Here is a 57,671-nt window from a genome sequence, read left to right on the forward strand (position 1 = left end):
TTAGCTAAATTTTTGTCCGTTATTTAGCCACATCTCATTCTTTTTTAAATAAAGCAAGTTGGATAGTTGCTTTATTTCACTTAGGTTTAAAACGTGATACTGATAGAGTTAACAGTGCTACCAGAAGCATCAATATTATAGGACCAACTAATTTTACTCGTTGATATTGAAGAGCCTGTTACTTTTGGCACTGAAACACTTACTGATGGCACTGTAGTAGCCGAAACAGTAGGTTGAGTTATAGGTTGAACATTACTAATAGATGGTTTGCAGATATTAAAAGTACCACCAGAAACTAACTTAACTTCTTTTAGTGTTAATACTTTCATAAAATCCTCTCATATTATTTGTAAAGTTAAAATGAAATATGAATCTTTAATACTTTAAAAACTCATTTTCTGCTTAGTTAAATTTTAATGCACAATTTAACCGCGTTAATAATTAAATAAGTGAATCATTGCTGGAATAAGAAAAATCTTAATAGGTATAAACACTTATTCTATCAATCGATTGTTTTTTATATATTTTTATTCATTAAATTTAGTATACATATGAAAGATATAATTATTTTTATAATAAATAATCTTTCGATATTTATTATATTACTCGAATTTTCATTTTCATATTAATGATTAAATAAATGATTGATTGTTTATATATAGTTATATTATATCAAAATCAGCATATAGCTAGAAAATAAACGGATACATTAAGTGAATAATTACGATATGTAATTTTTGATATTTCGGATGGGGTTATAGTTTACTGCGCTTCAAAAAACTGTCTTTCGTATAGGTGTGTATTATGGAAAGCTATTATTTTTCTTGATGTTATTATTCTATCAAGAAAGTAGGGGGGTAATGACTCGCGTTGTAAAAAAGAATATTACTTAATGTGTTGCCTTTTCTATAATTCAAATTTAAAAATGTCACTTTCAATATAAAAAATGTTTTTATATATTAAATTGGAATAAAACGGTAACAAAGGATAGGTTTGTACGACTAGTAATATTAAATAAAAAATGAAGCTACCCCTTGTTTCTTCGATTAGTTTTACAACTCGCTATTTTTAATACAGTGCTTGAAATTGCTTTTGTGATCATGCTGCCATTGCTCTAGTTCTTATGGTTCAGTTTATTTAGCGTGATTATCATGTGCTAAAGCGCTGTTGTTTCCGAGAAATAGAAAAGCCTCTGATGAGAGGCTTGTTTGCGCCTCAAAAATTAGAAACTCTCGAGTTTTCAAGTGAAAGGTATGGCATTCAAAATTAATGATATGCACTTAAAATTAAGCGGGCACTCGCAGTTAAAAATAGCTATTTCCCGCTTTTCTGTCAGAGCTGAGTCTATGACTTTTGGCTCTTTTAAGGCATCAAGGGTAAATTTTGCGTCAAAAAGCACTGAGATATAACTCTCTAATGTTCTATGATATTTAATCACATCCTCAACAAACCAAGAAGTGGCGCATAACAGACATACAGACAAATTCACTGTTTTCATTTTTCATAAATGATGAGGACTTTGCCGTACACATCGAGTATTCGACAGAAAAATAAAGATAGTTCTAATTCGAATATGTAAAGCGACATTGACAAAATTATTTTCTCTGGCGGTGCCAAGTATTCTTAACCATATAGTCAAAATAACGCTCTGATTTAACATGAATAAACTGTAGCGGTTTTTTCATATTACCAAATAAAGGTATTCCATCACCTAACAGAATTGGGACAATAGTGATTATCATTTCATCAATTAAATCTTCTGCCAAACACTGTTTCGCAACAGAACCTCCGTCAATATAAAGCGTTTTAAACCCAGCGCAGTGTATTGAGCTTATTACATCTTTAATCTCGCCACGCACTAAATGAACAGCTTTCCCTATGAGTTTTACTGGTATTTCTCTGATTGAGTTCGACAAGACAAACACTGGTTTATCATATGGCCACTCTCCATCAAAACCACATACAGTTTCAAAAGTCGTTCGACCCATAACAACAGCATCAATTCTTTGCATAAAATCCGAAAAGCCCATATCGTTTTGACCTGGGTTAGGGATAGAGAATAACCAATCTAATTGGTTATTTGCATCTGCTATATAACCATCTAGGCTCGTTGCAATATAAATGATGTTACGATGCATATAGTAGCTTCCTGAAAAATAAAATAGTTAAATCAGTGAAAGTTTTTCTATTTGTCAGTATCTCATTTTTTAGCATTACATCAATGCGAATGGATCCATAATGTCACAATAGAGCACTTAAAGAACCACATAGAAGATGTATTATTGAAATCTCAGGCTTGTTTAGTAGTATTATGACTAATGTCGCTTTTCTTATGTCAAGCCCACTCGTTAATAAAGCTAAAATGATAGTTATTTTTTATAAACAAACCATTCCGTTATCTCGATTGATTTCGCTTTACATTCATAACTATTTGTTTAAGCTGTGATATCTTATTAACTCACTATGGTCATATCAGCTATGCGTGTTCGGTGTTCATCCCGATTACTGATTATTAATTCGTCTAGACAAGTATTACTATTTCGCTTTGTTCATACGAACGATGCTTTAGCTGGCAGATCATACTGGGCAACGCCAGGTGGTGGTGTTGAGCATGGTGAATCTTTTGAACAAGCGGCTATCAGAGAGCTGAAAGAAGAAACCGGCATTATCAGGGATAATATTGGAAAATGTGTTGCACAAAGAACTTTTGAAATGACACTTCCCAGTGGCGAAACGGTGCTAGCAAAAGAGCGCTTTTTTATCGTCTTTTCCAATGAAGAAGAGATCCACACTAATGGATGGTCTAATAACGAAAAATCTGTTATTAGTCGCTACTATTGGTGGGAGTTAGATGAACTAACCCGGAGCAACGAAATAATATATCCTAATGATATTACAACGTTAATCTCTAATAATTTTGATAAATGATAGCCAATATTTAATTTGTTCGCCCCTGTATGGCTTTCAGCATACCATCACCATACAGTGGTAGATTAGAGAGCGTGAAAGCTGTCATCTGTAGATCAATGTAATTTATTCATCTTTATCATAACAAAAAAGTAAAGCTCTTCGCTTTGTAAACATTTAATTCTGCATTTCTTAACATGGTTAAACTACGAGATAATTAAAAAGGAAAATAAGGAGATAATGATGCAGAAGTTGATCATCCAAGTAGGGGTGTTAGTGTCGTTAGCCGTAATAAGTAATGGGTATGCCTCAAATCTTGAATTAAGCCCTGAATCAAAAAATTTCTATGAATCCTGCCTAAATATGAGTGAAGATTTGGTCTTTAACGGAAGTTATCAATATCTCTGCGAGTTTAAAGGCCAAAAAATTGCACAGATTTATACAACGTACAAAGCTAATCTATATCGTCAAGAGCGACTTAAAAACCAGTTACCTAAAAATAATGTTGAGTATCAGACTGAAAATGTCGAGGTAATTTACAAGTGGTTACCACCTAATAAACTCAGATTAACGATAACTTATGATAACGGTATTGAGCAGTACATATATTATTTTATCGAAAACAAAGACAGCACAATTGTTTTCCATGAAATAAATACCGGCTACTAGTACTAAAGTAGCCGCAAGTAAATCTTCAACAAGGCAGGTGGTGTCGAACTGCAGTCAAGCTAGTCTGGACATACAGACGAAGAACGTACACTTCACATGTAGACAAAATTTGGTCTAAAAAATCGATTAACAAACAGTGTGTGAATATTGTGTATATTTTTTGATTTAATTTCGTTACTTTTACCTCACATTTTTCTGCCCATAATAATTTGACTTATGAAGAAAAAGAGCTTAACTTGTGAACCCATTCCATTAAGCATCATCCCTTTTTTATTGCATCTAATTTAAGATAAATTGAACAACAAAGTCATAAGGATATCGGATAGGTCTTAGTATGCATATTATTATAGCAGCAATTTCAGCATTAGCTGCGCTTGTATGGGCGCTACATTCATTACAAAACTCAGGTGTAGACCTTAATTCCTTTAATCCATTTACTTGGGCCCGACGGAGAAAGTGGCAAAAACAATATGGGGTAAAACCAATCTATAATTTGACGACGGCAACGGAAGCCGCTGCGGTTATTATTGTTGGTGCATTGAAGCAGGAAGGTGAAATATCCCGTGAACAAAAACAAACGGTTATTAACCTGTTTATAGAGAATTTTAATCTAGAAACTCAAGATGCGGTGGATTTGTTTTCTTCATCATCACACCTTGTACATAATGAAATAAACTTTGATCAAAGTATCCCTCATATACTGAAATTAAGTATTACTCAGTTTACGCCCGCAATGGTTGAGACATTCCTATCATTATTGGAGAAGGTCATCATGTTAGAGGGTGAGCCGACAAAAGGGCAAATAAATATAATTGAAAATGTGCGGAACGAATTTAAAAGAATGAAGAAAAAGAGTTTAGGCTGGAAAAATTAGTTCTTTCATTTAAAGAAGGGCGCTGAGCATTGAGTAACATGAGAAGTTTATAGTTATGCTGAATGGCATTACACCCTGTCAGTAAACATGAAAGAACAAGTAAAATGCTACAGTGCCTTCCTACTTTGCATCCCCCCGATAATGCAGGAAAGAGTACCGATGAGAAGACCTTATCGGTATTCAGACAAATTTATTTTGTGACGAATAATAAATAATCAAAACATTAGGGAAAGCAAAACATGTATTCATGAGGCTATCTAAACGGTTTCATTTGTTGAAGGATAAATAAACAGAATTATTTACAAGCGCTTATTTTGTGATATTTATTGAAATAGGAATATTGACTGCAACTTCATACTCTAAGCGATTGACGGTAGTTGCTTTAAGTTGCAATAACTTAGAATGATATTTTCACAGGAGTAAAGTTACCATAAACCGTCCATAAAATTTTTGGGCTTCCCGTTTATACTCCCTTATCATGAAAAACCACACATTGAATACATAGCGAATTTTAGTTCCATTGAGCAATTAAACCTATATCGTTATGGAATGTTCATTATTAAATGGTTTAATTGGCTTTATTTCTTTCAAATTAAGATTGCTTTTAAAAAAGTAATCATCAATTAATAGCTAATATTAAACGAATAATTTTTTTTTGACCTTTTAATTTGTAAAATAAGAAAAATACACAATAATAATAAGTAACCACCAAAAATATTTTTATAGATAGTTTGATCACAAAGGTAGTTGATTCGCCTCGCTATGGCAGCTTAATACAAATATATTCAGCTCAATATTCTCCTATTTCAGACACACCACATTGCTTACAAATAAGTGGTTTTTACAACGATGCAAGTTGGGGAACTGATTGCGACCCAGAAAATAAAGCCACATTATTTAAACAGGATATGAAAGGTCATTTACAAGCAATGTACTACGTTGATAATCCGCTATCACCAAATCAACCAAATGAATATTTGTATTTATTTAACTACTCAATTTACTATGATTTGTTTTATGGGAAAATACGTACAACTCAACAATTAGATGAAAATAATTGGAACAAATGGCTAATCGAACTTGCACCAAGTAATAATTAATTTGTGCTTAAGCTGCTCTGGTAGTTACCGGTTATTTATACTGGTACCTGCCAGATTATTCTGTCGTGCGTCAGTGATTCAAAAGGCACTGTGGTAATCAGCGATTTGTCGCTAAACTGATACCCCGTATAAAGTCTATAAAACCTTGCCTATATAGATTAGATGCTCGTTTTTACACATTGAGGCACTTCAATCATTGGTTAATTATTTGATATAGAGATAGCATGGCAGCACCAAGCGAGGCACTCTCTGAACCTATTGATGAATGAACTACTTTAACCATAGGTCTTTCCGGATCAAGACGATACTGCAACCAATCCGTGATATCTTCTGCAAAGCGAGAAGTTATCTCTTTCGGCATTGCTCCGCCAATTATGATAAGTTGTGGGTCTAACCATTGAAGGCATCCTAAAACAGTGTCTTCAAGTTGTTTTAATGACCGTTGATACCAAGTCTCTATAACTATATCTTTTTTCTTTATAAGACCAAGCAATTCCTTTTCATCGTAACCCGCAGCACTGAGAGTGCCGAGCAAATCTTTATAAGATGGCCGATGAGTTCCAGTAGGAAAGGCCATACCAACTTCGCCAGCATTTCTAAAGCCGCCCGTCAGTAATTTATGATCTGCAATAATCCCTGCACCTATACCATATCCTAGTTCTAATACGGTTAAGTCTCGGTATTGATTCCACTGACCTGAGTACAATTCTCCAATAGCAGCAGCATTAGCGTTATTCTCAACCCAAGTCGGCCAAGGGAGGTTAGCCTGAAATTCAGCTTGCAGATCGGCATCGCGCCAGCTTTTTAGCCAAGTAACGCATTGTCTTTTTTTTCCATCTGATTTCACGAAGCCGGGTACAGCATATCCTACGCCAAGGATCCTGGCATGTTGAAGCTTCAATTTTTTTAGCGTGCTATTAACCATTTTCTTAATTTGGTCAAGAGTGGCTATGAGAGGTTGGTTTTCTAGATGTACTTCTGATGTGCTGAAAATTTTTTTTCCACAAAAATCAACAAGCGCAAGATCAATAAAACCAGAACTAAAGGAGACGCCAATTGAGCAAGCTCCTCCGGGATTTAGTTTTAGAGGAAGAGAAGGTTGGCCTCTTTGTCCAATATTCTTCTCACCTTCAACAATTAACCCAGAAAAAATGAGCTCACGGCATTGTTGTGTTATCGCGCCAGGTGTTAAGTTGGATAATTTAGCTAACTCGGCCCGGGAAATCGGTCCGTACCTGCGAATTAATTCCAGTAGTAACCGTTGAGTTGGCTTTAGGTCCAATACTTCTGGTTTATCTGTCATTGACAACTTCCGATACTATAAATTAATTCCATTGTAGCCCTGCATCCTCAATTAAAGATTGTAAATACGGAATATCATCATGACTGAGAATGTCAATAAGGCCTTCTTGAAGCCATTCAATGATTTCAGCACGACAGTCACAGCCAAATTTAAGTAGATATTGCTCTAAAGGGGAGATGCCGTTTTTATTTTCATGCAAGTACAGCCGTACACCCAACCCCGCCGCCTTATATGCTCTCAAATCGTCGATATGTGTATACTCATATTCCACACAAACACAACTTGCATTTGAGGCAGAAACGGCAGCTAATTGGTCATTGTATCGCTCAATAGTGACAACCTGCAATGCTAATTGCGGTATCTTTTCTTTTACTTTGTTGATTAATACGTGATTAAATCCAAGTAATTGAATGTGTGATATCGCATTCGGAACTGAACTTAAGACGTCGACTAGATGTTCAATAAATTCATCAACTCTACGCCGCTGCTTAACTTCAACAATCAATCCAACCTGATTGGCCACAGCCCATTTTATAACATCTTTCAGTAGCGGTATTTTTGTGCCTTCAAACTTATTATTAAATTTTACGCCGAAATCATACCGAGACAGTTGTGTGTACGTCATCTCCTCAACAAAACCCGTTCCTGTTGAGACTCTATCTATACGATGGTCATGAGTAACCACGATTTGATTATCTACGGTTAAGTGAATATCTATCTCAATGCAATGTGTACCAGCTTCCAATGCACCAATGAATGCAGGCATGGTGTTTTCAGGGTATTTGCTGGCATACCCTCGGTGACTGTTTGCTAAAACAACACCTTCTTTTGCTCTATGAAATTCAAAATCCATGATAAAACCCTCAATTTATTTTCGATTAAGTTTATCATTTAAATTTAATATGTAAAATAACATTTAAATTTTTAACTTTATGTGCGCCATGTATATAGTTGATTTAAATAGGATTAAAATTAAATTTCTACTTTTATTTTATTTTGATGAGCTAAATCACATTAATATAACATTTAATATGTAAATTTAATAAGAAATTATTTCGATTAAGGAAGGCCGATAATGTCTACCCTGATATTAAAAGGTGTTACAAAGCAATTTGGCGATTTTTATGCCGCCCGCGATATCAGTCTTACCGCTGAAGAGGGGGAATTTGTCACTTTGCTCGGGCCGAGTGGTTGTGGAAAAACCACTTTGTTAAAAATGATAAGTGGCTTTCACCAACCAGATAGTGGAGAGATCATTTTAAATGGCAAGCCTATAACAAACCTTCCACCAGAAAAAAGAAACACGGCCATGTGTTTTCAATCTTATGCTTTGTTTCCGCATCTCAACGTTTCACACAATATCTGTTTTGGCTTGAAGCAAAAAAAAGTCTCCATTAGCAACCAACAAGAAAGATTAGAAGAATCCCTAAAACAAGTCGGTTTAGTAGAGCAGCGTTTGAAGATGCCATCACAACTATCAGGAGGACAGCAACAGCGTGTAGCTTTGGCTAGAGCGATGATCACTAGGCCGGATTTGGTTTTGTTTGACGAACCACTATCTAACTTAGATGCGAAATTACGCGAAAGTGTGAGGTTTGAAATTAAAGAGCTACAACGCCTCTACCAACTAACTTCGATTTATGTCACGCACGATCAGGCTGAGGCCTTGTCTATATCAGATAAAATCGTTGTGCTAAATGGAGGGAGTATTGCGCAAGTGGGCTCGCCAGAGGACGTTTATTACCACCCAAACAGCCGCTTTGTTGCGGATTTTATTGGTGCAGCGAATATTGATGAGGCACATGTTGAACCCGCTGAGCAGCCAGAATACTACCGTATCGCCTGCAAGCTTGGTAACTTCTATGTTAAATCCGCAAATCCTCCCTCAGCAAAACATTGCTATATTTGTTGGCGTCCTGAGGATGCGAAATTTGTTCAAGCCCCATCTTCTATCCAAAATAGATTTTCTTTAGTCATAGAAAAAATGGCATTCATGGGCAATCTCACTGAAGCGTGGGGTTCCAACGATAATAAATCACTCTCAGTTCGTTTGCAGCTTGTGAAGAAACCGCCTATTGCCATCGGAGAGCGTGCCGAATTTTACTTGCCAGAGGATGCAATTCACTTTTTAGAGCCGGTTACGGAGGGGAAGAGATGAATTGGAAAAATGAGGTAAAGGCATGGCTATTAATGAGCACAGGGCTTGGAACGATCCTTCTTCTGTGGGATCAACTTTTTATGTCGTTATTACCCAAAGCTTCGGTTTATTTAACATGACGGGGGAAAGTGAATTTTCACTGGCGTTTTGGGCAAACATCATAGGTGACTCCGTCTTACTTAGTGCGTTGTATTACACCGTAAAAGTTTCGGTGCTTGGTGCGTTTGGTGCAGTTCTGCTTTCATATCCTATCGCACTCTGGCTAAGACAACCCATGTACGGAAAAGAGGTTGTGATCGGAGTGCTTCGAGCACCCATGTTCATTCCAGGTTTAGTGGCTGCATTTTTGTTTGTAAATATCATCGCCTATCATGGAGTGATAAACAGTTTACTGCAACTGTTGGGAATAACAGACTCCCCATTGCGTATGCAAAATGATGATTTTGGATGGGGGGTTATCATTCTTCAAATATGGAAAAACCTTCCTTTTGCATTGATTTTAGTTGGCGGTGCTGTCAATTCGATTAGAGATGAGATACTTGATGCGGCAAGTAATTTCGGTGCTAATAGATGGCGGAGATTCGTAGATGTCGTCTTCCCTCTAACACTCCCCGCGGTACAAGTTTCTCTAATACTTATCTTTATTGGTGCGGTAGGGGATTTTGCATTCTTCTCTGTGGCCGGTCCCCGTAACACTTACTCCCTTGCGCGCCTGATGCAAGCTACCGCAATGGAATACGGTGAATGGAATAACTCAGCCGTTATTGCCGTCATAATAATGTTAATTTCCGCGATTGGAACGCTGCTCATTGCGACTGTGTTAACCCCGTTGGCTACCAAGAAGGGGGAGGTTAAATGAACACCATAAAGACCAATAATGGACAGAAAGTTGTAAAAATTTCATTGATTTTTTTCATCTTCATTAATGTTGTTTGGTTAGGTTTGCCTTTTACTATGGCAATCTTGTGGTCCTTGGTTGACCCACAACACCCATGGAGTTATCCAGACCTTTTTCCTCAAAAATTATCTTTAGCGCGGTGGAAAATTGTTTGGGAACAAACATCGCTAGCAACCGCGCTTTTCAATAGTTATACCATCGCTCCTGCTGTTGCTATTTTGAGCTTATTGCTTGCGACACCTACAGCCTATGCTTTCGGAAGAATGACATTTAAAGGCAAAGCAGTTGCGGAAATGCTAACGCTCATTCCACTGGTTATGCCGGGCATGATTATCGGTATCTTCTTCAGTTCAATGTTAATAAGTTTAAATATCAGCAATACTTTTATGAGCATTGTAATTGGCCATACCGTTCTTACGCTCCCTTACTCAATTCGCATAATGTCAGCGGGGTTCAAGTCGATACCACAAGACATAATCGACGCGTCGCGTGACATGGGAGCTAGTTTTTGGGGGACGTTCTGCAATGCTTTTTTACCCATGCTAAAGCCAAGTTTACTGGCTTCATTAATATTTTGTCTGGTTCGAAGTTTAGAAGAGTTTAGTATTTCATTTGTACTGGGCTCGCCAGATTTTATCACTGTTCCCACGATACTGTATTCATTCTTAGGGTATTCCTTTGTACGTCCAGATGCCGCTGTTGTTTCAATGATCTTGGTGATACCCAACGTTATATTGATGATAATTATTGAGCGCCTGTTAAAAGGCAATTATTTGTCTCAATCCACAGGAAAAGCATAACATTCACTAGAGGTAGTCAAATTATGAAAAAAATATCATTGGCGCTCTTACTGGGAGTCGCAGTTATATCAACCTCTTACGCTCAAGATGTAGATAAAAATTCCTTTCCTAACTGGGATGAGGTGATAAAGCAAGCAAAACAAGAAGGAGAGGTTACATTTAACATTTGGTACTTGCAGCCGCAGTGGCGTAATTTTGTGAAGGGATTCGAAGATGAATATGGAATAAAAGTACAAATCTCAGAAGGAACCATTGATGGAAATATGAATAAACTTTTAGCCGAATCAAAAAAACAGAGTGGTAAAATTGATGTAATGGCCTTATCCATTGCTCAACTGCCTATTACTTTAAAAGCTAATGCAATCAGTAAAGTTGACTGGCTCCCAGGCTATAAGAATGGAGTTCATACAATACAAAACATCGATACACAGGGGTATGCCGTCGCTTTTTGGGGAAATCAAACTGGATTCGCCTATGATCCCAAACAATTTGGCGATCAAGCTCTTCCTCAAACGCTCAATGACCTTCAGGCGTTTATCGATGCAAATCCCAATCGTTTTGGATATAACGATCCCAATAACGGAGGCGCTGGTGAAGCCTTCATTCAGCGTATTGTCACACTCAAAAGCGGTGAGTTTGATAGCAGTGCAACGAAGATTGATCCAAAGGTGATTAAAGGTTGGTCTTCTGGCTGGGCGTGGTTTACTAAAAACAAATCTAGTATTACGCAAACCGCATCTGGCGCCGATAGTCTCACACGTTTAAATGATGGAGAGTTGATGTTGGTTCCAGCTTGGGAAGATCATATGCTAGGCTTGCAACACAATGGAGCAATAACTTCAAGATTAAAATTTTATGTCCCCAAATTTGGTATGCCAGGGGGAGGGAATGTTGTAACCATCGCTGCAAATAGTCAACACCCAAATGCCTCCGCTGTTTTTATTAACTGGTTGATTCAACCTAAAACTCAGCAAGCGCTGAAAGAGACCTTTGGCACTTCCCCCATGACTAAAATGGCTACTGCTAATCAGGTGTCAGACGTGAAATTCTATGGGAAAGACTATAGTATGCTCTTCCGCAAGGAGTTCGTGCGAAATGTGACAATGAAGTAAAATTTTTATTGTCGACCCGAAAAATGATACTTTCTTGAGGGGAGAGGTTAAAAAATCAAAATATTTTCTCCAATCCCCAAGTTCTTTATAAACCGCTCTCCAGAGGCAATCTATTTGCACGCAATATAATATTCTTTCAAAGGTCATTCGGTGTTCAAATGCCTCCATATTAGCATAAGTTGAAATGGTCTACGGCCCTGTTGCTCTGTTTACATGGTTTTAGGCATAGTCATTTTCTGTATTTTGAATTTTGGTGAAACCATTATAACAGCCTATTTACTGATTTTTATACCGGAAATATCAACACGCTCTAGTGAAATATATGATAGCTCGCTAAATAATTTTTATATAAAAAATATTTAAGTCATCATAAAAAATGTCTTTGACCTTAATATCCATTTTTATTATTGCCGCTGTGGTTTTCATAAAACTGACAATGCAAAAAAAAATTTAAAAATACAATCAAGCATGATATTTTTTACATACAGACACAGTTGGATATAGTTTTTTTTGTGTATATCACTGAGGTAATTTATTTATCGTTATGATAAATAAGAATATTGTGTTTTTTTAAAAATCATTATCAAATTATCTAATTTGGATATGCTATATATTTTATTTAAAAGTATTAAAATATTCTAATTTAAAAATTAATAACTTTTCTCTTAACCTGACATGTTCATTTTTGGTGTTATATTTCGTCGCTTAAAGATGATTCATAATAGACTGTTCCGTGAGATTGCCTGTTAATGCCATATTCAGGCCATTTGTAATTTTTTGTACACAAAAATTCGTTTACTCGTTGTAGTAAATTATTGGCTTTGTGTTTTTTAGAAATTTGATTTTGTAGGCAATCTCACGTAGGTTAGTAATAAGAAAACACAGAAAACGTGTATTTTTAAGTGATGCTGATGTAGGTTGGAGTTAGGGGGATTAGGATTGGTATAATATGAAGCTGTTACATTCACAAAAATTTCTTAACTTAACACAGCGTCAAATATACTCTAAGGCTATCAGTGACGAAATTTATTCAGCGTTTAATGATAGGAAAGGGAGGTAACTGAGTGACTTGATATTTTTCAATAGCAAGTTTCACGTGTGAACGTAATGTATCTCGTATGATTTTAGATTTTCTTATATTGATATTGAATATATTTGCTGTACCTATAGAAAAATTTATTAGTCGGATGTTAAATCGATTCTCCTATTTAAGATTTAAAAAATTATGCTGATAGCAGTGCTTTATTGAATTAAAAGAATTACAAGGTGCTATAAACTGAAAATAGCAATACCATGACTCCCTATAGTAAAGAGCTTTTCTGTAATCTAACAATTAATTCATATGTTTTATTTTTTATATGGCCAATTCTATATGGGATGCTCTGATATTGATAGCAACATTTAAATAGACCTATTCATTTATAATTAGCTTAAATAAAGCACATGCTTAAGTGTATTTTTATATTACAGTAACTTAAGTGTACGTATGACCTTTTTTGATTGATTTTTTGTTACCTAAATGCACTTAGAATTATAGAGAAAATATATTTTAATTTTGATTAAATTCAACAAATCTGATGTTTATTTAAAACTACACTGAGGTAAAGGCAATGCTCTTTTGGACTAAAGGTAAAAGAGCATGACCTTTATTTCTATGGACTGAAATAAAGAGGTATTAATCAATGACTCTTAAAATTGAATGTTTATCTCAATTTATTATTTAACCTGATTCAATAGGAATTTAATTATGTCGTTTAAAACTAACCTGCTTTCTGCTGCTCTATTAGCTGGTTTTTCTGTCGCTAGCTTGAATGCAATGGCAGCACCTTCTGCAGAAGTGACACTGCAAGGGATCCTGACTAAAACTACCTGTGATGTCACTATCAACGGAGGCAAATCAATATTAAACGTCGGCGTTTTCAATAATAAAGTTGGTGGCGCAGACGCAAGCTTCCCTGCAATTAATGCCATCACTAAAGCTGTCGATATGCCTGTGACACTAGTTGGCTGTGCTGACGGTGAAAACGGTGAATTGATTATTCAAGGTATTACCTCTACGGGTAATAACGAGCAAAATGTGTTCGTTGCTAATGATTCACAAACTGTTGGTTTTATGATTCAAGATGATGCCAATACCATCATCACTAATGGTAAAGGTCCTGTAGTTGATATTGGTGCGGGCAATACTGAAGGTCAATATACATTTAAAGTAGGTATGGCAACAACCACAGCAACTCCAGATGTAGGTGCATATAGCGCGCCAGTTCTGATCGCTTACATCGTTGACTAATACTATTAAGTCGACAGAGCATAACTGGGTAAGGCGGCATAGCTGCCTTGCCTTCTTCTCGTGAAAGAGTTGAGGATCCGTAAATGCGAAACATTCGATTAGTGCAAGGGTTATGCAGTACGCTGCTATGGTTATCTACAACCTCGTTGGCAGGCATTGCCATCGATACCACTCGAGTGATTTTCACTGCAAATGACAATACGAGAGGAGTCAGCGTCGGTGTTACTAGCTCAAGTCAATCACTAACCCCTTATCTTGTTAAAGCTCAAGTGCTAAACAACCCATTCGGTGATAAAGGAGAAACACCATTTTTGGTATCACCTTCTTTATTTCGTTTAGAGCCTGGTACTACGAATCAAGTGCGCGTCATGAAAAAAGCCACCGTTTTACCACAAGATAAAGAGTCAGTCTTTTATTTACGCACGGTAGCGATTCCAACCAGTGAAAATAATTTAGAGCAGCCACAAAACAATATCGGTGGCACAGTACAGGTATCAACAGGGAATGTAATTAAACTGTTTTATCGCCCTAATAATCTGGGGATGACCCAGCAGCAAGCGACTAAATTACTAAAATTTACCCGCGCGAATGGGGGGGTCAAAGTTTCAAATCCAACGCCTTATTATATCACGTTAACAGGCCTCAAAATTGGCGATAAAAATGTGCCATTAAGTGTGAAACTTAATAACAACATGATTGCACCTTTCAGTGATTATACCTACCACCAAGTACCTCAACAAGGCGCCGTCGAGTGGATATCCATTAATGATTACGGTGGAGCGGAGGTATCACATGGGCAAGTACAATAAACACCTTGGCTTTCTCTTCCTCTTCTTATGTGGGGGGGCTTTTGCTAAAGGAAATGAAACAGAAATCAGTGCCATGATTAACGATGATATAGGATGCGAGATACGCTTACCCAGCTCATTGGAGTTTACCCCTCAGCGAACATCCGCTTTTCAAGGGGTAACGACGACCTATGAAATTAAACCATTAAGAGCACAATTATTGTGTGTTGATAAAACAGCAGAGCTGACCCCTAAATTAACATTGGACGGCAATACTCCTTATAGCGAAAACAGCATCTTTCTTGATGGTATACCGAACAGTGTGGGTTTTATGTTGCGCGTGAGTGATGGCACACCAATATCATTGGGAGATTTTTTCCAATTAGATAAGGCTATTAAACGAGGTGAGCCAGTGTTCCTGACGCCATTAAATTTAGCCAACCATCATCAAGTTGAAGAAATTTTTTTAGTGGGGTTAGTCGGACCTATTGACGGCAATGCAGTGCCCGGAAAGTTCTCTGCAGCATTAACTTTTAATCTTATTTTTCAGTAACAACAAATAGGACAAGAATATGCAACGCATGAAAAAAATAACCTCCATGTTATTGCTTACAAGTGTGTTAGGTATCTCGCTCACGGGGTATCCAGCGATAGCTGCACAAACTACCACCACCACCATCACCGCAAGCATTGTGGGTGGCGCCTGTGATATTTCAGTACCGCCGTCTGTGCCTTTTGGAGAAGTACAAGCTGTCGATATTATCAATGAAAATGGTATTTCTGAAATGTTTGATATTAAGCTAGATGCCTGTAATGGATATGGTTTAACCCCATCCATTAAAGTGACCGGTGATATCGACTCGAGTTCAGGTGAAGACCTTTTTATCACCCCGACAAGCACCAGCCAAGGCTATGGCGTGTTGCTATCAACTGCGGGAAATACCTATTTTGCTCAAAATGACAATCTTGCCAAAAATGACACCATTAGTGCCAAAGGTAACGATTGGAATACCAAATTTGCCTCAGTTTTGGACGGTACAATCCCAATGAAAGCCACTCTAAGTTGCGGGGGATGTGTGGATACTAAACTGAAAGGTGGCGCATTGAACGCCTCGATCACTTTTAATTTTTTATATCAGTAGAATACAAATTCTCGATAGGGTAATAGGCGCTATCGAGTTAAGACAAGATTAGGCTGATTTTGAGGCACCCTATGACAATAACATTAAAATTTTCGTTACTCACTTTCATGACTGGGCTGTTATTGCCAATGGCTGAGCTTCATGCAGGCACAGCATCTCAAGATGTCAAATTTCTCGCTACCTTTTACGGAGGCGGTTGTGATATCTCTGTTCCACCAAATTTTAAATTTAACAATGGTGACCCAGTGATGCGGGACTCCGTTGCCGCGGGGAATGAATCCCTTGAAATACCATTAACGATATCGAAGTGTGATGGCTACTTTATGAAGCCTAAAATTATGGTATCTGGTACATCAAGTTCAATGCAAGGAACACAATTGTTTGCAGATGCTTCAAGTAGTGCGAAAGGCTACGGCATTTTACTGTCAACAGCAGGGAATTCAGGGTGGTCTGAGAATACTAACCTTGCTGAAAGTGGGGTAGTGGATGCCAAAAATTGGCCTTCTGGTGGTACAAATAGCGTCATCGGTTTGAATGGGAATTTAACGTTTAATGCCAAATTAAGTTGTGGTGCCTGTGCATCAAATGCCAATTTAAATGGCGGTATTTTAACATCGACCGTGACCTTTACTTTCGCTTATAACTAGCCTCGAGGTAGATATGTTAACCCATCGTTTTTTCCGTTGTGTCCAATTGCAGGTCATCTTGATGTCTGCGGTATTTTCTGTCACTTCATTGGCAGCCGAAGGGGGATTGCGTTTAACACAAACTCGAGTCGTGTTTAATGGTGGCGATAATAGTGCCAAAGTGGCTATTAAAAATAATAGCGAGCAAGTTTATTTGGTAAAAGTGGATGTGATGAACACTCAGGAAGGGAATGCAGATATGCCAGCCCCTCCATTTTTAGTAACGCCACCGTTGTCGCGGTTAGAAGCCTTGAGCCAAAATACCTCACTGGTTGTGCGCAATGGTGCAGAAAAGCTGCCAAATGACCGTGAATCTGTCTTTTATCTCAGCTTTTTGGCGATCCCTTCCACAAAAAAATGGGCTAATAGCGATGAAAACATGACCAGCGCACAAGTTTCCGTTGGCGTTCGTAATGTGATCAAGCTGTTTTATCGCCCCGCTAATTTACCCATCACCGTGGAGCAGGCGGCGCGTAAATTGACCTTCAGCCAGAAAGGCCAACAATTAAAGGTCACTAACCCAACACCTTATTACCTGACGCTTGCACAATTAAAAACAGATCAGCATGGGGTCGATCTTCGTAATGCCGAGCCCATGCTCGCCCCATTTTCAACCCGTCATTACTCAGTCCATGGCAAAGTGACCCAAGCGCAATGGGCGGTGATCGGTGATTTTGGCAACATGAGCCAGATGTATCAGGCTACCGTGCAAACAGGAGCGGAAGATGTTAATCCATAAGCAAAACATTATCATCCGTCGGAAGGGCTTCGTGGGGCTTATGCTATTATTAGTGGCCTTCGTGGCTCCTGTACAGGCAGATAATATTTCTAATCAGATGAATGGCATCACGCTCAGTACCACGCGGGTGATTTATCCTCATGATGCCAAAAATGGTGTGACTTATAGTGTGACGAACAATACGTCGTCGGCGTATTTATTACAGGCGTTAATTTTGCCGTGGGAAGGACAAGCACCTAGCTCGCCCGAAGATGAAGGCAAATCACCAAACTTAAACTCAGACGAAACCCAAGGTATTGGCTCTTTTATCGTGTTGCCCCCGTTGCAGCGTTTCGAACCGGGAGAAACGGTAACATTGCGTATCCGCCAGAAACATAATTTGCTAGCACAGGACAAAGAAACAATCGAGGTCTTATCACTTACGGCAATCCCTGCGCAAGCAGATCCGAAAACGTTAACGAATAACAATGCTGCCCAACTTTCGATGGTGCTGCAAAATAACCTAAAACTGTTTTATCGTCCTGCGGGGATACCTGATTATCAGATTGAGAAAGTCGAAGAACAATTACAGTTTTCACAGACGAAAACCCAGCTCATCGTTAAAAATCCGACACCATTTTATGTCACTTTTAGTTCCCTCTCATTGGGGGGAAAAGCGGTAGATATAAGCAATGCTCGCATGATAGCTCCGTTCAGTGAGCAATATTGGCCACTGGATAATCGTGCCACCAATAATGAAGTGCGTTGGCAATTGATTGATGACAAAGGTGGTACTTATGAAGCAAACAGCCGTCATCTAACACAATAATCGGAAATTGACAAAAAAATTACCTGATGCCAATTAGCAACGGGGGGTTCCTTGCACAAGCGAGATAGAGTGAAATTATGAAAATATCAAATAAAGCAATTTATAATAACAATTTAAAGTCAATCTATCACTATCATCCACTGGTCTGGTTACTCGTTGTTGCCACGTTTCCTACCTTGGCAGATGATTACTTTGACCCCAGTTTTTTGGGAGTGGTTGGCGAAAGTACGGATGTGGATTTGTCGGCTTTTTCACAAGTAGGGGGTGTGGCCGAGGGAGAATATACGGTATCGGTGTTTGTGAACCAACAAGATACCGGGCAATATACGATGAACTTTGTGAAAACAGAGCAGGGGAATGTGGTTCCTGAAATCACTCCTGCTCAACTTGAGTCCTTTGGCGTGAATGTGCCACAGATTCCCGATCTCAAAAATTTACCAGCAGAAGAGCCCATTTTAAATATTGGTTCGCTGATCCCTCAAGCGACGACAACATTAGATCTGGCGCGGCTGCGATTGGACATCAGTGTGCCACAGGTTGCCATGAAACCGAGTGTGTACCGCAATACAGATCCCTCACTGTGGGATGAGGGGATCCCCGCGCTGATGGCTAACTATAATTTCAGTGCTGGGCGCTCGACAAATAGCTATAGTCAAGGACTAAAAACCCACAACAATAACCTGTTTGCGTCGGTACGTGCAGGGGCAAATGCGGGGCCTTGGCGTTTACGCAGCACCTTGACGCATACGCGATTTGAATACAGTGGGGGGCTTAACCAATCCTCTTCCACAGACACGCAAACCCGCTTTTCAAGCACCACGCTATCCCGCGATATTCGCGCATTACGTTCAATTTTGGTGATTGGCGAAACCAGCACGTATAGCGATGTTTTCGATGGCGTTCCTTTCAAAGGGGTACAGCTGACCTCTAGCGAGCAAATGTTGCCCACTCAACTGCGGGGTTATGCACCGACGATAAGCGGTGTGGCTAACAGTAATGCGCGTATCACGGTGCGCCAAAATGGTAACGTTATTTATGAGACCTACGTGGCTCCCGGTGCATTTTATATTAATGACATACAACAAGCAGGATTGTCGGGTGACTATGATGTGACTATCACCGAAGCGGATGGTAGCGAACGTCAATTTGTAGTGCCTTATTCCTCATTGCCAGTGATGCTACGGCCAGGGGGCTGGAAATATGAACTCGCCTCCGGCCGTTATGATGGGAATTTGACTACAGACTCTCGCCGTTCAGATTTTGTATTAGGCACCGCGGTATACGGTTTACACAATAATGTCACTTTGTACGGTGGAACGTTATTGGCGAAAGATTATCAATCCTTGAGTTTGGGAAGTGGATTCTCTTTAGGGAACTTCGGGGCGCTGTCAACGGATGTGACCCATTCATCAGCCAAATTTAGTGGTGCAGCGCAGCAAGGCAGTGATCGTCAAACTGGTCAATCTTACCGTATTCGTTATTCAAAAAGTTTGATGTCGACGGGCACATCGGTCGATCTTACCGCATTGCGTTACTCAACCGAGCATTTTTACAGCTTTAGTGAATTTAATAGTCAAGGTTATCGACTTGAAGAAGGGCTGAGCCCGTGGACTTTACAGCGTCGTCGCAGCAGTTTCCAGACACAATTGAGTCAACAAATGGCGGAATATGGTTCACTGCATTTTCGGGCAAATCGCGATGATTACTGGGGAAGTAACCGAACCTTAACTGGGCTTTCATTGGGCTATAGTAACAGCATTAAGGGGATCGGCTATGGTGTGAACTATAACATTGACCGTGTGAAAGACCCACGAGGAAATTGGCCAGAAAACCGACAGTTATCATTCAATGTTAATGTGCCATTTAGCCTATTTGCACAGGATAAAAATCTGCAATCGATTTATGCCACCTATTCAATGACCCATGATAATAATGGACGAACTCAGAATAATACAGGGCTAAGCGGTAGTGTGATGGACGGTAAGCTGTCTTACAGCGTTTCTCAAAGTTGGGGAAATCAAGAGCAAACGCCTAACAGTAACGTGAATGTGGGTTACCAAGGAAACAAGGGCAGCATTAGTGGGGGTTATAGTTATAGCAACACCAGCCAGAATATCAACATGAATGCCAGTGGTGGGGTATTAGTGCACTCAGAAGGGGTCACTTTTTCTCGTACAATGGGGGATTCGGTAGCGTTAGTGAGTGCTCCCGGTGCCAGTGGTGTCAGTGTGAATGGTGGAGTGGCCGTGACAGATTGGCGGGGTTATGCAGTTTCCCCTTATTTATTGGATTACAACAAAAATAGCATTGGTTTAGACCCAAGTACCTTACCGATGGATGTGGATTTAGTGCAATCAAACGTTAACGTCTACCCAACAAAAGGGGCGGTAGTCAAAGCTAGTTTTACCACGCGTATTGGTTATCAAGTACTGATGACTCTAAAACAAGAAACAAAATATGTGCCTTTTGGGGCGATTGCAACATTAGTGTCTGATGATGGAGCAGAAACTATCAACAGTATTGTGGGCGATTCAGGGCAAGTGTACCTCACGGGGTTGCCAGAAAATGGCAAATTGTTAGTAAAGTGGGGTGAAGATGCTGCACAACAATGCCAAGTGAATTTTGATTTACGTAATCTCACCATGTCTGCAGACATGCCCATTCGGCAAGTGTCTTATCGCTGCATGAGTGAGCAGAAACAAGTACAACCGTAACCTACGGATCAAGAGAAAGCGGTGGCTGAGAAACCAGTTATCACAGAGTTCAAAAAGTTGATACAGCTAAGTTAAGTAATGGCCCGAATAGAAAACGTTGACTGCAACGGTCGACAGGAGAATTAAAATGATAAAATTCCATGGTGATAAACAAGTCTATAATCAAGATGACTCTCAACAATTTTATGGGCAAGCTCTCAGCTTATCTTATCTCGCTCAAAGCAAAAGTGAGAATAAATATAAAAAAATAATACAGAGATATCAATGGGCCTATCGTGTTGCCTTAATGCTACCAATGATAGTCTTTCCAACTATTTCAAATGGTATGGATATTTCGCTAAAGCCTGGAGAAAGTTCACAACTTTTTTCAGCATCTGGCGACGCAATAGGGGCTGCTGATGGCAACGGTGTTGGAGTTATGACCGCAGGGTATCTTTCTGTAACGACACTTGAAGGAGCGACTAATAGTGATAAATCGTGCGCTCAAAATTCATTAGCCAATGGGGTCGCTAAGGTTGGAGTACTTTCTAATGGCGCAGCTAAAGGTTTTCTGATTGCTAACGATCTCGTTCTCTCTGTTCAAGGAACAATAGTATCCGAAGTACAACCAATAGGTAATCCAGAGATTTATACTTTGCTTAAAGGATCCATATCCATCACGCTAGATGGAGTTTTGACAGTTTCGAATCCTATTCATATTTATAACTGTCCTTCATTCAATTATGGGGCATCCTACTCTTCGTGGGGGAATAGTCGTAGTTATAAGGTTCAGAAATCTGCATTCAATGGGCAATTTAAGGTGACTGCAGGCCCTAATGCTGCACCAGGCAATTACCCGTATTATTTACTGAATTGCTCTGCTGGAGTTGTCTGTAATGCAACTCAGGCTAGAGTGGCATCGGGGATCGTAACGGTTGACATTCCCCGTACATGTACTATTGCTGTTACCCCATCAACAATCAATTATGGCGCAGTTGAACAACAAAACACCGAAACAGTGCTAGGCACAGCTACCTCTCAACTTAAAGTAAGTTGTACGGGCGGAGACAAAAGTATGAGCCCCTCTGTTAACGTTAGTTTCACCCGTGCCTCTAGTGCGGGGACTACTGCTACACAGACAGGGTTGATCAGCCTTGTGAATGATCAGAACAAACCCGTTGGCGCAGTTAGGGCTAATCAAACTACTCTCCAAGATCTGTCTGGTGCTACATTTCCTGGCGTGATTAATGTGCATGGCAATATAACATATAAGTTAACGGGTAGTAGCTGGGAGGATCTTTCCACACCAATTACGTGGACTCTCTACTCTTTTCCAACTGGGCAGGAACGGTATCTTGGGAATGCTAGCGGGTCGGTCAAAATTAAGATTGACTGGCCGTAACCAGCTATTTTTATTGACTAAAACCTCAAAAATAAGAACACTGAAATCAGCCTCGGTGTTCTTATTTACAACCTGAAATGTATGATGGCTATACTGAGGCCCTCATCAGTTTTGTAGTTAACCGGAGCTCGGGCTAAGAAAAACAAAAAAGAAGGGAACTACAAGCGGGTTCCGTGATCAGATCTTTCGACGAAAAAATCATTTTCACTAAGGAACCCACTATGCATAATTTAGTTGACTTACTCTGTCATACCTATGGTTTTTAAGAAATTTTCATGCCCATCAATGGCAAAAATACTTGATTGAAAGTGGTGAATCTCTGCGACTATGGCAATCAAGAATGACAATCAGTGAAATGATGACGATTATTATTGTATTCCATATGTCCCATCAGAATGATTTTAAACATTTTTATATCGGCTTTATTACCCTATATCATAAAAAAGATTTTCCAACATTATTGAGCTAAACACGTTTTCTAGAAGTTATGCCAACGGCTTTAGTTCCATTAAGTTCCTTCTTTACCCATCTAAAAGATCAACCAACAAGTATGGACAGCCAAATTTTATCCCTCTACGCGAAAGGGATGACTATCCGTGAAATGTCGACCTTTAAATGCATTAATACCATGAGTCTCTGGAATTAAATCTTTAATTCAGCATGGTCTCTCACTCAAACTATGCAACAGTGCCACAACTAGGGTGTTTTCCACCTAAGTAATTTTACAACACATCCTAATATCTTTATTTAGACCTAAATTAGAATTATTCGACGTATTTTATATTATCTATCATTTAAAAATGATATTTTATCTTTTATTATAAATAACATTATCAATAGCTAACTCACATGCTATAGTTATATTATTCTAATTTTTAAATCAAAAAGCCATCTAAATTAGATTATTTATTATTTATTCTCTTTCTTTAAAAGACTAATTTATTTTTTATTGAAAAAATTAGATTAATGGTTGGTTGATAACTAAATTCCGACCCTGAACTGCCTTTTTTATTTTAACTCCAAAGGTGACATTAATGTTATTTAATGATATTCAAACTAGAAAGGTGCTTTTATGAATATTAATAGTGAATTACCAACTCCTGTTATAATCAATAAGGATTCTAATAATCCGGAGTTCATAGAGATAATGATCCCAGCTAATGCAGGACTTAGAATGTATGATTTACTTACAATACATTGGGAGAGTAATAATATATTAGCTAATAGCTACCCTCAAGCGATTACTAGTGCTCGAGAAGGAAAAGAATTTTTATATAATATTCCTATTTCTAAAGTATCTGCGGTAGAAAAAGTAAAAATTTGGTATTCGTTTTGTCGGGTCGGATTTACTGATATTCAAACATCACCGGAAATATTTGTGAATATTTCGTCATTATCACAGGTTGATAAAACTATTAATCATACAGGTTCTCTCGCTCAAACTAAAAATATAAACTTAGATGAAATAGTTTATGCAAAAATCCACCCAGGTATTGGTATTGGTCGAGTTGGTAATAGTAAAAATGAATATTATGTTGGTCCCGAATATGCAGGCCAGCCTTCACCTCCTTTTGGATCTACTCGCGATGCTTCTGGGGCAATTAAACGTCAAGCAGCTAAATTTAGAGTCTATGGCTACAATAAAAATGGTGTTGCTATCGCAGAGCTAACGACTGAAAATGCGGATATTACATGGCATGTTGAGTTAGCTAATACTAAAGCATCATGGTACGACTTTGATAATGCGATGGATCAACCAGCCTCTATAGCTAAAGCTGTAGCCCGTAGAAATCCGTTAATTAAAGGAATAGAACGTAGAGAACTTGAAATCAGACCACCAGTTAAAACAATCAATGGAGCTAATCGTAGCGGAATACAATTTGATGGAGGTAAATTTAAAAATGTTCCCGTTAATCTTGGTGAACTATTAACTGACTCAGTTGGACGTTTATTGGTATTAGGTGGACACGGCAAATCTGCTTCTCCGAGTGGGGCTCCTCTGTTAGTTATTGATGCAGACGGAAATGAACATAATTTTAATAACTCAGTTGATTGGTATGATGATACTTCTGATGGCCCAGTTTCTGCCGAAGTAACTATTAAAGGACGACGTGTACCTACTACAGATGCATGGGTTGTGATCGGACCACCTGATTATGCACCAGGCATTGTCCCATTTCGTTCAATGACTGATATGATTACACATACTGCCATTGAGTCTGGAACATTGCCACCAGTGACAGAAACATCTTATACAAGAGATATTCTCCCTCTGCTAACTAACCTTGCTAATTTACAGTGGGTTAACTTAGGTTTTGCTCAAGTATTTGGTCCCGGCGGTTCATTTCCTATTGATGCGAATCTCATTAAAGAATTACCTCTAAAAGAAAGCACCTTAAAGCGATTTGACGTTTTCTCTCAATTTCGAGCACCAGACGATATAACGTTGAATGGTGGGGATAAGATGAAATGGCCACAACTCTATGGTGATGGATTTGAAACATTACCCTTAGACCGAGTGGGTGATCTATTACCTGTCTCTCCTGTTAGTTATCAACACCTTGTTAATTTTGTTACGTCTAATTTTATTAATGATTTGGAATATAACGATGAATTTACTAATACGTTATTTCCTACGATACGTTATACACAGCCTGTTGATGAATTACCGATTGAAATGCAGCCTGATGTTTTAGATAAAGGGCCATTGTCTTACTGTTGTGCTGATGCATTCCATCCAGGCTGCGAACTAACCTGGCCAATGAGGCACGAATCGTTATACAGCGAATTTCTGCGAATTAAACGACGAAAGATAAATGAACATGAAAAAAACTATGGAGATATATTAACACCAGAGCAAGCTCTAGCAGCTGATGGGCCTCTTCATAAACAAGGTCCTGGCGATTTAACTCGTTGGATGGCGGTCCCTTGGCAGGGAGATACGGCACGTTGTCGCTCTGGTTATGATAAAGAATTTCATCCATATTTACCTTCTTTTTGGCCAGCTAAAGTACCCAATGAAGTACTTTCTGAATATAACTATAACCTTTTCAATAATAATAAGTTAAGTGAACATGAGAGAACTGAAGCATTTCAAACTCGTCATTATTGGCAACGTGGATTTTTTATAGGAAATCATGACAATGAAAGTGTCATGCAAGCGACTGTTTCTCATTTTGACCTTTTGGGAATTGTTCAGCGTCTTCCCGCACCTGATGATTACGAACCAAGCATGGACAGTGTCTTTGTTGAACAACTAAAACCTGGTTCGCCTAGCTTTCCTGAAGCAGTTGCAGCGTTTAGTGCTCATATTAATGGCGTTCCAATCAAAAATAGAACTGAACTATTAAAACAACTCGGATGGACTGAAAAACAATGGGAAGAATTCCGTCGGACTCGCTAACTCAAATAAATTGTGATGTTGTGGTTGTAGGGGGCGGAGTTGCGGGCACTGTAGCAGCACGTACATTGTCCCTTTTGGGGATACGAGTCGTTTTATTAGATTCTAGCAGCGGAGTACGACAAAAGGTAGGAGAAAGCTTGCCTGCCGCTGCTCGTCCAATGCTGCATAAACTCGGACTTCTTAACTATTTTAATGATCAAATCTTTCTGACTAATTATGGAAACTTATCCTGTTGGGGAAGTAAGGAACTGAGAGAAACGGACTTCATTCGTGACCCATATGGTTGTGGGTATCATCTTGATAGGCGCTTGTTTGAACAAGCCTTGCTATACGCTGCAGAAGATTTGGGAACTGTGCTGATTAAAGAACACGTTTCTTCTTTTATTGAAATGGATGATGGCATAAAAGTTCAAGCAGGAAAGTTAAATATATCAGCAAAATGGATGATTAATGCGAGTGGTAACTCACAATTTATTGCAAAAAAACTCAGTGTTTCAAGGCAAAAAGATCCCCTTTTATTTGCACTTTATACCTGGTTTGACAGTGACATTTTAGATACGAGAAGTGTTATAGAGGCAGTTTCATCAGGTTGGTGGTACACCGCCGGATTACCTAATGGAAAGCGTATCTTGGCCTTTTTTACCTTGCCAAACCAAGCGAAGGCAATACTCCGTGAAGAAAATGCGTTCTCATTAGCGTTAAAAGAAACAATGTATATTCATCAATATTGTCCGCTTGAAAGTGTGACTAGAAACCAATTAGAAATGATTGAAGCTACAGGAGGATATTCTGAAAAAGTGTTTGGTCACAATTGGATTGCAGTAGGTGATGCCGCATTGTCTTTTGACCCTATATCTTCTCAAGGAATTTATAATGCAATTTATACTGGTCTTAGAGGAGCAGAAGCAATTAAAGCCGTATTAACAGATAATGATCATAAATTACTTACTAAATATGGCCTACGCATTAAATCTATACGTGATGCCTATAGCAATGAAGTAAGTCGCTATTATCAACAAGAGACTAGATGGAGAAATAAAGAATTCTGGCAAGTTCAACAGGTTGCTAGAATATAGAGAAACTTTATAGCCTAGGCATTGTTATATGGATTACAAAACTGCCATATAACGTAAAAATAAAAGGAACATAATTATGGTTTAGATAATTTTTCTATATCACCCATTTCCATTCATATTATTTATGAAAACAACTGGCATTTGAATTTTAAATTAACCCATTTTCTTTTAATATTAAATTATTGTTGTTTAACCAATTTGTTGGATTAAATCTTTATATTTAATGTAATATTAAACATACAATTGTAGGTGGAGCCATGAGTAAAAGTAATTCTAAAGATCATGATATAAACATACAAAGAAATACAGGTATAGAAGCAGAAAATGCAGCTATCGAAGATATTCGCAGAATGTTTGTTGATGAAATTCAAGTAGGGCGTATTGTTAACGAAAATCAAACGCCAGCTAGACGAGCGGCTTTTGTTAAACAGCATGGTGTTGTTCATGGAACATTTAAAGTTCTTGATAATCTTCCGAGTAAATATCAAGTGGGAATATTCAGACCAGGGGCATCTTATCCGATGTGGGCTCGTTATTCCAGTGACATCGCAACAAATGCACCAGATTTAAATTCAACGGTAGGTATTGGTATCAAATTATTTGATGTTCCTGGCGGCAAAGTATTTGGTCAAGGAACGACTGTTGATTTCATATTGCAAAATACCCAAGTTTTTTTCGCCAAAGATGCTGAAGAAATGGCAGAGTTTAAACAAGCTGCAATGGCAGGTAAATTACCTGAATTTTTACAAACGCATCCGGAATTAGCGGCGGTTTTAGATAGTATGTCTAAAAGAGTAGATAGTCTTTTAACTGAACCTCTCTGGAGTTGTGTGCCATTTAAATTTGGTGAAAATAACTACTGTAAATTTAAGGTAGATATAGAAGAGGTGGCAGGTTCAACTTCTGTCAGTTATAGCGCCCAAAATTATTTGTCTTTAGACTTATCTAGAAGACTAATGAATGGTCAAGCAATACTTAATTTCTATGTTCAAATACGTAATAATCCTGTAACACAATCTATTATTAGTGCACGCAGTTTATGGAACGAGAGTGAAGCGGTTCCTTTCAAAGTAGCCACATTGACTTTTCCTAGACAAAATATCAATGCAAGAAACCAAGAAGAATATGGTGAATCTTTAGCTTTTAATATTTGGAGGACATTACCTGAGTTAGAGCCTGTAGGAAGCATTGCTGAAGCAAGAAAGGTTGTTTATGGTTCATCTTCAGTGGTGCGTCGTGATGTAAATGGACAAAGCATTGGAGAGCCATCAAAACCCAGAAAAGCCAATTTTTCTGGCTATTCAGTTTACCAACCCACAACAGAAACACCATGGCCTGTAGGCGAGCTGGGTAATGCTATTGAAAACTTCGAGCAATTTCCCCCAATAACTTTAAATGAAAACCACTATATTACTATGAATGAAGTGACAATTAGCTCCCGTGACGTACATCAATCAGTAAATATAAATAAACTATCCTCAATAGGAGGTCATCTTACTGATAAAGGTATCTCTTACATTAATCCCGGGCAGAGTGGTACCTTACGAATCTTATTTCAAGAACATAGGATGAAGAAAGTGACATTCGATCTTTTAGTTCAACCTATTTCTTACATGGGTGAAGATTTATTCATTCAGTGTCATATTACAAACAATGAAAATTTAGACATTTCAGAGCCTACAATTGTAAGAAAGATAAATGGCAACATTAATATTGAAGCAAATAACAAGCAGGGATTTGACTTAATAACCCTTAAATTTAATTCTAGTATATTATCATTTAATATAAACAATATTATTATGCATTTCGCATAGTAAATCATAACCACCCGTATAGTCTGTCTCTTGATCACGAGTCCTTTTCAAGAAACTGAGCGAACTCATAACTTTCAAGGATGGTTTGCAATTTGAGCCATCCTTCCCAGAGCGTCTTAACTGACGCTCTTCCATTTCTTTTACTGTCTTTTAAGCGCGGAGCAGAATGATGTTTAAAGGTGTGGAGCCTCGCAAATTTCCGGTGTCCACTTCCAGAAAAATACCAACAACAAAATGGGTTTATGAGCACCCTGTAAGGCTTGCCGGTTGAAAAAGTGGGATGCGTTAATTACATTTCTCCACATTGAATACATGACCGTCATATTCGTTGTCTTCACAATTTGAGCTGCTAGCCGCTGTTTTAGCTTAGATGATATAGCTAGTGATTAAAGAATTAAAGATTAATTGATGAAATATTTCCTACAGTTCGGGGTAGCTAATACCATATTTTCAGTACGAATGTACGGTACAAAGGATAATAATATCCGTGAAATAATGCTCCTTAAATACATTCACAAAACGAGCCTCAACGACGGAATAGTTAATTTAATATACCATTCACTTAAACTTTGCAACAATGCCCTATTTAACGTCTTTTATTGATGTGTATATTAATGTGCATCTTATATCTACTTTTATATTTTAGCTTTAAATTTTATTATTTTTTATTACCTTGATGTTTATAGATGTGGGGCTATCCTTATTATAAGGAAATTAGCTTATATCTAATTTCTGAGATTTGTATTTATAACCACTTACGGCGCAAGCTAAATTCTTATAATGTAATTAGTTTTTTAATCTAACACATCATATTTAGATAAGGATAATTAAAAATGGTTAAAGAAAAACAAATATATTCATTAAAAAACCCTTACTGGCTTGATAATGCAGGGTTTTCTAAAGGAAAATATCATGACAGGCAAGAGCTTGGTATTATTTTAAATGCAGGCTCTATAATTAAAATTAGATTGAAAAGTAATAACTTTGCAGGGATGTTAACTTTAAGGTTACTTAATGATGACTCCAAAACTGAAATGTCTAAAGAATTTGGAACTAATTGGATAGAAGTCAAAGCTGAGTATACTTCCGTTCCTTTTATTGATACTCCATATATGAGTGAAGAGATGAAGCTTGAAGTGGAATTTGAATATTCTTTAAATTCTAAAGAGCTTCCTATTTACTATAATGGTCTTAACCAGAATGATTTTTTCTATAAATGGGATAGTATAGATGCTGATTTTGCATTAATTTCATTAAAATACAATGTCCTTTTGGTACCTAAGCGAAATAAAGATTATTTAAAATCCCTTTCTTCTATCGAAACAGTTTCTTTATTTTATGAGGACTATTTCAATTTTATTAATAATCTAGCGGGAATATCCTTTGAACCTAATACGGAAATTTCAAATTTAAATTCACCCAATCGCTACTTTATGAAAGCAGATAAAAATGGAGCCGGTGCTGCATATTATGGCTCACACTGGACAGCAGAATCATCCTTATCGATTAAAAGTTTCTGGCTAGAAGCTGAGCTGAGTAATTGGGGATGCTTCCATGAAATTGCACATGGCTATCAAGGCAATTTTATGTCTGATTTGTATTTTTCATCAGGTGAGGTTTGGAATAATATTTATGCAGCATGCTATCAAGAAGAAAGGTTAGGGACAAAAAAATATAAAGAAGGATGGTTATATGATTATGGGGGTGGTCATAATGTTGAAAAAACAATCATTAATTACATAAATGAAAACATTCCTGTTGATAATTGGGATTTGAGATCTAAACTTGTTTTTTATATGATGATGATAAAAAAAGCAGGTGATGACTCGTTTACTCATTTCAATCAATCATACCGAGAGAGCATTAATTTTCCTGACGAAAATGACTTAATTTTATTTGGTGATAATGTTTTATTTAATATGTTGAGTAAGAGTTTTGCCGATAAAAGTCACTATAACATGGTACCTTTTATAAAACGCACTGGTGGGTTTATTTCTGAAAGGTTAACTGATTATAACATATCAACCTTTACTACGCCTGTTTATCCATTGTTTTTATTAATAGAGGAAGAAAACTTATTCTACGTTCGTGAAAAATTAAATACAAAAGAAAATATTGAATTGGTTAATACTAATCAACTTTCGACTCTTGATGATACACGAAATGTTAAAATTGAATTTAATATTAATGATTTTGATGAGATAAAGAATGATATAGTTTCAGTTTTTCGCGGTGATGAGATTATTCATGAGCAAATTATAAGTGAAAAAACAATTAAAATGGATATACCTATTGGTATATATAACTTAAGACTTCCAATAGGAAAGCGTAATAGCTATACTGTTGATAGCTGGAATTTAATTGTTGATCAAAAAAACAGAAAAAAAATATTTAACTATGATATAAAATATAATTCTAATCTATTAAACCAAAGCATCGGTTTTTTTGGGCTAGGAGACGAATCGTTTGGAGTGTTAACTGTTAGTCAAGAAAAGAAAATCATTATTATTCAAAAGGGTAATGGTTCACCGCATTCTTATTATAAAAATGAACTTTATGCAAAAATAACCATAAAAAACAATAATGGAATTACCGTGTATTCAGTCGATATCAATGGAGATATGGACGATGACATTAATGATACTATTCCGTTCGAATATGGTTATGAAATTATCATTTATCATGCAGAAACGCATGGCAGATTAAAATCGGTTAATAATTCAGGGGAAATAATAAATCCCGAGAGTAATTTTAACACTTTAATTATACATAAAAGAGGAGTTATTAATAACTCAATCGCTGATTTCACAAAGGAAACTATAATATCAAAAATAGAAAATGAAGCCTCACTTTTACGGTCTAATGTGGATTTTTTGAATAATTCTATTATAACAAAAGATAATATAAATCTTGCGATAAATAATTTTGAGTCGGAATTACGTGATAAATTGCGTAATGAATATCATGATTGCCTACCTAATAAACAGGACAATATATTACCAGGTCCTTTTGTTAACTTTATTTTTAAAGGAATAGGTGACTGGGAGTTTTTTGATGTAAATATTGATATGCTAAAAAATGAAATCACAATATCGACTAAAGAAGGGATACCACACCATTATTTTGATGAGCTATATACATCATTCTTTTATATAGGTAGAAACAATGAGATTTTATATCGAATTGAAATATATGGAAATAAAACATTAAAAGAAAATAAAGTTACACTACCTATCTCTGGTGATGGAGGGGAGCATTTCTATTTATATCATGCAGAGCCACTATCCCGTGTAGTGATACGTAATAATGATAAGCGAGTTTTCAATTCTGCTGAACATCAATATTATACATTAACCAAAAATGGATTAGCGGTTTCAGATAAGCGAAGCCTTGATAAAGACACGACCTTATTATATTAAAACTATGATAAATGAATAACCCCGCTGCAAGCTGCGGGGTATCTAAAATAGTGCTAGTTGTATTCGTGACCTTGTTTAGACCTATCATCTGTTCGTTTCCATACTTACCAACCCACGCTGGTAAATAACCACCTGTCTATCAACACCGTGAATTACACCATGGGTCATTAGAATATGATTCAGTATTATCAATCGAATTATTTTCTATCATGCCCAAATAGAGTAATTCAACTGCTATTTCGCATGATAAACTCCAACTAGTAAAATAGCGTGCATAATATTATTTTAAACTTTGCTTCCAAATACTTCTTCTGAACCAATTTTACCAGTTCTAAGGTATAACCTAAGCGTTTATTATCAACAATAGCCCCCTGGTCAACCTCAGATTGCCGATCATAAATAGAATAGGGGAGAACGCCACCATTTAAGCGGATCTCTTTTCGTCCATCAGGATAATGTCAAACTTCAATGTATTTACCAATCGCTTTACGACTTGCAGAACTGTCTTCAATTAAATACAACATTTTATCATATTGAACAGCCAGTGACTTAGAGACCCTTCTTGGCTCTCGCCACGTAAAAATAGCATCAAGATCATCATCAATATCAAGCTGACGATGAACATCAAAATCATGCCGAGGTGATTTGGCAAAACGGCGATTGTAATCAGCCATAAACTCCTCAGCAAAAGCATTTGCATCATCCATGCAGCTGATGTCTTTGAACTAAGTTAATTATTTAATAGTAGAGTACATAAAATAAATTCTTCATTATTCAATTAGGTGCCGTCTAATTTTAAATTAATTAACATAATAACCCTCAGCAATTGAATGTTTCACTTAGCATAATTATTCATTTAATCTGTGTAACACTACCTAAATTAAAGAATAATAAGCATAACCACTAATTAATGACATATATTGATGTGTATATTAAAATATATAGTGTACTTGCGGGTTTATTTTAGCTCGAAGTTTTATTTTTTTTATTTACTTGAAGTTTAGATGGCGTGGGGCTATTTTTATTGTAGATGATTAGTTTTCATTTAATTATCAAAAATTGACTCAACTTAAATTAATGGAAATTAAAGGACTTATTATGACTGAATACATTAAAACAATTTACCCACATGGTATTCCAAGAATTTATGCGGATAAAAACAAAAGAAATAGAACTTGGAGCCCATATCAATATGTACCATATTATATAAATGAAAATGAATTGCTGGATGTTTTTATAACAGGGGGGGAAGTAGAAGGCACATTTTTTGCTGTTGTTGGTTTACCCAGTGATTCTGAAAATTTATCCACTTATTCTTTAGTTAGCGGGCACAATCGTATTACTATTAAAAATAGCGGGTTACTTAGCTTTGTTAATAACAATGATAATGGCAACGTAATTATTAAAATAAACTCACCACATCAAAGAGTTCCTTTTTTTAATTTATATGAAAATAGTAATTTAGATTTTCATACAGAAATGGAGTTATATCATGATGCTAAGTATGTTATTCTAAGCAATAAATTATCTGATATAATAGTTACTTATTCAAGTGCTAAAAAATATATTAAAGACGTTACAAAGCTAATGATAAACTATGATGTAATTATAGAGGCAGAAAATAAAGCAACCGGCGTTTTTAGTAATGGTAAAGCTGATTATAAATTAGATCCTAATCGAAATTTACATATCGAGGTTAATCATGGATTCATGTTTGCAACAAATGAATATACAGGGTATAACGACGGCCAAGGTGCTATGTCGCAGCTTTTAGGGTTATCAAATGAGCGTTGGGGAGTGTGGCATGAAAACGGACACCAGAGACAACAGTTTCCTTGGGAGTGGTCGGGGGGAACGGGGTTAACAGAAGTAACAACTAATATTTACTCTTTATTTGCCCAAGAAGCTATATATGGAAAAGCCCGTCGTATTGATGAAAACATGCCTGAAATAAAAAGATTTTTAGAAAACAACAATCCTAATAAATCATATGATGATCAAGACCTTTTTTTGAAATTAGGTCTTTTTTGGCAATTAAAACTAGCTTTTGGAGACCAGTTTTATCCACAACTCCATCAACTTTATAGGCTAATGCAAGATACACCGCCTCAACACGATAATAACAAGCAAAAACAACTGTTTATTCTAACTGTTTCTAATTTAGTTAATATCAATTTATCTCCATTTTTTTCAAAGTGGGGTATTGATCCGGATTTAAACACGCTATCCCATATATCTTTTTTACCTAAATTGAAAAAAAATATTTGGGAGTATACAAATGATAATTATCATCAAATAGAAATGCCAGAGCCTGAATATATTCCAGAATTAATTTATCTTAAAAATAGTATCAGCGATGTATCTATTGAAAAGAACAAAATTAAATTTACAATAGATAAGGATTGGTATTCACCCTATGATTATATATTTGAAAGGAATGGGGTATATATTGGCTCTGTTTATGGTGGGCAACATTATTATTGCTCTTCAACATTAGTTGATAATGGCTATCAAATTGTCAGAACCTTTTCAGATGAAGAATCATTATCTCAAAGTGATATCTTTAGTATTAGAGTTGATTACCAAGGAAACCATATGATTTATTACTCCAGCATGGAGATAAATGATTTATGGGATAAAGTCAAAAGTATATACACAGACGATAATTTTACAGAATTGAAATCTGAAATTATTCAGGATGACTTGGATGAGCTATGGGAGTTATATGATTCTGTAAATAATGATTCCACAATTGACATCAGAAATAAAATATTATTTGCTCAACAACTATTGATATCAAAATTGGTTGATAGAGATTATTTTGACCATTCAAACTATACGGTTTATTTTAATAATTTATCATTTGAAAATTATCAATTTAAGGCAATATCTGGTAATGATTTAATTGCTGAACTGAATAATGGTACACCTGTTAACTCTACCATTAATGGGCTAACATGGAACATCCCATTAAATTGTAATTCAAATTCAAGAATTGATATATTGGTTAATTTCCACAGTTATAATTTTATAGTTAAAGTGGGTTTTTCTGAAAGTACTTTATTAGAATCAAAAATTGATGAGCTATACAGTCAAAAAGAAAATGAAATTTTAAAAGAGAGTGTCAGTCAAACGGATATTGATAGCATACGTAATTCCATTTTAAATAGCAACTTACCATTTTGGAAAAAAACATTATTACTGGATGACTTAGATATTGCTCAAAGAATATATTTAGCTAACACAATCCAGAATGTTTTCATTTCAGGCAATAACTTTTATGTCAATTTTGTAGATAATAATCTATTTCGAGATTATAGATACATGCTGTATTCTGATAAACATTATATATCTGAAGTATCGTATGGGCAAAATTACTATTCGTCATTAAATCATACAACATGGGTCTCAAGAGTAGAAAATTACAATCCTGAATCATTGAATATTACTGCATATGTTAATGATAAATGGTATCTAATATATGAAAGTTCATCAGAAACTAAAAATATAGTCTATGATTATCCGGAGAATATGCTGTAAATACTGGCTTGGTGTTAGGAAATTTATAGTATTTTTCATACAGTAAATGTGGGGTTCTAGTGCGGAGCCTCACATCTTTCGATGTTCTGTATTCACTTGATTTATCACAAAAAATGTCTGATTGAGCGATGATCAGAAAACAACTATTGTCAACAATAGCTCCTTGGTCAACCTCAAACGGTCGATCATAAATAGAATAGGGGAGAACCTCATTACTTCTCTTCCTGCCGCAATAAAGCCTTTTACGGATGAAATTTGATAGATTGCGGTAGAATGGTCTTGGGGTTTACCGCAATCGGGAAAGTTCGTATTTACACATAGAGTGCATTGTGCGAATCAATCAAGAGGTAAGTTCAAATTTTTTTGGTGCTCTTTTTTTTATGCTAGGCTTAACTTCTTCTTTAAACACTAATTCAAGTTCACATTGTGGATCTGTATTAAATCGTTTTTTAAATAACAAATTAAATTGTTCTTTATTATCAGATATTTTCATTAGTGTAGTAACTTCTGTTATCTGTTTTTTTAAATGTTCTCTACCTATTTCAGGTGTTAGTTTTTGATGGAATCTATGCTTGTAATTTCCACTTTCGGTTCTAGGCATATCGCTCTTGATTGTTTCAAACACGCCATCAGGTAAAACCTCATAAATATATTTATTCGTAAGTTTTCCTACAAATTGTGGTTTTTTCTTAATATTATTTGGCGTATATGAATAATTCCAAAGTCTGAATATTTCTTTATAAAATTCATCAGTAAAAGTTAATTGCCATTTTAAAATTTCTTCTGAAACATATGCTTTTAGGATTCGTTGAAGCTCATTTCGCTCTCTATCATATTGATAGCCAGTTGCTTCATCTATTAATGATATTATCCCGACTTTCGCAAAAGAACGAATTAGCATTTCACATTGTTCAGCTATTATCGATTGTCTAGGGGATAAATCGATTTCTTTTCTTGCTTGCATGAATGCATCACAGATATCAACGAGTATGCTGGCTTCATAACCGTTTATTTTTTTATCGCCTTCGTAGCATTCAATCGGAGCAAAGTGGTCCTCTGATTTATCCTTATAAAGGAATGGGATAAGTGATTTTTGATTCAAATATCGCTGTAATCTGGTCCCAGCAACTTGATAAGTTTTATCATCATCAACGAGTTTTAATGCTCGTTGCATTTCTCTTCCAGATAAAATACGAGTGCCATCTTTCAATACATAACATGAGATGTCAAAACCCGCTAAGTCTAGTGTACCTCTATATAGTATTTCTTTTGATTTATGCATGGCTTTCTCTTTATAAGTTTTCAGGAAGGGTAATCCGATTACCAAAACCCCCGTGCTGTACTACGGGGGGAATCTAGTTGAAACAACAGCATCTTATAGATTTTCTATCATCTCAATAGCAACATTAGACTGGCTTATATATTACAACTCAAGAGTTAAATTTAACGTAAGGTAAAATTTGAAATAAAGAGGCAAATTATCAAAAGAATCAGTTAAATAATCTGTGGTTTAGTATTTGAGATACTTCATTTGCTATTAAATAACGTATTAACTTATTGATAATACAGTGATACGGTTTATCAATTCAGTATTGACTATCTTATGGTTAACTGATGATTTTTGTTTAGGTGAATAGAAGATGAAAGCGATATCTATAGTTAACCAAGTGGGGCAGAAAATTACATTAGGTGAAAAAACGTTAGAAATTAGAAAGTGGCAATCAAACATAGATGCAGAAGAAGAATTGTTAATCGTCGAAAATTCACGTTATCTGGAGAGTGATATGGCAGCAGCTTGCACATCATATTATGAATTAGGTTGATTAGCATGGAAGCTAACAGATATCAGAGCAATTGCAGAACCCATAGAAGTCATTGCAAAACAGAAGATTTATGAAGTCGAACTGATTTTAGAACCAAAAAAGAACCAACATGATTAACCAGCCAGAACGCTGGATTTCTTCATTTCATACTTAGATTCGCATAATGTGTATTATGTTAAATAGAGTGTGGGAGCTAATAACTTTATAAATAGCCTCATTATCACTATCATTACCTCCTGATTTACTATGCGAAATAGCTACTGGTAGTTTAACCAGTGCTCCTAGTATTAGTGTATGCTTATATATATTTTTACTACCCTACCACGTAAATACGTTTGCCGGGTAATATTGTTATTGGTGGTGGCGGAATTCATTGCGTAACCATGCAACAATCCGATTTCACAGCATTTATTACGAATAAACAAAGATATGACACAATTTAATACAAAAAGAGCCTCATTAGATACGTTATCTCCCGAAGATATCTGTGCTGTAATGAAATTTGAAGATGGTGACCCGAATGAAAACCCATGGGTTTTAGGAAAACCACCTACACTTAAAATTGAGATCCGTGACTATGATCCTATTTGGGCAACACTTTTTATACAAGAAAAAGCACGTATCCAAGCCGCACTAGGCGAAGCAGCACTACATATTGACCATATTGGCTCAACTGCGGTTCCAAATCTAGCAGCTAAACCTATTATTGATATTGACTTAATCGTTGAGGATCCTACTGCTGAGAACCGTTATATCCCTCAACTAACTGCCTTGGGGTATGTTCATACAATTCGCGAACCATCTTGGTATGAACACCGAATGCTATACCTTGATAAACCACAGGTTAATTTACATGTATTTGCACCTGGCCGCCCTGAACATTTACGTCATCAGTTATTCCGTGATTGGCTAATGACCCACCCTGACGATCTTGCTACCTATGCCGTCAGCAAAATGAAAGCAAAAGAAGGTGTTAATACAATGATGGATTACAATCAAAAGAAAAATGATACTATTCAAAAGATTTATGCAAAGCTATTTGCCCATTTACAAAAAAATAGCTAAAAAGCGGAATGCATGCATAGAGTTATTCATCAATTTGATAAGCAAGATATAGGTCAATCGTCAGCTATTTTAGCGGATTTATCACATAAAGAATGATTAGCTGAATGGGAGGTATTTTATAATTGTCATCGCCCCACTCAGCTCATGCTGGTAAAACACGGTATGAAGTATTAAAAAATAAGCTTGGTTTTTAAGGTTAAGTGTCAGCCGAGGTTCTGAGTGACACACAATCGGATGTTACGAAAATCCTGTACATCGGCTATACCGAGTAAATAAACTTTAGGGTTAGTCATAGTATTAACTTAACGTCCTGATTATTGATGAACTATAATTAATTTTAAAATCAACTTACGATAAGCTTAACGCATAATAACCGAAAGTTCTACGGAACCACGTGCTAAACCGGTTATCCCTGCCCCCTTTGAATATAACTCATATTCAAGAGTTTTCGTTATATTGACATTGTTTTCATTTGCGTTAATACGACCAAGCTCGACTATAGTCTGGTCTAAACGTATTGGTAATTTAGCCCCATTGTGGTGCACAAATAATTTTACATACGCAGCAGCTTGATTACTTGCGTTATTTAAATTGACATCAAAAGCATTACCAGAATAGAACTCTGGTTTAACGTTAGCTGAAATTCCGATATATGCGTCAACTTGATCCTTAAATTGGCTACAATTTATCGTCATAGGGCGTTGAACGGAAGCTAATAAAGTACCGTTGGCTGCACTAGAATCGTTAATACCAAAATTAATTTTATTCGGAGTCTGCAAGCTGCATGTTAGTCCAGAAACAGTGATATTTATCGCTTCTGTTTTGGATACTAGCATCTTCCAATTCCCTTCATAAAGGGTACGCCAGTCTTTAACAGAGGTACCTATATCGTGTTTTAAGTGATATGTGCCACCTTTTTGATTCCCAGTGCCATATATTAGCAAACGACCCGTTGTATATACATTATGTTGTATACTAATTTCAGGCGTTGTTTGATAAGGTTCAAAAATACAGTTTCTAGAATGTGGAAATTGATTCGTACCAGAACCCCAACCATTGAAATGCCCTGTTACAGTATCGATCTCTCGGTAAGGCCAGTCAATTCTTGTTCGTCTATCCGTAAAAGTAAACTCAGGCACTAGCATTAGGTCATTACTGATTGGCATTCCATATATACCATCAATTTCCATCAGACTATTCAGATGACATTGGTTGTATGAGCCATTGTAATAGTTGGTTAATGAAACATACGGAACTATTTCACCGATATTATCAGTTGTATTAACTCTTGAATGTGATGAAGAGTAATTACCAAATACTCCAACTAAACCACGACCATTAAATACCTTAACGTCCGCAGCTAATGTTGGCAGAGTTATGCTTGTCAAAATGATTGCTAATAAAATCTTTTTCATCATATTACCCTAATGTCATAGAAACCGCTATGATCAACTCCTAAGATTATTATCATATCTTTACGCCCTCAATAATCTCTATGTATACTTTTAAAATAAATTGAATCCCATTTTCCAAGTAATCAATTATATAAGATTGATTACTACTGTATTGATATACGTTTAACCACAATGCTACATTATCTTTCAAACGATAATCCGTATGGTTAAATTATGAAAAACTATCGTCGTCTTTTTGTAGATTATCTCAATGCGGCAAAGTCAATATATGCATCTAAGTTACATATATTGACATAAATGGTTTAGCGGATAATTAATACCATCAAGGATTTTATCTCGATATTCAACACACTTTTCTTTAGGATTAATCACAGTATTAAATTTACCGTCATAATTATTGATGAACTATAATTAATTTTAAAATTAACTTACGATAAGCTTAACGCATAATAACCGAAAGTTCTACGGAACCACGTGCTAAACCGGTTATCCCTGCCCCCTTTGAATATAACTCATATTCAAGAGTTTTCGTTATATTGACATTGTTTTCATTTGCTTTAATACGACCAAGCTCGACCATAGTCTGGTCTAAACGTATCGGTAATTTAGCCCCATTGTGGTGAACAAATAATTTTACATACGCAGCAGCTCGATTACTTGAATTAATTAAATTAACGTCGTAATTATTCCCTGAATAGTACTCGGGTTTAACGTTAGCAGATATTCCAATATATGCATCAACTTGATCCTTAAATTGACTACAACTTATGGCTATCGGACGTTGAACAGATGCTAATAGAGTACCTGCTGCTGCATTCGAATCTTGAATACCAAAATTAATTTTATTCGGGGTCTGCAAGCTGCATGTTAGCCCAGAAACAGTGACATTGATGGGATCCGCTTTATCTACTAATTTTACCCATGACCCTTCATTAAGATTACGCCAGTCTTTGATCGAGGTGCCTATATTATCTTTTAAATAATACGTACCACTTTTTTGATTCCCAGTACCATATACTAGCAAGCGACCTGTTAGGAAAACCTCATGTTCGATAATAGTTTCTGGCGTTGTTTGATAAGGTTCAAAAATACAATTCCGATACCATGGAAATTGATTTGTACCTGAACCCCAGCCATTGAAATGCCCTGTTACTATATCGAATGGGGCAGGCCGAGGATAAATTAATCCCTTTCTTCGCTCATCTGTAAAAGTAAACTCAGGCACTAGCATTAGATCATTACTAATTGGTATTCCGTAAATACCATCAATTTGCATTAGAGCGGCTTGATAGCAAAGGTTATATGAACCATTGAAAGAATTGGTTAATGTAACATAGAAATAAGAATCTCCAACGTTACCGTATGTTACCATTTTGTTTTTTGCAGTGTAATTCCCAAACACTCCAACTAAGCCACGCCCATTGAACACCTTAACGTTTGCGGCTAATGATGACATTGTTATACTTGTCAAAATGATTGCGAATAAAATTTTTTTCATCATATTACTCAAATTAGTTATTGGCATGTAACAGTTAAATTACGCAGCGACGAGTAGGTGTTTTCAGTCGACTTACTCATATCAAATGGAACTTGACATTGCTCAGAGTTTGCTCTTCCCCATACTACTGATAATGTCCCTTTTTCAGGTAACCCGCTTATATATACACGACCATTTTCACCAACAATTCCTGATATTAAACTAGAACTATCTTGTTCTGATTGTTGTAGTGATGCTACAGCTCCCATTGGAATAGTTTTTGGACCCGTTAAGGTGAGCATCGCCTGATACCCTTTCAAGGTATTAAACTGAGTTTTAACTAAAGCGCCTTTTGTTGGATACACATTAACGGATGTTTCTTTACTTTCAACATCTGTTGGTAATGTATTAATATCTAGATTAATAATATTTTGGCTGTATTCCATCATATTAGGCACAATAGCGTAACCCCGAGAGTCAATAACGGCCATCCCATTATTGATACTTGTTCCCGCAGCATCTGGCGCATACACTACAGCAGCAGAATTACCAATGAACTGACCCAATGTAACCCCACCAGGGTGAATGACGGCAGCACCATTTCCATTCGCGTAAGTTAGCTGACTTTCGCGACTATAACTGTATCCGCCTCCCACATATCCTTTACTTCCTTGATAACCGACGTTAACCGAACTGGATAATTTTTGGTCTCGGTTATCACCACTTTCGCTTAATTGGTAAGTAAACTTATTATCTAGTAACTGCCCATTAACACCAAGCTGTTGGTAGGTTCTTCCGCTATTGTCGTGGCTTATCTGGAAGCTGCTACTAATATTTTCAATATTTTTATTATTTGAAAACAGACTAAATGGCACGCTAACGTTGAAGCTAATTTGGCGGTTTTCAGGCCAGTTTCCGTCACCTTGTGTACGGCTAATACTGTAATCAATACCATAAGATAAACCTTTATAGAAACCGCTATAACCAATCCCTAAGGTCGTTATCGTATCTTTACGTCCCCAATAATCACTACGCATACCTCTAAAATAAATTGAACCCCATTTACCAAGAGATTGGTTTATATAAGATTGAAAGCTACTACGTTGACGTCCGTTTAACCACGGTGCAACATTATCTTTCAAACGATAACCTGCATGGTTAAAGTCTGAAAAGCTATAATAGTCTTTTGTTGAGTACCTCAACGCGGTCAAGTCAATAGATGTACCAAAATCAGATAAGTTCTTTGAGTAACGAAGTCTGAAGGATTGACCTTGCTTATCTTCATTTCTAATTGTGGCATAGGCATGGGTAGCATCGATTGACATGGCACCAAATGAACCTAATGAGAAACCTGTACCAACAATACCAGTCCAGTAATGATTAGCCCCTAAAAAACCGGTATACAATGTGACCGCTTTGGGTAATCCGTATATGAGTGTCCCCATCAAGAAATTACTTTTTTTATTACCATCGGTTATGCCACCATTGTATTGACCCGCCGCAACTTCATATTTAAATGTTCCAGCTCGTTGCATTACGGGCAATGATGAGAATGCTTGAGTGAATACTCGAACAGAGCCATCTTCCTCATGAATTGAAACCTCCAAGTCCCCAGCTGTACCTGTTGGATAAAGGTCATTAATCACAAATGGTCCTGGTGCAACGTATGTTTGGTATATGGTATTACCATTTTGGCTTATAGTTATGCGGGAATTAGATGATGCAACGCCTCTAATTTGTGGCGCAAATCCCCTATCACCTCGTGCTAACATCTGCTCATTGGATAATAAACGAACCCCTTTTACTGGGACACTGTCAAGTACATCATTGAGTGTGCTCGTTTCACCCATTACAATTTCAGAACTTAAGTGCTGAATATCCCTTGAAACGGTTGTGTTATTAAAATCACTTTGGTGATTACGTACCGTCTTACCGTCAAATTTATTTTCATTTTCAAGGTAAAAATATTGGGAACGTAAACGCCACGCACCAAGATTTAATCCGCCTGTAATGTTGGCAAAAATAGAGTTATTTTTTGTTTTACCGCCAATTCCACCCGTAAATTCTTGTCGGCTCCCACTGACTTGATAGTTTAATATCAAGCCAGGTAAACCTTGGTCAAGAAGCTCTATCGGTACAGCACCTCTAGCCTTCTGGTTCATAGAGATTTGCGGGATATTTAAATTTAGTGTTAATTTTGAAACATCGAATTGAACTTGTGCATTTTCTATTACCGATGATAGAGAGGTAATTTTGTGAGTCGCAGGCATTCCTTTCAATATAGAATTACCTTGAATATTTACGCCGAACTCCTCTAACATAGCGGGAGTAAATTCAGGAACAATGTTACCTTCACCATCTTGTGTGAAATATATTTCCTTCTGGCCTATCTCCTCTTTATTTATTTTCATAGTAACTATGTAACGACCAGGAGCTACTGTATCAGAACGTGCAAATACAGATAAATCGATACTATCTTTATCTGTTCCTGCCGGCAGGTTTAAAAGAGCGGGATCAAAATAAGGCTCAGCACTAGTTACCCCCCCAAACAGACAAAACATAAGCGCTATTGAGATAGGTTTTAAGATAAATATTCTGTTGTTCATAATATACTCTCATCCAATACGCCAGTGCTCAGTTTTGTTATTAATCCATATTCATTTAAAGCTTGCCAAGTAACCTCACCAGAAACAGATTGAGGTAATTCAATTTGGTTTTCACTAAATGGAGGAATACTGTCATCAATTAATTTCATTGGCACTTTATATGAACCAATAGTTAATGAGGTCAATGTTATTGAAAGAGCTGACGGGTTTTTGATCGTCAGTTTATTTTTATTTATAGAAAAACGCATTTTTTCCACTTCCTTGTCAATCCGTAATTCTTCAATTGCTTTAGGTCGATAAAGCATTTTTAAATAGAGTGTTGGAGTAACAATAAACTCCGAGGTGTTCTTATCTGATACTTCTGGAATAATTCTTAATGAAACATAAAATACACTTTCTCTATCTTTTGCTAAATTGCCATCAGCAACCCGTTGTATTTTCCAACTATAGCGAACGCCACTATCTAAACGATGTAATGGCGGTGTGATTAAAAAAATATCTGATTCTTTATTAATCAGTGGCTTCAACGTTTTTTCATTTGCAGCAATGATTTGAGACTGGACGAGTATTGCCTCGCTATTCGCATTCTCTAACATGGTTGAAACACCATTTTTTTCCGATTCTTTATAAACTATACGTTCAGGTGAAAATAACAAACCATTCATGATATCGGTATTTGCGAAAGACGATCCCATATAATAAACAAAAGAAACAATTAAAATAATGATTTTTTTAACTATTGACATGTTTTCCTCTCGCCTAATATTAGTGAAGCCGTATTATCTTCACTATCACCACCATAATCATTAACTGCTTTCCATACTATTTTACTCGACTGATTTACTTCACCAGTATTGTTTATTAAGTATCTGCTTTTTGGTGGAATTATTACTCCAGATATTTTCGGATACTGTTTATTATTTATTTTTAGAGAGCTTAATGTTATATGATATGGAGATGGATTTTCTATACATACATTCTTTTTATGTAAATAAAACTGTAGCCCTTTAATTGCATCTTCACTTGATTGTGTTAATCCATTGGGGCGATAAAATAGTTTTATAACTAAACGTGTACCTATCGATAACTTTGCCACCTGTTCTTCATTATTGTTAGTTGTAACACCTGGTATACCAATAACACTAAAATAAAATAAGGATTCTTTATCTTTAGGCAGTTGAGTTATTTTTTCTTCAGGCAAAATTTTCATTGCCTGCTGACTATTTGGATTCAATCGATATAGTGGTGGTGTAACTAAAAATACGCCTGATTCTTTTTGCCCAATAGGCGTATCAAACACCCCTGATTGAACTAAATATACACTGTCACTATCGTTTTTTAAGGTAATGGATTCTTGCGTTGAATCACCATTCCAAATAATTCTTGTTTGTTCTAATAGTAGCCCTGCATAAGCATTAGAAGATAAGTCTGTTAATAAAATTAAAGTACCAACCAAACAAAATAATGAAAATATGATTCTACGCATATTATATATCCTAGATTAGCTAGTCAGTGAGTACGGTGAATATCATTGACGCTTTAAAACTACCTTTTGTTATTTGATTCGTATCGTTACATTCACCGCAAGATAATGCTGTTGTCACTGTAAAGGTATCACCGATAGCATTACTAGAGTTAAGCCGGAAAAGAACATCACCATCTGTTTTCGCAATGTTATTAACTAATAACTTAATACCGACACCTTTTGAGGTTCCACTTTCTTTGAATAAAGGTTTTCCATTGAAAATTTCTGTTTGTCCAGATACAAAAATTTTGCTTTTAGATAAATCGCTAACATTTGTACATTTTGCTAGCTTCAAAGTTATATCTCGATTTAACTTTGTGGTTTCACCCGAATCGTTTTTGACAATATCAACTGGTGAAACTTTTTTGTAATCAATCACAGCTTCTGAAACATCAACTTCACAAGTCTTTTTATAAAAAGTCGCTTCAAAATCGACAGCAACAGTATTCACTTGTGCTAATACTGATTGGCAGAATACAATCGATACAAAAGATAAAATTAACCGCAGCACATTGGTATCCTCTTTTTTGAATTATGGCATTACAACGGTTAATAAAATTGATGCTTTTGCAGAACCCGCTGTAACGGTGCTATTGTCTGCTTGACGTACAAATCCGATGGTCATTGGTAAAGAACCTTTTGTACTTCCAGCAGGTAAATAAAAGCTTTCATTATTTTTTAAGGTTTTTCCCTTAGAGTAGAACCCTACCAACTCTGACACTTCACCATTTTTCAGCATAAAACCAACCCCTTTTGCTCCAGCAGGGTTCTCTGTTAAAAATAGATTAGGGTCATTTGATACATCACCTGTTACCATTACTTCGGGCATCACCGTTGTTTCATAATCTCGACATTGGTATGAAAGTTTTATTGGCGTAATATCTACAGCATCATTTAATCTAAAATCTCCGACAACAGGACGACGAGTCATTTCGATATTTGATGGCGTTACCTCAATGTCACATTCACCAATACTTTGTATATCTGCAAGTATTTCTAGTTTATTTCCTGCAAAAGATTGCATTGTAGAAGCCATTAATAAACATGCGACTAAGGTGGATAATTTATGGTTTCGTATGTTCAACATAGCCCCCTAAATCATTAATAGTTACCCAAGTGATTGGGCCTGTATTCACAGTTGTCGGATAAATTATATTGCTAAAAGGCGCCACCATCGTGTTGTTCTTTTTAGCTGAAATATCTATATGCTTATTACCAACTTTTAAAGATGCTAATGTAATATAATAAGGAGAGTTATTTGTGACTTGCACACCGCCTTGAACTGCTGAAAACGTCAAACTTTCTTGTGCTTTATCAGAAGTCTGAACTAACCCAGTTGGGCGATAAAATACTTTAATCACATTTTCTATTGCAATTTTTACATCACCTTTCATATTTGAAACATCCAACTCTGAATTTTTTTCACTGCGTGCGATTGCTCTTGCATGTAAGTAATAAATTGATTCACGATCTTTCGGTAAATTCATTGAGCTAGAGGTTTCAGTAATACGAACATCTCGCTGTTGTCCCGGCTTCAAATAGAGCATAGGAGGAAGAATATCAAATACCTTCTCTTGGGTAGAATCACTAGGTGTTTTCGTTAAATATACCTGAACCAGATATTCTTCGTTCTCTGTACTATTGCGAACAGTTACCGGAATAGATTGGCTATTTTGTGGAAAAACAATTCGAGTAGTATTAAGGCCTACCCCAGCAGCTGATAGTCCTGTAATTTCAAGACCAAATATCATCATTCCAATTATTGAGTATCTGATAGTTGACATCAAATTCATAATTTATCTCCAATAGTCATTCTATTAAGTAACAAGTAATAAATGAGATGGCCATTTCTGCCATCTCATTTAAATAATTATTATTCGTAGCTTACAGAGAATGTAATTGGAGCATCAATGCGTTGTGAAGCAGGAGTTCCTACTGTTGAATATAAGCCAACGTTCATTGCGATTGAAGCAGAAGAACCTTGAGCTAATCCAGTCACAGAAGTTAAATCAACACTTGTGTTAGGTTTAACTGGTTTAGAATCAGCAGTTAATTTAACACCAACAGTTGCATTTGCAGTGTTGTTGAAGTAATCACCATTCGCGTCCAATGCAGTTCCTTTAGCAAATAATTGAACTGATGCACCGGTTTGATCTTTGCTACAATTAGTTAATTGTAGAGTGAAGTCTTTTGCACTTGAAGCAATATCACCAGCTGCTGTAATATCCGCAGAAATGTGAGTACCTAAGTCAATATTAGGATTGCTAACACTTAAATCACAGGTTGCAGCTGCGATTTGACCTGAAACATTTACTTGAGCGTTTTGACCTGCAGAAGCAGCACCAGCGAATCCTAAGCCAGCAGCAACACATAGAGCAATCATATTTTTTTGATTAAACATAATAAGACCTTAAATATTTATTAATAATTGGGTGTAAGTTAATATTTATCCTACGATTACAACACCCTTTTTAATCGCAGGACTTAAATAGAAATGAATTGATTTCAACTTAATGAATAGGCTGATCGATTCTTTTCCTGTTTTCTTTTAAAGAAATTTATTTTTAAACTCTAAATTCATGTTTTCCATATACACTCATATTTCCATATTGACATCCACGTTTAATTAATTGAAAAAAACTTAACTTACTTAATTAACGGGATTGGCGAAGATTCTAATCCAAAAAAAATTTTTTTCTAGAGTGAATATTCATGCAGTGAGTAAGCAAATGTAATTGTCTTTTATTTTTAATAATTCAATCGTTAAATATTCTTCATTAAAAATGAGAGTTAAACGTTCAATTGTCCCTATAGTTGTTCTTAACTATAATTTAACACTCACTTAACTTGCTCATATTGTGCGCACCACCACCAATGAACAATAATCATATGAATAAAAAGACATTTTTAATCTTTTAACTTTAAAATGATTTGACTTAAAAAATTATCATCAACAAAAAAACAACACATAATGCATAATAAAAATTGAAACTCATAAACCCCGCTATTAAGGTTTAGTATTGAATTAAAAACAGATTTTTCTTAAAATTTTTTATTGTTTTATTGAAATATATGTTTACATTTATTTACTAACACATAAATATAATAACCTATTTTCTGAGTATTTTTTTAATTTAACTAGAATTTTTTTACTGCCAAATATCAGAATATATCCCTTAAGTATAAAATGATGTGTAAATACTCAATCCGTATCCTTAAATTTAAAAAAATCATATAGTGAAGTAATGTTACTATTATGTAGTGTATCGAAAGCATTTCTAGTTAGATAAGGTATTAGTAATCAGTTGCTAATACTCATGCTGTTGGACATTTCGCCTCAAATGAGTGTTTCGAGCTTTATGGGATATTTAAAAGGGAAAAGTAGCCTAATGCTTTATGAACAGTTCGGCGATTTAAAGTTTAAATATCGTAAAAGAGAATTTTGGTGCGGAGGATACTCTGTTGATACGGTGGGTAAGAATACGAAACGAATACAAGAATACATAAAACATCAATTAGAACAGGATAAATTGGGTAAACAATTGTCGACCCCTTATCTATGTACCGTGTTTTGAATCAAGTCATAAACCGGAGCTACGTGGCATTGCAAGATGGCGAGATGTTTTTGGCTGAGAAAAATCTAATACCGTATAAATATCACATACGCATAACTCTCCCGATACGTTTAGCCGCAGTACAATATCTCATCTCGCTTGGTCACTTAATAATTTGAATAATTGTAATGGTTCCACATCCACTTCTTTATCATGTTATCAATTTATACCAACCTAACATATACGTTAATTCATATATATGTGAGTGTTAAATATTAGCGGCGAGTTATCGCCGCTATCAACATTAATACTCAGAGAGATGGATAATCTGTATACCCTTCTGCGCCACCACCATAAAAGCTTTCAGGGCGCTGAGGATTGAGTGCAGCTTTATTTTTAAGGCGAACGACGAGATCAGGGTTAGCAATAAAATCACGACCAAATGCAACAGCATCAATCAACCCTTTCTCGATTAAATTTTCTGCCTTTTCTGTAGTGTAAGCGCCAGCACCAATGATCACACCGTGGAAGCGTTCACGCACTTTTTGACGGAAATCATCAGTATATGGTTGACCGCCCGCCCAATCAGGTTCAGACAGATGCAAATAGGCAATATGACGTTTGTCTAGCTCTTCAATGAGATACAGGGCATCGTCAACTTCATTCGGCCCATTATCGGTATTTTGAAATGTACCTATAGGTGAGATACGGATCCCAATATGTTCAGACCCCCATTCCGCACAAACTGCATCAACAACATCTAAAAGAAAACGAGCACGATTTTCCCTTGTTCCACCATATTGGTCAGTACGGTGATTCGCGGATGGAGAGAGAAATTGATGCAGTAAATAACCGTGAGCAGCATGCAATTCAGCCATATCAAAACCTGCTTCCCGTGCATTAACAACCGCTTGACGGAAGTCATTAACGATCGCTGGAATTTCTTCTGTTTCTAATGCACGAGGCATGGATGTATCGACACGGATAGCACGGCCATTTTCATCGCGTAATGATGTCCGTGTTCCTGCACTTATTGCTGAAGGTGCGACGGGAGCTAACCCATTAGGCTGAAGGCTAACATGAGAAATTCGCCCGGTATGCCACAATTGAACAGCAATACGCCCTCCTGCTTCATGAACCGTTGAAGTGATTTTTTTCCATGCAGCGATTTGCTCGGCGCTATGTAGCCCTGGAGCTCCGGCATAGCCTTTTGATTGTGCAGAAATTTGAGTCGCCTCTGAAATGATCAACCCAGCGGTGGCACGTTGGCGATAATATTCCCCCATTAATGGAGTCGGAATATCGCCGGGTTCAATGCTACGTAAACGGGTTAGTGGTGCCATAAAAATACGATTTGGTGCGGTTAGTGTACCCACTTTAAGAGGTGTAAATAGTTTTTTCTGTGACATAAAAGCTCCAGATTAGACCGGTCGACTAGTAATTGAGTAAATAAAAACGCCTGTTAACTTTCAGGCGCTGCAATCATTTTTTCCACATAGGCCAGTGCGCTTTCCATCGGCTTATTACTACGCGATATTTTTGCCTGTAAATTTGCACCTAACCATAAAGAATAAAGAACCCGTGCGACAGATAGTGACTCCCCTGAAAAATTCAGTGATTTTTCATCACGTCCATTTTCCAGTGTTTGTGCCAGTAGCGCGATGACTTGGCTCACACCTTGATCCATCGCAATGTTCATATCTTCTGATAGATCACATACCTCTGCTGATAACTTCACCGTCAAACAGCCTGTTGTATGATCAAACTGGCAAGTGTTGTTTAACATTTTTCCATAATAGGCAAGTAAACGATCACGATAATTACCTGCTCCATGCTCGAAGTGCTTCACCAACTTTTGTAGATAGCCGGCGTAATAGTGCTCTAACATCGCAACACCAAAAGCTTCTTTAGAGCGGAAATAATGATAAAACGACCCTTTTGGTACTTCTGCCGTTTTTAGCAACTCACTTAGCCCCATTCCAGTAAAACCACGCTGAAGACAAAGGCGCTCACCAGTGACAAGAAGATGTTCCCGGGTATCATGTTCAGTCTTTCTGTTCATATCGACAATGTAATAGACCGATCGGTCTGATGCAAGATTTATTTTGTTTATTATACATGACAAAATTATTAACTCTGAAAATATCACAGGTTTTCAAAGGTAAAATTTTTTATTTGTACTACTCGTGGTAGCATGGGCGTGTATTAAACGCGCCAGTATTTTGAAAATGTAATACTGTAATTACCCAAATCCTCATTCTGCCATATTCTGATTTGTTGATGACTTATTAGTGTATGATCCTGTTGATAAAATTAATAACAAAGACACTAAAACTAATATGAATTTTGAACATATTGATACTAGCATACTGCAACAAGTTAAATCCGCCTGTCAGCTCATTGACAAACACCTTGGCGAGATACTAAATAGTATTTACCTTTATGGCTCCACATTACATGGTGGCCTAAAACCTCTTAGTGATATTGACTTACTCGTTACTGTCGATGCCCCTCTTTCAGAGCAGCAACGTCAACAATTGATGAGCGAACTTTTAACGGTTTCGGCTTGGCCAGGTTCCGATCCAAAACAACGCGCGTTAGAGGTAACAGTCTTACTTAATGAATCAGTTAAGAAATGGCATTACCCTCCTCGCCGTGAATTACAATTTGGCGAGTGGCTTAGAGATGATATTGTTTCAGGGATATTTGAGCCGCCTCAAATCGACCCTGATATCGCTATTTTACTGACTAAAGTTCACCAGCACAGCATTGCAATACTAGGTAACGATGCTGCTCACTCTTTTCCGCCTATTCCGTTCAGTGATTTATCAAAAGCGCTAAAAGCGACACTAGAACAATGGAACGATCAGGACGACTGGGAACATGATGAATGTAATATTATTCTCGCCTTAGCACGCATTTTGTATACCTTGTCGACACAAAAAATTGCCTCCAAATCAGAGGCTGCGGATTGGTTATTACATAGGATTAATACCCCCTCACACTATCAATTGTTGTCAGCGGCACAACGAACCTATTTAACCGGTGAGACCTTTGATGTTTCAAACTCAAAAGCAATCGAAGATTTTATTCTTACAATAAAATCTCAATGTGAAGAGCGGCTTGCAAAGTAAAAACTCAAAAAAATCATTTCTATGGCGTTTATATGATACAAAAACACAAGGGCTAGCAAAAATACGCCCTCATAGTTGCTGACGGTTATGATTATCCAACCGACTCGTCAGATATTGATGACTGGATTACCTGTGGTGTAAATTATGATGAATGGGATATTACACCATTCATCCACTGTATTGATGACAAAATTGCTTAAGGTAAATTTAATTACATCCTCTTAGGTTACCCTTTTGCAAAAGCACATCCTGTATTAGCTAATAAAATTTCATATGCCTTCTTTTAGAAACCCCATTAGATATCACTTTATCTCGACGCATTTTACGGAACCGCCAAAACGCAATTCGCCATGAAATTTTTGTAAATATCAGCGAATAGTTTCGCGGCCTTCTTATGTTGCGATACAGGAAAGAGAAAAAAACGACAGTGATTACATTATTGACGGTATGTTACCCTTAGAAGAAATAGTGAAATTGATCTTAGAAAAGATCTCTTAAAATACAAAATAGCATAACAAATGTGACAGCGTCACTAATGTGGCTGGCTGATTGTCTAAGAGCCAGCCTTATGATTGCGTGCCTTCATTCCAACATGGGAGTATAGTAGTCGCTTCGATTGGATTGATATCACCGTTTTTATTATGGAATTAACTCCTTTAGTGAAAAATATTCGACAGATCCTAGCCACAGATACACCAATAATTGATGTTCGCGCGCCTATTGAATTTAAACAAGGCTCAATGCCAGCAGCTCATAATTTGCCTTTAATGAATGATGCAGAGCGTGCAGCCGTTGGGACCTGTTACAAACAGCAAGGTTCGAAAAAAGCGGTCGAATTAGGCCACCAATTGGTTAATGGTGCCATTCGCTCAGAACGACTAGCCGCATGGCATAAAGCTTGCCAACAATTTCCCCAAGGCTATATCTGCTGTGCTCGAGGTGGCATGCGTTCACACATTGTTCAGCAATGGCTACGTGAAATCGGTATTGAATACCCATTAATTGTTGGTGGTTATAAAGCCTTACGACAGACAGTTATTGAGTTAACAAAAGAGTTAGTACAACGACCGATTGTCCTTATTGGTGGGTGTACTGGTAGTGGAAAAACAACAATGGTACGTAAACTGCCGGATGGTATTGATCTTGAGGGTATCGCTCATCATAGAGGTTCTTCTTTTGGTCGCACACTACAACAGCAATATTCGCAAGCTACATTTGAAAATCATCTTGCTGTTGAACTGCTGAAAAAATCACAACAATATTCCCGCTGGGTCATCGAAGATGAAGGCCGTGCAATTGGTGCAAATAGCCTCCCTCAACCTTTACGTACCCAAATGGCACAAGCACCATTAGTGGTCGTTGAAGATCCATTTGAATTACGCTTAGAGCGGCTTAAAGCTGAGTATTTTGATCGTATGACTCACGACTTTTTAAGTACTTATGGTGAAGAGCAAGGCTGGGAGGCTTACAGTGAATACTTGCATCATGGCATATCGGCAATTCGTCGTCGTTTAGGTACACAACGCGCGGCAGAACTCAGCACCTTGCTAGATAGCGCATTAATCGAACAACAAAAAAGCGGCTCAACAGAGGCCCATTTTGCTTGGTTATGCCCCCTACTTCATGAATATTACGACCCAATGTACCACTATCAACTCGAGAAAAAACAAGATCGAATTATATATCGTGGTTGCTATGAGGATGTTTTACAGTGGCTTACCGCTAATGCGTTTTAAAAGAAATGAGCCTACTTACAGAGCCAATCTCATCCCTCTGTAAGTAGTAATAAGTTCTATTGGTCAATTCAAGGTAGTACAGTTAACGGAAACCTCGCCGATGGTTATGTGTTGACCAACTGTATGTTTCATCACTAGCAGCTAACTTGTCTTTCCTTTTTTGTGCCCTCGCTTTTTTCGCTGCTAATTCAACTTCCCTTGATATTTCAGCAACAATTTCATTTTTTACCCTACTGTGCTCCGCATTGGTTAATTCACGCCCCAATTTCTTTCTCTCTTGACCGAGCCGCGTATTTACTCTAACCCGTTGAGCATCGGTCATTTCTTGCAGCGTTAACATTTTCATTGGTTCACCTCTGTCATCGCGTAGGAGTTAATAATATAGCACTCAAACTGCTAAAAAGGTGGTCATATAGATCAATTTTACGATATCAATCATTCTTTTTCTGATGGCCTTATTGACCCTAGCTTGATAAATACCCGTGATTTTTTAAAAGCAAACCAATGGGATTTTTATTAATGCCAAACCAAAAAATACTTAAGTGATATTTATTTTTCACCCTCTTTGAGAGTTAAATAAATTTATACTTTAGTAAATGAAAATAAATATACCGCCTAGTTGAGTAAAGGCTATTGATATCGAATTTTATCGGCGTTACGGTTAAGTGATTGATATCACTAGCACAGCATGAGGTTTAATTTAATGCGATATTTAGCAATTTTAATTATAGGTTCAATTACAACCTCTGCTTATGCTGATAATATCTATTTGAAAAATGGAGATTCTCTGTCAGGAATGATAAGTATTATTGATGATAATAAGGTGCTTATTAAAACCAGTTATGCTGGAGAATTAAGGGTCAAACTAAATGATATAAAGACATTTGATATTGATGAACCGGTCGTTATCAAACTGCGTTCTCCAGATAAATGGCAACAAATCGATGCAATTGAAGCGTCAAAAGAAGGCGAAATAATCCTAATTAGTGGTGATAAGCATCAAAAAATGAGAATTAACGATGATTTGGTTTTAAGTAAAAAACTAGAGGGTACTCCCCTAAAACAAACAAAAATCACGGGTGGAATAAATGCAGGCGCTACCTATAATAAAGGGGCCTCAAGCAGTGAGAAATATTCATTCGATGCCAATATGCAAATATCGGCGAAAGATTGGCGCCATGGATTAAATGGTGCAATGCTCCGGAATAAAGATGACCATAACGTCAGTAGTTATTACTACAATTTAGGTTATGAATTAGACTATTTTATTAATCCATCTTTCTTCTGGCGTGGCTCACTTAATTATCAACATGATTGGATCGAAGACATAAAATCCAAAGGTGGTGTTGGCACAGGCCCTGGTTGGCAAGTATGGAATACCGAGCTAAGTTCGCTTTCATTTACTGGCCTTCTCAGTTATCAACACATGACATATCGCAATGGGGTCAATGATAATTATATGCAAGGGTCATTGGCTTGGGATTTTAACCAATACCTATTTGCTAAAACAATAAGCATCTACACCAAAGGTCGTATTGGTCGAGGATTTAATAATGATGTGAGCCTCGATTTAAATGCTCGACTTGGCATGATGTATCACTTAACCGATGGACTAAATTTGAATGCCAGTATTATTAGAGAAAAAATCAATGCAGATAAAGGTGATTCTAACAATACCAACTATACCATCGGTGTTGGATATAAATGGTAACTGCTATCATTGTTTATCGTATACATACGATGTTTACACTGAGTGATATTTAGTTAATATCTGTTATGTTGGATCTTAGGCTAATCAACTGATAATTCATAGCTATTGCCATCAGCATCTTCAGCGATAAGTTCGCCATAACCATCCCATTCAACATCAACATCCACTTCTTCACCATCTGAATTAGTTATTATACCTGTTCCGTATTTCCCTTGAATATCAATATTCCCGCTGACACTTTCACCATAATCATCTGTTCCAGAAACATCATAATTATACCCATATGGTGAACCTGTACCATAACGATAATTGTAGAGGTAATCATCAGCATATACGATGCCAGAAAAAAGAATGTTAATATAAAAAGAAAATAGCCCTTCATTAAATATCCTTACATGGCAACATTAGCCTTGATTAGTTTGATGCATATATTCCCAAGGAATTCAGCAGTTCTGCATCTATAAACACATTAAGCGGTAACCCGTATGTTTGTCGATAACGCGTTATCGCGTTTCTAGTTGCAGGCCCCATCACACCATCTATTACCCCATCAAAATAATTTCTCTCAAAAAGTGCATATTGAACCCGCATCACCAATCTTTTACGTTGTTCTGCTGTTAGTGTTGATTGCCTAATATTTGCTGCATAGTCATTTTTGTTAGCTGAATTTTGTGCATTTCCAGATAAATTACGCTGTTGATTATTTGTCGCTGGAGCCGAATAAGATGGTGTTACAGGAGCCGAACGATAATAACCACCACCCGAGGAAGAACGATGAGAACTGTGGCTACGATGGCTTCGATGTGAACTATGACTTCGATGACCTGCAATATATATTGGCGTTTCAGTATTTAAAGGAGCAAAAATAAGATCATCGGGTTGATAAGATTGTTCATTTTTAAACGTAATCGCAGAGTCTGCAAATACTTGATTATTTAGCACAAGAAACCCAGGTAATAATGCTGCTAAATTCCATTTTTTCATACTATAACTCTCGGTGGTTGGTGGTATTGACCATAAGATGAACTAAAATACCCTCCACATTCGCCCATCATTTTGCAGTGAAGGCAATCATCAGGATAGTAATTCTTCCAATCAGATATTGATTGAACACTATACTGCCATAGATCCTGTGAGATATGACAGAGGGGATAATTAAATAATACAATAGGTAATTGAGATCTTTCTGCGATATCAATCGCTTTTTGTAGTGATTCAAGATAGGTCTCAGGATTTACGTAAAGCGATTTCCAATTTTTACGAGCCCACCCTGTCGCTTCCAAATTCATTACTGAAATTTGATTGATGTTTGAAAAAACACGTCCTGCCATTTCAACAACAGCATATAGATCTGAATAATTATAGTTTGTAGGAATAAATCTTAATTCTATGTTTAATCCACTGTTACCAGAATTGATAATGCCTGATATTGTTTCTTCAAATGCACCATCACTTGATACTAGTTTATTGTGTATACTTGCTGAGGCTGAATATAGCGGGATCCCAAAAGTAATAGGAAGCTCTTTTGCAATATTTGCTACTTGTTTTGTAAACATTAAATCTTTAAATGCTCTGCCATTCGTCAGAATATGTAATGCTGTTTTTGGCGTATTATTTTTAACACGCTCCAAAAACTCAATAAATTCAATCCCATAAAGCAAAGGCTCACCGCCACTAATTCCAATAACTCCTTCTAATTTAAATGCAGCTAACGCTTGTGTAGCAACATCTAATAACCAACTATCGGATATATTCTTAGGTGGCTGAGAGCAGAATAAACATAAGTTATTACATCTTTCTGTCAGCAATAGCGTATTATGATTGGCTTTTCTAGAAAGAATAATTCTCATTTTGTTCATTGTTACAGAAGCAATATCACCACTTTCGATTGAATGATATAATGTTTCATCCGCTATAACATGTTTCACTCCAGCAGTATGGTATTCTGCACTCTTTTCCTTAACGACTAGGATATTATCAAAATAAAACTCAGGGCTAGATAGC

General features: G+C 36.7%; 46 protein-coding genes and 5 pseudogenes (1 of these 51 running past the window's edge). 30 read left to right on the top strand and 21 right to left on the bottom strand.

Features of this window, described 5'->3' with window-relative positions; translation table 11 throughout:
• Nucleotides 1-86: 86 nt before the first annotated feature.
• Together PSF11_RS02345 and PSF11_RS02350 are read right to left on the bottom strand one after the other, a co-directional pair.
• Nucleotides 87-329, bottom strand: coding sequence for a hypothetical protein (locus PSF11_RS02345; protein ID WP_004920016.1), 243 nt, complete (start codon nt 327-329; stop codon nt 87-89).
• 1,266 nt (nt 330-1,595) lie between these two features.
• On the bottom strand, nt 1,596-2,138 hold the full coding sequence (locus PSF11_RS02350; protein ID WP_004920011.1) for a dihydrofolate reductase family protein: 543 nt from the start codon (nt 2,136-2,138) through the stop codon (nt 1,596-1,598).
• A gap of 340 nt (nt 2,139-2,478) precedes the next feature.
• On the opposite strand from PSF11_RS02350, the gene PSF11_RS02355 reads away from it, so the two are divergent.
• The 4 genes from PSF11_RS02355 (at nt 2,479) to PSF11_RS02370 (ending at nt 5,550) form a co-directional block, all read left to right on the top strand.
• Nucleotides 2,479-2,928: an NUDIX hydrolase gene (locus PSF11_RS02355; protein ID WP_042116606.1), complete on the top strand. Its 450-nt coding sequence runs from the start codon at nt 2,479-2,481 to the stop codon at nt 2,926-2,928.
• Nucleotides 2,929-3,150: 222 nt separating this feature from the next.
• Nucleotides 3,151-3,576 (top strand): hypothetical protein, encoded by a 426-nt coding sequence (locus PSF11_RS02360; protein ID WP_223854787.1) that lies wholly within the window; start codon nt 3,151-3,153, stop codon nt 3,574-3,576.
• 334 nt (nt 3,577-3,910) lie between these two features.
• Nucleotides 3,911-4,450 (top strand): hypothetical protein, encoded by a 540-nt coding sequence (locus PSF11_RS02365; RefSeq protein WP_053110171.1) that lies wholly within the window; start codon nt 3,911-3,913, stop codon nt 4,448-4,450.
• A gap of 731 nt (nt 4,451-5,181) precedes the next feature.
• Complete coding sequence (locus PSF11_RS02370; RefSeq protein ID WP_053110172.1) at nt 5,182-5,550, top strand: hypothetical protein; 369 nt, start codon at nt 5,182-5,184, stop codon at nt 5,548-5,550.
• A gap of 193 nt (nt 5,551-5,743) precedes the next feature.
• On the opposite strand, the gene PSF11_RS02375 is transcribed toward PSF11_RS02370, so the two are convergent.
• Together PSF11_RS02375 and PSF11_RS02380 are read right to left on the bottom strand one after the other, a co-directional pair.
• The gene (locus tag PSF11_RS02375) at nt 5,744-6,853 is read right to left on the bottom strand and encodes an ROK family transcriptional regulator (protein WP_004919995.1); all 1,110 of its coding nucleotides are present in this window, start codon (nt 6,851-6,853) and stop codon (nt 5,744-5,746) included.
• 22 nt (nt 6,854-6,875) lie between these two features.
• Nucleotides 6,876-7,706 carry a glycerophosphodiester phosphodiesterase gene (locus tag PSF11_RS02380; protein ID WP_060561030.1) on the bottom strand — a complete coding sequence of 277 codons (831 nt, stop codon included), beginning with the start codon at nt 7,704-7,706 and terminating at the stop codon, nt 6,876-6,878.
• Between the two features lie 222 nt (nt 7,707-7,928).
• Between PSF11_RS02380 and PSF11_RS02385 the strand changes: the two genes are divergently transcribed.
• The 18 genes and pseudogenes from PSF11_RS02385 to PSF11_RS02465 all read left to right on the top strand — a co-directional run bounded on the left by PSF11_RS02385 (nt 7,929) and on the right by PSF11_RS02465 (nt 32,081).
• A complete protein-coding gene (locus PSF11_RS02385; RefSeq protein WP_072502281.1) occupies nt 7,929-9,011 on the top strand; it encodes an ABC transporter ATP-binding protein in 1,083 nt (360 codons plus the stop codon).
• 316 nt (nt 9,012-9,327) lie between these two features.
• A complete protein-coding gene (locus PSF11_RS02390; RefSeq protein WP_336298696.1) occupies nt 9,328-9,870 on the top strand; it encodes an ABC transporter permease in 543 nt (180 codons plus the stop codon).
• A complete protein-coding gene (locus PSF11_RS02395; RefSeq protein WP_072502280.1) occupies nt 9,867-10,709 on the top strand; it encodes an ABC transporter permease in 843 nt (280 codons plus the stop codon). Before PSF11_RS02390 ends, PSF11_RS02395 begins: the two co-directional genes overlap by 4 nt.
• A gap of 23 nt (nt 10,710-10,732) precedes the next feature.
• Nucleotides 10,733-11,821 carry an extracellular solute-binding protein gene (locus tag PSF11_RS02400; RefSeq protein WP_072502279.1) on the top strand — a complete coding sequence of 363 codons (1,089 nt, stop codon included), beginning with the start codon at nt 10,733-10,735 and terminating at the stop codon, nt 11,819-11,821.
• 1,747 nt (nt 11,822-13,568) lie between these two features.
• On the top strand, nt 13,569-14,111 hold the full coding sequence (locus tag PSF11_RS02405) for a fimbrial protein (RefSeq protein ID WP_014656017.1): 543 nt from the start codon (nt 13,569-13,571) through the stop codon (nt 14,109-14,111).
• A gap of 83 nt (nt 14,112-14,194) precedes the next feature.
• Entirely contained in the window at nt 14,195-14,920 is a 726-nt protein-coding gene (locus tag PSF11_RS02410) for a fimbrial biogenesis chaperone (RefSeq protein ID WP_014656016.1), read from the top strand.
• Entirely contained in the window at nt 14,904-15,452 is a 549-nt protein-coding gene (locus PSF11_RS02415; RefSeq protein ID WP_053110175.1) for a fimbrial protein, read from the top strand. The genes PSF11_RS02410 and PSF11_RS02415 overlap by 17 nt, the downstream gene beginning before the upstream one ends.
• 19 nt (nt 15,453-15,471) lie before the next feature.
• The gene (locus tag PSF11_RS02420) at nt 15,472-16,041 is read left to right on the top strand and encodes a fimbrial protein (RefSeq protein WP_072502278.1); all 570 of its coding nucleotides are present in this window, start codon (nt 15,472-15,474) and stop codon (nt 16,039-16,041) included.
• A gap of 71 nt (nt 16,042-16,112) precedes the next feature.
• Nucleotides 16,113-16,688 carry a fimbrial protein gene (locus PSF11_RS02425; RefSeq protein WP_014656013.1) on the top strand — a complete coding sequence of 192 codons (576 nt, stop codon included), beginning with the start codon at nt 16,113-16,115 and terminating at the stop codon, nt 16,686-16,688.
• A 13-nt stretch (nt 16,689-16,701) separates the two neighbouring features.
• Nucleotides 16,702-17,466, top strand: a complete 765-nt coding sequence (locus tag PSF11_RS02430) for a fimbrial biogenesis chaperone (RefSeq protein WP_053110177.1) — start codon at nt 16,702-16,704, stop codon at nt 17,464-17,466.
• Entirely contained in the window at nt 17,453-18,274 is an 822-nt protein-coding gene (locus PSF11_RS02435; RefSeq protein WP_081368623.1) for a fimbrial biogenesis chaperone, read from the top strand. Before PSF11_RS02430 ends, PSF11_RS02435 begins: the two co-directional genes overlap by 14 nt.
• A 77-nt stretch (nt 18,275-18,351) precedes the next feature.
• Entirely contained in the window at nt 18,352-20,988 is a 2,637-nt protein-coding gene (locus PSF11_RS02440) for a fimbria/pilus outer membrane usher protein (RefSeq protein ID WP_072502277.1), read from the top strand.
• A 127-nt stretch (nt 20,989-21,115) separates the two neighbouring features.
• Nucleotides 21,116-22,369, top strand: coding sequence for a hypothetical protein (locus tag PSF11_RS02445; RefSeq protein WP_072502276.1), 1,254 nt, complete (start codon nt 21,116-21,118; stop codon nt 22,367-22,369).
• Between the two features lie 275 nt (nt 22,370-22,644).
• Nucleotides 22,645-22,985, top strand: a pseudogene (locus PSF11_RS21230) (hypothetical protein); the annotation flags it as partial.
• 456 nt (nt 22,986-23,441) lie between these two features.
• Nucleotides 23,442-25,772, top strand: coding sequence for a LodA/GoxA family CTQ-dependent oxidase (locus tag PSF11_RS02450; protein ID WP_081368622.1), 2,331 nt, complete (start codon nt 23,442-23,444; stop codon nt 25,770-25,772).
• Entirely contained in the window at nt 25,745-26,848 is a 1,104-nt protein-coding gene (locus PSF11_RS02455) for an NAD(P)/FAD-dependent oxidoreductase (RefSeq protein WP_072502275.1), read from the top strand. Before PSF11_RS02450 ends, PSF11_RS02455 begins: the two co-directional genes overlap by 28 nt.
• A 257-nt stretch (nt 26,849-27,105) precedes the next feature.
• On the top strand, nt 27,106-28,662 hold the full coding sequence (locus PSF11_RS02460; protein WP_053110182.1) for a hypothetical protein: 1,557 nt from the start codon (nt 27,106-27,108) through the stop codon (nt 28,660-28,662).
• A gap of 833 nt (nt 28,663-29,495) precedes the next feature.
• Nucleotides 29,496-32,081, top strand: a complete 2,586-nt coding sequence (locus tag PSF11_RS02465) for a putative mucin/carbohydrate-binding domain-containing protein (RefSeq protein WP_072502273.1) — start codon at nt 29,496-29,498, stop codon at nt 32,079-32,081.
• Nucleotides 32,082-32,386: 305 nt separating this feature from the next.
• Here PSF11_RS02465 and PSF11_RS02470 read toward each other — a convergent pair.
• Nucleotides 32,387-32,797 (bottom strand): annotated as a pseudogene (locus PSF11_RS02470) (ISNCY family transposase); the annotation flags it as partial.
• A 382-nt stretch (nt 32,798-33,179) separates the two neighbouring features.
• Here PSF11_RS02470 and PSF11_RS02475 point away from each other — a divergent pair.
• Entirely contained in the window at nt 33,180-35,621 is a 2,442-nt protein-coding gene (locus tag PSF11_RS02475) for a M60 family metallopeptidase (protein ID WP_072502272.1), read from the top strand.
• A gap of 340 nt (nt 35,622-35,961) precedes the next feature.
• Here PSF11_RS02475 and PSF11_RS02480 read toward each other — a convergent pair whose 3' ends face one another.
• Nucleotides 35,962-36,903: a P63C domain-containing protein gene (locus tag PSF11_RS02480; protein WP_072502271.1), complete on the bottom strand. Its 942-nt coding sequence runs from the start codon at nt 36,901-36,903 to the stop codon at nt 35,962-35,964.
• 358 nt (nt 36,904-37,261) lie between these two features.
• On the opposite strand from PSF11_RS02480, the gene PSF11_RS02485 reads away from it, so the two are divergent.
• The 3 genes and pseudogenes from PSF11_RS02485 to PSF11_RS21235 all read left to right on the top strand — a co-directional run.
• Nucleotides 37,262-37,444, top strand: coding sequence for a hypothetical protein (locus PSF11_RS02485; protein ID WP_040133176.1), 183 nt, complete (start codon nt 37,262-37,264; stop codon nt 37,442-37,444).
• A 429-nt stretch (nt 37,445-37,873) separates the two neighbouring features.
• Complete coding sequence (locus PSF11_RS02490; protein WP_072502270.1) at nt 37,874-38,509, top strand: GrpB family protein; 636 nt, start codon at nt 37,874-37,876, stop codon at nt 38,507-38,509.
• Between the two features lie 96 nt (nt 38,510-38,605).
• Nucleotides 38,606-38,728: pseudogene (locus PSF11_RS21235) on the top strand (IS481 family transposase); the annotation flags it as partial.
• A 140-nt stretch (nt 38,729-38,868) separates the two neighbouring features.
• On the opposite strand, the gene PSF11_RS02495 reads toward PSF11_RS21235, so the two are convergent.
• The 9 genes from PSF11_RS02495 to PSF11_RS02535 all read right to left on the bottom strand — a co-directional run bounded on the left by PSF11_RS02495 (nt 38,869) and on the right by PSF11_RS02535 (nt 47,933).
• On the bottom strand, nt 38,869-39,924 hold the full coding sequence (locus PSF11_RS02495; RefSeq protein ID WP_042116602.1) for a hypothetical protein: 1,056 nt from the start codon (nt 39,922-39,924) through the stop codon (nt 38,869-38,871).
• A 439-nt stretch (nt 39,925-40,363) separates the two neighbouring features.
• Nucleotides 40,364-41,425, bottom strand: coding sequence for a hypothetical protein (locus tag PSF11_RS02500; RefSeq protein WP_223854778.1), 1,062 nt, complete (start codon nt 41,423-41,425; stop codon nt 40,364-40,366).
• Between the two features lie 14 nt (nt 41,426-41,439).
• Nucleotides 41,440-44,007 (bottom strand): fimbria/pilus outer membrane usher protein, encoded by a 2,568-nt coding sequence (locus tag PSF11_RS02505; protein ID WP_061064026.1) that lies wholly within the window; start codon nt 44,005-44,007, stop codon nt 41,440-41,442.
• Nucleotides 44,004-44,753, bottom strand: a complete 750-nt coding sequence (locus PSF11_RS02510) for a fimbrial biogenesis chaperone (RefSeq protein WP_004919958.1) — start codon at nt 44,751-44,753, stop codon at nt 44,004-44,006. Before PSF11_RS02510 ends, PSF11_RS02505 begins: the two co-directional genes overlap by 4 nt.
• Nucleotides 44,744-45,493, bottom strand: coding sequence for a fimbrial biogenesis chaperone (locus PSF11_RS02515; protein WP_014658390.1), 750 nt, complete (start codon nt 45,491-45,493; stop codon nt 44,744-44,746). Before PSF11_RS02515 ends, PSF11_RS02510 begins: the two co-directional genes overlap by 10 nt.
• 19 nt (nt 45,494-45,512) lie before the next feature.
• A complete protein-coding gene (locus tag PSF11_RS02520; RefSeq protein WP_014658389.1) occupies nt 45,513-46,043 on the bottom strand; it encodes a fimbrial protein in 531 nt (176 codons plus the stop codon).
• 21 nt (nt 46,044-46,064) lie between these two features.
• On the bottom strand, nt 46,065-46,556 hold the full coding sequence (locus PSF11_RS02525; RefSeq protein WP_223854776.1) for a fimbrial protein: 492 nt from the start codon (nt 46,554-46,556) through the stop codon (nt 46,065-46,067).
• 40 nt (nt 46,557-46,596) lie between these two features.
• Nucleotides 46,597-47,325, bottom strand: a complete 729-nt coding sequence (locus PSF11_RS02530; protein ID WP_004919944.1) for a fimbrial biogenesis chaperone — start codon at nt 47,323-47,325, stop codon at nt 46,597-46,599.
• Nucleotides 47,326-47,405: 80 nt separating this feature from the next.
• Nucleotides 47,406-47,933: a fimbrial protein gene (locus tag PSF11_RS02535; protein WP_004919941.1), complete on the bottom strand. Its 528-nt coding sequence runs from the start codon at nt 47,931-47,933 to the stop codon at nt 47,406-47,408.
• Between the two features lie 910 nt (nt 47,934-48,843).
• On the opposite strand from PSF11_RS02535, the pseudogene tnpA reads away from it, so the two are divergent.
• Nucleotides 48,844-49,107: pseudogene (tnpA, locus tag PSF11_RS02540) on the top strand (IS200/IS605 family transposase); the annotation flags it as partial.
• 9 nt (nt 49,108-49,116) lie between these two features.
• On the opposite strand, the pseudogene PSF11_RS02545 reads toward tnpA, so the two are convergent.
• From PSF11_RS02545 to PSF11_RS02555, 3 genes and pseudogenes are all read right to left on the bottom strand, one after another.
• A pseudogene (locus PSF11_RS02545) lies at nt 49,117-49,233 on the bottom strand (ArsR family transcriptional regulator); the annotation flags it as partial.
• Between the two features lie 164 nt (nt 49,234-49,397).
• Nucleotides 49,398-50,495 carry an alkene reductase gene (locus tag PSF11_RS02550; protein WP_072502268.1) on the bottom strand — a complete coding sequence of 366 codons (1,098 nt, stop codon included), beginning with the start codon at nt 50,493-50,495 and terminating at the stop codon, nt 49,398-49,400.
• A gap of 53 nt (nt 50,496-50,548) precedes the next feature.
• Nucleotides 50,549-51,148, bottom strand: coding sequence for a TetR/AcrR family transcriptional regulator (locus PSF11_RS02555; RefSeq protein WP_040133144.1), 600 nt, complete (start codon nt 51,146-51,148; stop codon nt 50,549-50,551).
• Nucleotides 51,149-51,425: 277 nt separating this feature from the next.
• Here PSF11_RS02555 and aadA36 point away from each other — a divergent pair, with 277 nt between their 5' ends.
• Both aadA36 and mnmH read left to right on the top strand, forming a co-directional pair.
• Complete coding sequence (gene aadA36 / locus PSF11_RS02560; RefSeq protein ID WP_071821194.1) at nt 51,426-52,220, top strand: ANT(3'')-I family aminoglycoside nucleotidyltransferase AadA36; 795 nt, start codon at nt 51,426-51,428, stop codon at nt 52,218-52,220.
• A gap of 641 nt (nt 52,221-52,861) precedes the next feature.
• Nucleotides 52,862-53,956 carry a tRNA 2-selenouridine(34) synthase MnmH gene (gene mnmH, locus PSF11_RS02565; RefSeq protein ID WP_072502993.1) on the top strand — a complete coding sequence of 365 codons (1,095 nt, stop codon included), beginning with the start codon at nt 52,862-52,864 and terminating at the stop codon, nt 53,954-53,956.
• 82 nt (nt 53,957-54,038) lie between these two features.
• Here the strand turns inward: mnmH and PSF11_RS02570 are convergent, their stop codons facing one another.
• Nucleotides 54,039-54,302, bottom strand: coding sequence for a DUF3811 domain-containing protein (locus tag PSF11_RS02570; protein ID WP_014658383.1), 264 nt, complete (start codon nt 54,300-54,302; stop codon nt 54,039-54,041).
• A 357-nt stretch (nt 54,303-54,659) separates the two neighbouring features.
• Here PSF11_RS02570 and PSF11_RS02575 point away from each other — a divergent pair, with 357 nt between their 5' ends.
• Nucleotides 54,660-55,667, top strand: coding sequence for a DUF481 domain-containing protein (locus PSF11_RS02575; protein ID WP_040133142.1), 1,008 nt, complete (start codon nt 54,660-54,662; stop codon nt 55,665-55,667).
• 414 nt (nt 55,668-56,081) lie between these two features.
• Here PSF11_RS02575 and hxsA read toward each other — a convergent pair whose 3' ends face one another.
• Both hxsA and hxsC read right to left on the bottom strand, forming a co-directional pair.
• A complete protein-coding gene (hxsA, locus tag PSF11_RS02580; protein WP_004919908.1) occupies nt 56,082-56,651 on the bottom strand; it encodes a His-Xaa-Ser repeat protein HxsA in 570 nt (189 codons plus the stop codon).
• Nucleotides 56,648-57,671, bottom strand: partial view of a His-Xaa-Ser system radical SAM maturase HxsC gene (gene hxsC / locus PSF11_RS02585; protein ID WP_072502267.1) — the 3' portion only. Its footprint extends 80 nt past the window's final position; the window shows 1,024 of its 1,104 coding nt (coding positions 81-1,104); its start codon lies off the right edge, out of view; it ends in the stop codon at nt 56,648-56,650. Before hxsC ends, hxsA begins: the two co-directional genes overlap by 4 nt.

The sequence above is a fragment of the Providencia sp. PROV119 genome, from assembly GCF_028482435.1.
Taxonomy (GTDB): Bacteria; Pseudomonadota; Gammaproteobacteria; order Enterobacterales; family Enterobacteriaceae; genus Providencia; species Providencia stuartii.

Bases quoted from the DNA above. Each gene is read 5' to 3' on its own strand.
- PSF11_RS02350 (WP_004920011.1), bottom strand. From the start codon at position 2,138: ATGCATCGTAACATCATTTATATTGCAACGAGCCTAGATGGTTATATA.
- PSF11_RS02475 (WP_072502272.1), top strand. From the start codon at position 33,180: ATGACTGAATACATTAAAACAATTTACCCACATGGTATTCCAAGAATT.
- PSF11_RS02490 (WP_072502270.1), top strand. From the start codon at position 37,874: ATGACACAATTTAATACAAAAAGAGCCTCATTAGATACGTTATCTCCC.
- PSF11_RS02485 (WP_040133176.1), top strand. From the start codon at position 37,262: ATGAAAGCGATATCTATAGTTAACCAAGTGGGGCAGAAAATTACATTA.
- PSF11_RS02395 (WP_072502280.1), top strand. From the start codon at position 9,867: ATGAACACCATAAAGACCAATAATGGACAGAAAGTTGTAAAAATTTCA.
- PSF11_RS02515 (WP_014658390.1), bottom strand. From the start codon at position 45,493: ATGCGTAGAATCATATTTTCATTATTTTGTTTGGTTGGTACTTTAATT.
- PSF11_RS02380 (WP_060561030.1), bottom strand. From the start codon at position 7,706: ATGGATTTTGAATTTCATAGAGCAAAAGAAGGTGTTGTTTTAGCAAAC.
- PSF11_RS02345 (WP_004920016.1), bottom strand. From the start codon at position 329: ATGAAAGTATTAACACTAAAAGAAGTTAAGTTAGTTTCTGGTGGTACT.
- PSF11_RS02460 (WP_053110182.1), top strand. From the start codon at position 27,106: ATGAGTAAAAGTAATTCTAAAGATCATGATATAAACATACAAAGAAAT.
- PSF11_RS02480 (WP_072502271.1), bottom strand. From the start codon at position 36,903: ATGCATAAATCAAAAGAAATACTATATAGAGGTACACTAGACTTAGCG.
- PSF11_RS02430 (WP_053110177.1), top strand. From the start codon at position 16,702: ATGTTAACCCATCGTTTTTTCCGTTGTGTCCAATTGCAGGTCATCTTG.
- PSF11_RS02535 (WP_004919941.1), bottom strand. From the start codon at position 47,933: ATGTTTAATCAAAAAAATATGATTGCTCTATGTGTTGCTGCTGGCTTA.
- PSF11_RS02400 (WP_072502279.1), top strand. From the start codon at position 10,733: ATGAAAAAAATATCATTGGCGCTCTTACTGGGAGTCGCAGTTATATCA.
- PSF11_RS02385 (WP_072502281.1), top strand. From the start codon at position 7,929: ATGTCTACCCTGATATTAAAAGGTGTTACAAAGCAATTTGGCGATTTT.
- PSF11_RS02570 (WP_014658383.1), bottom strand. From the start codon at position 54,302: ATGAAAATGTTAACGCTGCAAGAAATGACCGATGCTCAACGGGTTAGA.
- PSF11_RS02500 (WP_223854778.1), bottom strand. From the start codon at position 41,425: ATGATGAAAAAAATTTTATTCGCAATCATTTTGACAAGTATAACAATG.
- PSF11_RS02440 (WP_072502277.1), top strand. From the start codon at position 18,352: ATGAAAATATCAAATAAAGCAATTTATAATAACAATTTAAAGTCAATC.
- PSF11_RS02360 (WP_223854787.1), top strand. From the start codon at position 3,151: ATGCAGAAGTTGATCATCCAAGTAGGGGTGTTAGTGTCGTTAGCCGTA.
- aadA36 (WP_071821194.1), top strand. From the start codon at position 51,426: ATGAATTTTGAACATATTGATACTAGCATACTGCAACAAGTTAAATCC.
- PSF11_RS02465 (WP_072502273.1), top strand. From the start codon at position 29,496: ATGGTTAAAGAAAAACAAATATATTCATTAAAAAACCCTTACTGGCTT.
- PSF11_RS02550 (WP_072502268.1), bottom strand. From the start codon at position 50,495: ATGTCACAGAAAAAACTATTTACACCTCTTAAAGTGGGTACACTAACC.
- PSF11_RS02390 (WP_336298696.1), top strand. From the start codon at position 9,328: ATGTTCATTCCAGGTTTAGTGGCTGCATTTTTGTTTGTAAATATCATC.
- PSF11_RS02455 (WP_072502275.1), top strand. From the start codon at position 25,745: ATGGGAAGAATTCCGTCGGACTCGCTAACTCAAATAAATTGTGATGTT.
- PSF11_RS02425 (WP_014656013.1), top strand. From the start codon at position 16,113: ATGACAATAACATTAAAATTTTCGTTACTCACTTTCATGACTGGGCTG.
- PSF11_RS02410 (WP_014656016.1), top strand. From the start codon at position 14,195: ATGCGAAACATTCGATTAGTGCAAGGGTTATGCAGTACGCTGCTATGG.
- hxsA (WP_004919908.1), bottom strand. From the start codon at position 56,651: ATGAAAAAATGGAATTTAGCAGCATTATTACCTGGGTTTCTTGTGCTA.
- PSF11_RS02510 (WP_004919958.1), bottom strand. From the start codon at position 44,753: ATGTCAATAGTTAAAAAAATCATTATTTTAATTGTTTCTTTTGTTTAT.
- PSF11_RS02405 (WP_014656017.1), top strand. From the start codon at position 13,569: ATGTCGTTTAAAACTAACCTGCTTTCTGCTGCTCTATTAGCTGGTTTT.
- mnmH (WP_072502993.1), top strand. From the start codon at position 52,862: ATGGAATTAACTCCTTTAGTGAAAAATATTCGACAGATCCTAGCCACA.
- PSF11_RS02375 (WP_004919995.1), bottom strand. From the start codon at position 6,853: ATGACAGATAAACCAGAAGTATTGGACCTAAAGCCAACTCAACGGTTA.
- PSF11_RS02355 (WP_042116606.1), top strand. From the start codon at position 2,479: ATGCGTGTTCGGTGTTCATCCCGATTACTGATTATTAATTCGTCTAGA.
- PSF11_RS02495 (WP_042116602.1), bottom strand. From the start codon at position 39,924: ATGAAAAAGATTTTATTAGCAATCATTTTGACAAGCATAACTCTGCCA.
- PSF11_RS02365 (WP_053110171.1), top strand. From the start codon at position 3,911: ATGCATATTATTATAGCAGCAATTTCAGCATTAGCTGCGCTTGTATGG.
- PSF11_RS02530 (WP_004919944.1), bottom strand. From the start codon at position 47,325: ATGAATTTGATGTCAACTATCAGATACTCAATAATTGGAATGATGATA.
- PSF11_RS02505 (WP_061064026.1), bottom strand. From the start codon at position 44,007: ATGAACAACAGAATATTTATCTTAAAACCTATCTCAATAGCGCTTATG.
- PSF11_RS02445 (WP_072502276.1), top strand. From the start codon at position 21,116: ATGATAAAATTCCATGGTGATAAACAAGTCTATAATCAAGATGACTCT.
- PSF11_RS02575 (WP_040133142.1), top strand. From the start codon at position 54,660: ATGCGATATTTAGCAATTTTAATTATAGGTTCAATTACAACCTCTGCT.
- PSF11_RS02415 (WP_053110175.1), top strand. From the start codon at position 14,904: ATGGGCAAGTACAATAAACACCTTGGCTTTCTCTTCCTCTTCTTATGT.
- PSF11_RS02420 (WP_072502278.1), top strand. From the start codon at position 15,472: ATGCAACGCATGAAAAAAATAACCTCCATGTTATTGCTTACAAGTGTG.
- PSF11_RS02435 (WP_081368623.1), top strand. From the start codon at position 17,453: ATGTTAATCCATAAGCAAAACATTATCATCCGTCGGAAGGGCTTCGTG.
- PSF11_RS02525 (WP_223854776.1), bottom strand. From the start codon at position 46,556: ATGCAATCTTTTGCAGGAAATAAACTAGAAATACTTGCAGATATACAA.
- PSF11_RS02450 (WP_081368622.1), top strand. From the start codon at position 23,442: ATGAATATTAATAGTGAATTACCAACTCCTGTTATAATCAATAAGGAT.
- PSF11_RS02555 (WP_040133144.1), bottom strand. From the start codon at position 51,148: ATGAACAGAAAGACTGAACATGATACCCGGGAACATCTTCTTGTCACT.